Here is a 54,737-nt window from a genome sequence, read left to right as displayed (position 1 = left end):
ATTGACGACGATCTGCTTCGCGTGATCGCCGAATGCGCGCTTGATGCCGATGGTTTCCGCGAGATCGCCGAGCGGCGTCGACGTGCCGTGTGCGTTCAGGTAGCTCACCTGATCGACGTTGACACCGGCGTTGCGCAGCGCGGCCAGCATGCAGCGTCGCGCGCCGTCGCCATCCTCGAGCGGCGCCGTCATGTGATGCGCGTCGCCGCTCATCCCGTAGCCCGCGATTTCCGCGTAGATCTTCGCGCCGCGCGCCTTCGCGTGCTCGTACTCCTCGAGCACCATCACGCCCGCGCCCTCGCCGAGCACGAAGCCGTCGCGGTCCTTGTCCCACGGACGGCTCGCCGTCGCCGGATCGTCGTTGCGCTGCGACAGCGCGCGCGCCGCCGCGAAGCCGCCGATGCCGAGCGGCGACACGGTCGCCTCCGCGCCGCCCGCGATCATCACGTCGGCATCGCCGTATTCGATGAGGCGCGCCGCCTCGCCGATGCAGTGCAGGCCGGTCGTGCACGCGGTGACGAGCGCGAGATTCGGGCCCTTGATGCCGAACTTGATCGACAGGTGGCCGGAGATCATGTTGATGATCGACGCCGGCACGAAGAACGGCGAGATCCGGCGCGGGCCGCGGTTGAGCAGTTCGGTCTGCGTGACTTCGATCATCGGCAGCCCGCCGATGCCCGAGCCGACCACGACGCCGACGCGCTCCGCGTTTTCGTCGGTGACCTGGAAGCCGCTGTCCTGCATCGCCTGCATGCCGGCCGCGATCCCGTAATGGATGAACGTATCCATGTGGCGCGCTTCCTTCGCCGGGATGTAGTCCTCGACGTTGAAGCCCTTCACCTCGCCTGCGAAGCGGGTCGAGAAGTTCGTCGCGTCGAACTTCGTGATATTGACGATGCCGGACTTGCCGGCCACGAGATCGGCCCAGCCGTCGGCAACATTATTGCCAACAGGCGAAATCAGCCCAAGGCCTGTAACAACAACACGACGGCGGCTCACGGTAACCTCTTTTCCATTGAATGACAAAAACAAAAGCCACAGCGGCCACAGGAACCACCCCTGCGAGCCCTGTGGCTGTTAGCTCGGCCGGCGAGAACGCCGACGCGATCGCGCATCCGGCGCAGCGTGTGCAAAAACTTGCAGACGACGCGCGTGTTACGCCTTGACGTTCGCGCGAGCGTAGTCGATCGCTTGCTGAACGGTCGTGATCTTCTCGGCTTCTTCATCCGGGATTTCCATGCCGAACTCGTCTTCGAGCGCCATCACCAGTTCAACCGTGTCGAGCGAATCCGCGCCGAGGTCGTTCACGAACGACGCTTCGTTCTTGATTTCAGCTTCGGCGACGCCCAGTTGCTCGGCGACGATCTTCTTGACGCGTTGTTCGATATTGTCCATTACCCCTCCGAGGGAAAGTTCAAATTTACAAGTGCGCGCATTTTAACAGGTTTGATGCTGCCCAAAATGCGCGCCGGCTTTGCGGCCAGACAAGCGCCGATGCGCGGATGCGCATGCACGGCGCGGATGGTAAACGAATTCCGTTACGACATGAACATGCCGCCGTTCACGTGCAGTGTCGTGCCCGTGATGTAGCCCGCCTGCGGCGACGCGAGGAATGCCACTGCGTGCGCGATGTCCTCCGGGCTGCCCAGGCGGCCGAGCGGAATCTGCGTCTTCAGCGCGGCCTGCTGCTCTTGCGGCAGTCCCTTCGTCATGTCGGTATCGATGAAGCCCGGCGCGACGCAGTTCACGGTGATGCCACGGCTGCCGATCTCGCGTGCAAGCGCGCGCGTCATCCCCGCGACGCCCGCCTTCGCCGCCGCGTAGTTGACCTGACCCGGATTGCCGGCCGAGCCGACGACCGACGTGATGTTGACGATGCGTCCGCCGCGCGCCTTCATCATCGGGCGCAGCACCGCGCGCGACAGGCGGAACACGGCCGTCAGGTTCGTGTCGATCACGGCGTCCCACTCGTCGTCCTTCATCCGCATCGCGAGTTGATCCTGCGTGATGCCGGCGTTGTTGACGAGCACGTTCAGCGCGCCGAATTCCTTGAGCGTCGCTTCGACGAGCGCGTCGACCGCCGCCGCGTCGTTGACGTTCAGCACGGCGCCGCGGCCTTCGATCCCGGCTTCCTTGAATGCGGCCGAGATGCCCTCGGCGCCCGCTTCGGTCGTCGCGGTGCCGATCACCATTGCGCCGCGGCGCGCGAGTTCGAGCGCGATCGCGCGGCCGATCCCGCGCGACGCGCCGGTGACGATCGCGACTTGTTTGTCGAGAGTCTTGTCCATGCAGTGGTTCCGTGTTTCGGTTGAATCGGCAAGCTCGAGCGCCTGACGGAGTCAGGCGGCGGCGAGCTTGAGCGCTTCGTCGAGCGACGCCGGATCGAACACCGACGCGCCGACCAGGTTGCTGTCGATGCGCTTCGTGAGGCCGGCGAGCACCTTGCCCGGGCCGCACTCGATCACGTGCGTCACGCCCTCGCGGGCGATGTGCCGCACGCACTCGACCCAGCGCACGGGCCCCGCCGCCTGGCGCACGAGCGCATCCTTGATCGCCGCGGGATCGGACACCACCGCGACGTCGATGTTGTTGACGACGGGAATCCGCGGCGCCTTCACGTCGACGTTCGCGAGATATTCGCGCAGCTTGTCGGAGGCCGGCTCGAGCAGCGATGAATGGAACGGCGCCGACACGGGCAGCGGCAGCGCGCGCTTCGCGCCCTTCGCCTTCGCGATCTCGCAGGCCTTCTCGATGCCCGCCTTCGTGCCCGCGATCACGACCTGCGCGGGCGCGTTGAAATTCACCGCTTCGACGACGCCCGATGCCGACGCCTCGGCGCACACCGCGCGCACCGTGTCGTCGTCGAGGCCGAGAATCGCCGCCATGCCACCCACGCCGACGGGCACGGCCGTCTGCATCGCCTGCGCGCGAAAGCGCACGAGCGGCAGCGCGTCGCGAAACGCGATCGCGCCCGCGGCGACGAGCGCCGTGTATTCGCCGAGGCTGTGGCCGGCGACGATCGACGGCTGCGCCCCGCCCGCCTGCTTCCACGCGCGATAGCACGCGTACGCAGCCGTCAGCATCACGGGCTGAGTATTCGTCGTCAGATTGAGTTCGTCGGCCGGGCCGTCGGCAATCAGCTTGCCGATGTCCTGCCCCAGCGCGTCGGACGCTTCGTCGAGCGTCTCGCGCACGACGGCGACGTCGGCGAACGCATTGAGCATGCCGACCGATTGCGAGCCCTGGCCCGGAAAAACGAATGCAAATTTCATATCGTCCCTAATTGAATCGATTCGAGCGGCGCGCTGCGCCCGGCGCGCCGATGGGATGCGCGGAAAGTGCGGGCTCAGTAGCGGAAGACCGACGCGCCCCACGTGAAGCCGCCGCCGACGCCTTCGATCAGCACGTGCTGGTCGCGCTTGATGCGGCCGTCGCGCACCGCGACGTCGAACGCGAGCGGAATCGACGCGGCGGACGTGTTGCCGTGCTCGTCGACGGTGACGATCATGCGTTCCTGCGGCAGGCCGAGCTTGCGGCACGTGCTCGTCATGATACGGATATTGGCCTGGTGCGGAATCAGCCAATCGACCTGTTCCGGCGCGAGATCCGCCTTCGACAGCGCTTCGACAGCGACCTTCTCGAGCAGATTCACGGCGAGCTTGAAGACGGCCTGGCCGTCCATGTGCAGGAATGCGCTGCCCGCGATGACGCCGCGGTTCACGTTGCCCGGCGTGCAGAGGATGTTCGAGTAGCTGCCGTCCGCGTGCAGCGCGCTGCCGAGGATGCCCGGCTCTTCGGACGCCGACAGCACGACGGCGCCCGCGCCGTCGCCGAACAGCACGCAGGTGGTGCGGTCCTTGAAGTCGAGGATGCGTGAGAACGTCTCCGCGCCGACGATGAGCGCGGTGCGGTGCTGCCCCGTGCGGATGAAGCTGTCGGCCATCGCGAGCGCGTAGGCGAAGCCCGAGCACACCGCCTGCACGTCGAACGCGGCACCGCCGTTCTTGATGCCGAGCTTGTTCTGCAGCAGGCACGCGGTGCTCGGGAAAACGAAATCGGGCGTCGACGTCGCGACGATGATGAGGTCGATCGACTGCGGATCGACGTCGGCCGCCTCGATCGCGCGCTGCGCGGCGATGAGCGCGAGATCGCTCGTCGTCACGTCGGGCGCGGCGAAGTGCCGCGCGTGGATGCCCGTGCGCGCGACGATCCACTCGTCGCTCGTCTCGATGCCGTCCTTCGCGAGGCGATCGGCGAGTTCTTGATTCGTGACGCGGTCGGGCGGCAAATAGCTGCCCGTGCCGAGCACGCGGGAATAGAGGGTCGATTGGGCCATCATGTCTTCGAGGAAAGCGCGGCGGAGGGCTCGGCTGGCTGGCCCGCGGACGGACTCGCCTGCCCCGTCCCGTCCGCGTCGCGACCGCTTTCGCCAAGCGGCGCGGCGTTCTCCGCCATCGCTCGCGAAAGGCGCTCCAGCACGCCATTTTTGACGGCATCATACCCGCGTTTGATCGCCCACTCAAACGCGTAAGCGTCGGCGGAGCCGTGGCTCTTGATGACGAGACTGCGCAGCCCGAGCAGCGCCGCGCCGTTGTACTGGCGATGATCGACGCGCCTCTTGAAGCGCAGCAGCACGGGCAGCGCGAGAAGCGCCATCAGCCTCGACAGCAGCGAGCGGCTGAACTCTTCCTTGATGATGTCGGCGAGCATCTGCGCGAGGCCCTCGGACGTCTTCAATGCAACGTTGCCAACGAAGCCATCGCAGACGATCACGTCGACGGTGCCCTTGTAGATGTCGTTGCCCTCGACGTTGCCGCGGAAATTCAACGTGCTCGTGCGCAATAGTTCGCCCGCGCGCTTGATTGTTTCGTTCCCCTTGATGATCTCCTCGCCGATGTTGAGAAGACCGATCGTCGGCCGCTCCTTGCCCTCGAGCGCCGCGACGAGCGCGTGCCCCATTTCGGCGAACTGCAGCAGGTGCTGCGGCTCGCAGTCGACGTTCGCGCCGAGGTCGAGCATCATCGTGTAGCCCGTTGGATTCGGCAGCGCGAACGCAATCGCAGGCCGCTCGATGCCGGGCAGCGTCTTCAGCACGTAGCGCGACACCGCCATCAGCGCGCCGGTGTTGCCGGCGGAAATGCACGCCTGCGCCTCGCCTTCCTTCACGTGATTGAGGGCGACGCGCATCGAAGAATCCTTCTTCTTGCGCAGCGCCACTTCGACGGGATCGTCCATCGCGACCACTTCGGTGGCCGGCACGACGGACAGCGCGGGCTCGTCGAGCGCCTTGCACTTCTTGAGTTGCGCCCGTATCGCGCTTTCGATGCCGACGAGCATCAGTTGCGCGTCGGGATGCGAGCGAACGAACTTGACTGCCGCGGGAACGGTCACGGACGGGCCGTGGTCGCCTCCCATGCAATCGATTGTGAGCTTTACAGTCATGGAATGCGACGAATTTCAGGCACAAAAAAGCGGCAGTTGAATGCCGCCTTTTTGTTGAGCCAGGAAAGTGTCAAGCGAACCGGTTGTCGCGCGAGGGGCCCGAATGGCCATCAGACGCGCGCCACGGAGACGGAAACGCTTAGTCGTTCTTCGTCTTGACGACTTTCTTGCCGCGATAGTAGCCGTTCGGGCTGACGTGGTGACGCAGATGCACTTCACCCGTGCTCGGCTCGACGGCGAGCGGCGCGGTCGTCAGGAAATCGTGCGAACGATGCATGCCGCGCTTCGACGGCGACTTCTTGTTTTGTTGAACTGCCATGACTAACTCCTAAATAATTTTTTGGATTCTAACACAGCCCGATCCGGCGCTTGCTACCCCGGCCCTGCGGCCTCACGCCTTCCCGCGCCCCAACTGCTTAGTGTTTATTGCCGTCGCCGCCCTTTTTCAGCGCTTCGAGCGCCGCGAACGGATTCGGCCTGTCGCTTTCGCCCGCCGCTTCGTCGGACGTATCGTCCGCATCGGCCGCGGGACCGCTCGCGCCCGATACGAGGCTTTCGTGCACCGCCGGACAGACTTGGTGCTTCGGCACGAGCGGCAGCGAAAGCAGCAGCTCCTCTTCGATCAAGCCGGCGAAATCGAACTGGCGCGAGCCGACGATCACATCGACTTCATCTTCGTCGAGCGGAAATTCGTCCGCCTCCTCTTCGGTGGCGACGATCCGGTACACGACGTCGATGTCGAACGACTGCTCGTACGGCGTCATGCAGCGCTGGCATTCGAGCCACGCGGCGCCGTGCAGCGCGAGCCGCAGATAAGGCTGCTGCGCCTCGGCGCCGTCGTCCTGCAGCTCGGGCTGCGTCGAGCCCTCCGCCTGCCAGGTGAATAGGGTGTCGCGGTCTGGCGCGTCCGCCGGCACTTCGTTTAACATGCGCGGCAACTGCGAGAGCCGGACGGCGCCCGCCGCCTGCCGAGCGCTGCGCGCAAATTCGAACAGATCGATCGCGTGCGGATCGAGCGAAACCGCAGGCTTGCCTGAAGACGGGTTCATGTGCGCTCCTGCCGTATCAACCCACGATGCAACTCGTTCGTGCAGCGGACCGCGCGGCCCGGCGGCCCGCGCCACGGGATGCATGACGCATCCGGGCTGCTCGGTTCGCCGTCGGGCGCTCGCAAAACCCCTGCCGATGAAAAGCGCAAGAGCATACCCGTTTTATCTTTTCGAGTCAAATACTTAAGACTGCTTCGCCGAACACGCGGCCGCCGCGCGCCCGCGCGCAGTGCGGCGGCCATTCCTTCAACCCGGATCTCCCGAACCGACCGATACCCGACCATCATGCAGCACAACGCTTCCAGCCCACCCAGGCTGATCCTCGCCTCCAGCTCGCGCTACCGGCGCGAACTCCTCGAACGCCTGCGCGCGCCGTTCGACGTCGTCACGCCCGAAGTCGACGAGACGCCGCTGCCGGGCGAAACGCCGTCCGCGACCGCGCTGCGGCTCGCCGCCGCGAAGGCGCGCGCCGCGGCCGAGCGCGTCCAGGCGCCTCACGGCGCACTCGTGATCGGCTCCGACCAGGTCGCGACCTTCGACGGGCTGCAGATCGGCAAGCCCGGCTCGCACGCGCGCGCGCTCGCGCAACTGCAGGCGATGCGCGGCCGCGACGTCGAATTCCACAGCGCGCTTTGCCTGTACGACAGCCGCTCCGGCGCGGCGCAAGTCGAAGACATCGTGACGCGCGTGCGGTTCCGCGCGCTGACCGACGTCGAACTCGACGCCTATTTGCGCGCGGAGACGCCATACGACGTCGCGGGCAGCGCGAAATCGGAAGGGCTCGGCATCGCGCTGCTCGACGCGATCGAATCCGACGACCCGACGGCGCTCGTCGGCCTGCCGCTCATCGCACTCACCCGAATGCTGCGCGCGGCGGGCTATCCCCTCTTCGGCGCGCCGGCGCCGGCCGCCGACGGAGCGAACGGACGATGACGGCAGGCACGCTCTATCTGATTCCGAACACGCTCGGCGATGGCGACGCCGCGATGCTCGCCGCCGTGCTGCCCGCCGCCGTGCAGGCGCGCGCCGCGTCGCTCGGCTACTACATCGGCGAGAACGCGAAGACGACTCGCGCGTTCCTGAAGAAAATCGGCACCGAGCGGCCGATCCAGGAAATCGAGATCCGCGAGTTGAACGTGAAGACGCCCGCAGGCGAAATCGACAGGCTGCTCGCGCCGGTGCTCGCGGGCGCCGACGCGGGGCTCGTGTCGGAAGCCGGCTGCCCCGCCGTCGCCGATCCCGGCGCGCTGCTCGTGCGCCGCGCGCACGAGCGCGGCGTGAAGGTCGTGCCGCTCGTCGGGCCGAGCTCGATCCTGCTCGCGCTGATGGCGTCCGGCCTGAATGGCCAGAGCTTCGCGTTCCACGGCTACCTGCCCGTCGACGCCGCCGCGCGCGCGAAGCGCCTGCGCGAGCTCGAGCAGCAGTCGCGCCACGCGAACCAGACGCAGATCTTCATCGAGACGCCATACCGCAATCACGCGATGCTCGACGCGCTCGTCGCGACGTGCGCGCCGTCGACGCTCGTGTGCGTCGCGGCCGACCTGACGCTCGCGACCGAGACGATCGCGAGCCGCTCGGCGGCGCAATGGAAAAAGGCGCCTGTGCCCGATCTGCACAAGCGCCCCGCGATCTTCCTGCTGCTCGCGAACTGAGCGAAGCGTTTCGCGCCGTCAGCGCAGCTTCAGCTCGCCGCCGGCGACGGCCGCCTTCAGCGCGGCCTTGCCCACCGCCGCGCCGAAGCGGCGCGCGACGCGGTCGGTCAGGCTTTCCTTGACCGTGTAGTCGACGAGGTCCGGCGCCTTCAGCACGTCGCGCGCGACGGTGTCGGTCGTTCCGTAATCGTCGGCGAGGCCGAGCTCGATGCTCTTCGCGCCCGTCCAGAAGAGCCCGGAGAAGATGTCCGGCGATTCGTGCAGGCGCGCGCCGCGGCCGTCCTTCACCGCCTTGATGAACTGCTCGTGGATCTGGTCGAGCATCGCCTGCGCGTGCGCGTCCATCTTCGGCGTCTCCGGCGAGAACGGATCGAAGAAGCCCTTGTTCTCGCCCGACGTGTGCAGCCGCCGCTCGACGCCGAGCTTGCCCATCAGCCCGGTGAAGCCGAAGCCGTCCATCAGCACGCCGATCGAGCCGACGATGCTCGCCTTGTCGACGTAGATCTTGTCCGCCGCCGCGGCGATGTAGTAGCCGCCCGACGCGCACATGTCGGAGACCACGACATAAAGCGGTTTGCCCGGATACTTCTTGCGCAGCCGCCGGATCTCGTCGTAGACGATGCCCGCCTGAACCGGGCTGCCGCCCGGGCTGTTGATCTTCAGCACGACGCCGACCGTGCCCGAATCCTCGAACGCGCTGTCGAGCGCCGTGTTGATGTCCTCGGCGTTCGCGTTGGTGCTCGCGGCGATCTCCCCTTCGATCGTCACGACGGCCGTGTGGCGGCCGCTCGCGAGCTTGCTGCCGTCGCCCGATACGCTCAGGAACGCGAACGCGAGCGCGCCGAGCACGACGAGGAACGCGAAGCGGAAGAAAATCCTCCAGCGGCGCGCCGCGCGCTGCTCCTTGATCGCCGCAAGCGCAACGCGCTCGAGCACGGCGCGCTCCCAGTTCGGTTCGCGGGTGGCGGCGTTCGCCGCGGAGGACGAAGACGAATCGGGCGGATTGATTTGATCGGACATGCGTGAAAGTCAGTGGTCAGAAGGGGCCGGGCGCAGATCGCCGTCGGGCAGCCAGAACACCGCGCGGCCGTCGGGCGTGTCCTGCTCGTCGACCCGGACGGCGCGCAACCGCGCGCCGCGGCACGGGCCGCCGACGCACCTGCCCGTCTCGGGCTCATAAATCGCGCCGTGCGTCGCGCACATCAAGTATAAGCCTGACGATTCGAAGAACTGTCCCTCGATCCAGTCTAGCTCCATCGGCACGTGCGCGCAGCGGTTCAGGTAACCATACGCGCGCCCTTCGTAGCGCACGAAGAACACGACGACGGACTCGCCGCGCAGCGACGCGTCGATCCGCACGCCCGCGCCGCCGTCGACGAGCGCGTCGGCCGCGCACACGAAGCGCGCGTCGCCGCCGCCCATCATGCGTGCTCCCGCAGCCAGCCGGCGAGCGATACGACGTCGGGCGCGACGAAGCGCGGCGACAGCGCGGCGAGCGCGTCGGCCGAATGCGCGCCGTACGCGACGCCGACGCCCGCCGCCCCCGCGCTCGCCGCCATCTGCAGGTCGTGCGTCGTGTCGCCGATCATCACGGTGCGCGCCAGATCCTGCCCCAGTTCGCGCGACAATTCCTGCAGCATCGCCGGATGCGGCTTCGAGAACGTCTCGTCCGCGCAGCGCGTGGCGCCGAAGAGGCTCGTCAGCTTCGCCTCGTCGAGCGCGCGGTTCAGCCCGACGCGCCCCTTGCCCGTCGCGACGGCGAGCAGGTAGCCCGTGTCGCGCAGCTCTTCGAGCATCTCGCGCACGCCGCCGAAGAGCTCGGTTCGCTGATCCTTGATCAGGTAGTGGAACCGGTAGCGCTCGGCAAGCCGCGGATAGTCGGCGGGATCGACGCTCGGCGCGGTCACGGCGAGCGCATCGCGCAGGCCGAGTCCGATCACGTAGCGGGCGGCCTCGTCGGACGGGGCGGGCACGCCGAGATCGCGGCACGCGGCCTGGATGCACTGCGCGATGTGCGCGGTCGAATCCATCAGCGTGCCGTCCCAGTCGAAGACGATCAGATCAAATTGCTGTCGGGCCATGCTTGTCACGCGGTGTCGCGCAAGTCGGTGAGTTGATCGAGAAATTGCCGGCATTCGGCGGGCAGCGGCGCGTCGAACTGCAGCGGCTCGCCCGTCAACGGATGCGCGAAGCGCAGCCGGTGCGCGTGCAGGAACATCCGCTTGATCGACGGCGCCGCGTTCGCGCGCGAAAGCGCCTTGTTCAGCGCGAAATCGCCGTACTTCGCGTCGCCGACGATCGGCAGGCCGAGATGGGCGAGGTGCACGCGAATCTGATGGGTCCGACCCGTTTTGAGTTCCGCTTCGACGAGCGCATAGTCCGGCCAGCGGTCGACGAGATTGAACACCGTGTGCGACGGCAGCCCGTCTTCCTGGACGCGCACGCGCCGCTCGCCGTCAGGCGTCGCGTACTTGAAAAGCGGCGCCTTCACGGTGCGGCGGCGGCCCCAGTCGGCCGCCCAGTCGCCGTGCACGCACGCGAAGTAGCGCTTGTCCATCCGGTTCTCGCGGATCTGCTCATGCAGCCCGACGAGCGCCGAGCGCTTCTTCGCGAGCATCAGGATGCCCGACGTCTCGCGGTCGAGCCGGTGCGCGAGCTCGAGGAACTTCGCGTGCGGCCGCGCGTGGCGCATCTGCTCGATCACGCCGAACGCGACGCCGCTGCCGCCGTGCACGGCGACGCCCGCCGGCTTGTTCAGCGCGATGATCGCGTCGTCCTCGAACAGGATCTCGAACGCGGCGGCAGGCACGGGTGCGAGACCTGCCGCGCGCGCGAGATCGGCCGCCGCGACGCGCACGGGCGGCACGCGCACGACGTCGCCGAACGCGAGCCGGTATTGCGCATCGATCCGGCCCTTGTTCACGCGAACTTCGCCGCTGCGCAGAATCCGGTAAATATGACTCTTCGGCACGCCCTTGCAGACGCGCAGCAGGAAGTTGTCGATGCGCTGCCCGGCGGCGCTTTCGTCGATCTCGATGAGCGAAACCTGGCCGCTCGCGATCGAATTATGGGATTTTTTGCCTAACTCATTCATACTGAATATAATTTTGCGCAGCCTTCCGTAGCGGAGCGGCCTGATCGGCCGGTTTTCGGGCGGACTGCGCGAGGCGCAAGCGCAAACTGTTATTTTACTTGCGCCCGGGGCGTGCTGCTCGTCCTCACGAATGAAAGCAGCAAGTTGCACGCACGGCACCGCGCTCAGGCAGGGATCGCGCCCACAGGCGGATTCGGTTTGAGCCGTGCCGCGGTAACGGAATGTTGGACAAAAAGAATTTGTTGGAGGCTGCGGCGCGGCGCGATGTAGGCCCGGCGCAGCTTCCTGTTGCGAATAGAACGGCGTGCGCCCGATATGGCCCCGCGAGAGCGCGGGGCTTGGCGACGTCAAAACCAAGGAAGGAACACCCCAGGCGGGAAAGTCGGGCTGGATTCGATACTCCCCGCTGCGGCCGAGCCGCAGCATATGCCGCCACCCGGCGTCGCGCGCAACTTGCGCCGCGCCCCGCGGCAGTGCCCGGTCGGAGGCTTGGCGCGCCCTGCGGCGCGCGGAGTGTCGACGCCGTGTGCTTTGAAGCCGTGTTCGCAGGCGCCCTCTGGCCGCGGCCCGCCGTATGGGTTCGCGCCTCATCAGGCCATTCTCCCGCCATCGTTCCCGCTCCAGCGTGCTTGTGACAACACAACAAGGCGCGGCCTGACGTCGTCCCCGCGCTCCGCCTGACAACCGGAGCGCGCCGCCGGCAGAGCCGCCTGGAGTCGTTCAATGAAACGCATGCTGTTCAATGCGACGCAGCAGGAAGAACTGCGCGTCGCCATCGTCGATGGGCAGAAGCTCATCGACATCGACATCGAAACCGCCGGACGCGAACAGCGCAAAGGCAATATCTACAAGGGCGTCGTCACCCGCATCGAGCCGTCGCTCGAAGCCTGCTTCGTCAACTACGGCGAAGACCGCCACGGCTTCCTGCCGTTCAAGGAAGTTGCCCGCCAGTATTTCAAGGAAGGCGTCGACATGCGCTCCGCGCGCATCCAGGACGCGCTGCGCGAAGGCCAGGAGCTGATCGTCCAGGTCGAGAAGGAAGAGCGCGGCAACAAGGGCGCGGCGCTGACCACCTTCATCTCGCTCGCCGGCCGCTACCTCGTGCTGATGCCGAACAACCCGCGCGGCGGCGGCGTGTCGCGCCGCATTGAGGGCGACGAGCGCCAGGAGTTGCGCGAGACGATGGCGCAGTTGCAGATCCCCGACGGCATGAGCATGATCGCCCGCACGGCGGGCATCGGCCGCAGCGCCGAGGAACTGCAATGGGACCTGAACTACCTGCTGCAGCTCTGGCGCGCGATCGAGGCGGCGTCGCAAAGCGGCCATCCCGGCCAGCCGATGCTGATCTACCTCGAATCGAGCCTCGTGATCCGCGCGATCCGGGACTATTTCCAGCCGGATATCGGCGAAATCCTGATCGACACGACCGAGATCTACGATCAGGCCCGCGCGTTCATGGACATCGTGATGCCCGACAACGTCGGCAAGGTGAAGCGCTATCACGACGACGTCCCCCTCTTCTCGCGCTTCCAGATCGAGCACCAGATCGAGACCGCGTACTCGCGCACGGTGCCGCTGCCGTCGGGCGGCGCGATCGTGATCGACCACACCGAGGCGCTCGTCGCGATCGACGTGAACTCGGCGCGCGCGACGAAGGGCGCAGACATCGAGGAAACGGCCACCCGCACGAACCTCGAGGCGGCCGACGAAGTCGCCCGGCAGTTGCGCCTGCGCGACCTGGGCGGCCTGATCGTGATCGACTTCATCGACATGGAATCGGCGAAGAGCCAGCGCGAGGTCGAGCAGCGCCTGAAGGACGCGCTCAAGCACGACCGCGCACGCGTGCAGATGGGCAAGATCTCGCGCTTCGGCCTGATGGAGCTGTCGCGCCAGCGCCTGCGCCCGGCCCTGTCCGAAGGCAGCCACGTGACCTGCCCGCGCTGCAACGGCACGGGCCATATCCGCGACACCGAATCGTCCGCGCTGCAAGTGCTGCGGATCATTCAGGAAGAGGCGATGAAGGAGAACACCGCGGCGATCCACTGCCAGGTGCCCGTCGAGGTCACGGCCTTCCTGCTCAACGAAAAGCGTCAAGAAATCAACAAGATCGAGTCGCGCTTCAAGGTCGGCGTCGTGCTGATCCCGAACAAGCACCTCGATACGCCGCACTACAAGCTCGAGCGCCTGCGTCACGACGATGCGCGCCTCGACGATCCGCGCGCCTCGTGGAAGATGGCCGAGGAGGCCGCCCGCGAGCTCGAGGCGGAAACCGGCTACAGCAAGCGCGCCGAGGAAACGAAGCCGCGCCAGGAAGCGGCCGTCAAGGGCATCACGCCCGAGCGTCCGGCGCCGAGCCCCGCGCCGCAGCGCCAGAGCGCGCAGGAAGCGGCGGCGCCCGTGGCCGCCGCGCCCGCGAGCGGCGGCGGCTTCATGAAGTGGCTGAAGGGCCTGTTCGGCGTGCAGCCGGCCGCGGCGCCCGCACCGGCGCCCGCCGCGCAGGAAACGGCCGCGCGTCCGGCGCGCGAGCGCGCGGAGCGCGGTGAACGCGGCGAGAAGGCCGAGCGCGGCTGCGATCGCAATCGCAACCGTCGCGGCGCCGCGCAGCAGGCGGGCGGGCGCGACCAGGTCGCGGCCGGCGGCGGCCGCGCTCAGGCGCCGCGCGCCGAGCGCGAAGGCAAGGAAACCCGCGAGCCGCGCGAAGGCCGCGAAGCACGCGGCGGCCGGGACAACCGGGAAGGCCGCGAAGCGCGCGAAAGCCGCGAACCCCGTGAGCCGCGCGAGCAACGTGAACAACGCGAACCGCGTGAACCGCGCGAGCGCGCCGAAACGCCCGAGGCCGCGGAAGCGCCGCGCGGCGAGCGCCGTGAACGCGGCGAGCGCCGCAAGCCGGCCCCGCACGCCGCGACGCTCGAAACCGTGAACCGCGGCGAAAGTGCGCACGCGGAAGCCGCCGAGAAGCCAATGCACGCGCCTGGCGCGGAAGCCGGCGTCGACGCGGATTCGAACGCACGCGACGGCGAAGAGCGCCGCCGCCGCCGCCGCGGTCGCCGTGGCGGCCGCCGCGAGCGTGAAGACGAAGGCGCAGTGCAGGCGGCGGAAGGCGGCGAAGGCGTGACGGCTGAAACGGTCGAGCATGCCGAGCCGGCGCAGCGGGGCGTCGCGCCCGTCGCCGGTCACGAGCCGCAGCATGCCGCGCAAGCGGGTGCGGGCGCGGCGGCGATCGCGGCGGCAGCCGTCGCGGCGGAAACGGTCACGCATGTCGAGAGCGGCGCGAAGGCCGAGCCGCAACCGGCGGCCGAAGCGCCAGTCGCCGACACCGCACGGGCCGGGGCAGAGGCCGAAGCAGCGCCTGCTCGCCCCGTCGAAGCACCGGCGCAAGCCGAAGTCGAGCAAGCCGCGCCGGCAACCACGGCGCACGCGCAGCCGGCTGCGGCCGACATCGCGCACGAGCAAGCCGCTCCGGTTGCAACGGCCCCCGCCGAAGCCGCTGCGGCCGAGGCGCCGGCCGCGGAAGCGTCCGAAGTCGCCGCGCCGGCCGCCGAGCCGCAGCAGCCCGCGCCTGTCGCGGCCGCGCCGGCCGAAGCGGATGTCGCGCACGAACCGGCTCCCGTCGCCGAGACGCACGTCCCGGCAGCCGCTCAAGCCGAGGCGCCCGCCCTGGCCCCCGTCGCGGCCGCGCCGGGCGCGAGCCTCGAAACAGTGCTCGAATCCGCCGGCCTTGTCTGGGTCAACACGGACACGGACAAGCTGCGCGCCGCGCAAGCCGCCGCCGCGCAAATCGTGCCGCCCGCGCGCGCGCCGCGCGAACGCAAGCCGCTGCCGCCCGTCGACGCAACGCCGATGCAGCAAGTCGAGACGACGCACCGCTGATCCGGTCGTCCTTCGCCCGAAAAAGCCCGCCCCGAAAGGCGGGCTTTTTTTGTCTGTGCTCCGGTTCTGCGGGTTTCCATGCCCGGCCGCGTGCGGCGCTTCCAGCTAAAATGGAGGTCTGGCTTATCTTGCAACGCTCATGTCCCGACGCATCATCCCCGTGACCCCGGTGAGCACGGCGCCCGATCTGTCCGGCGCCCTGCTCGCGCCGAGCGGCACGCTGCGCGACGCCCTCGCGCGCCCGCTGCGCGACCTGCGCATCTCGGTCACGGACCGCTGCAACTTCCGATGCGTGTACTGCATGCCGCGCACCGTGTTCGGCAAGGATTACCCGTTCCTGCCGCACAGCGCGCTGCTGACGCTCGAGGAAATCGAGCGCCTCGCGCGGCTTTTCGTCGCACACGGCGTCGAGAAAATCCGCATCACGGGCGGCGAGCCGCTGTTGCGCAAGAACATCGAATTCCTGATCGAGCGCCTCGCGAAAATGACGACCGCCGGCGGCCGTCCGCTCGACATCACGCTGACGACGAACGGCTCGCTGCTCGTGCGCAAGGCGAAGAGCCTGCGCGACGCGGGGCTGTCGCGCGTGACGGTCAGCCTCGACGCGCTCGACGACACGCTCTTCAAGCGCATGAACGATGCCGACTTCGCGAGCACCGACGTGCTCGACGGCATCTTCGCCGCGCATGCGGCGGGCCTTTCGCCCGTGAAGGTCAACATGGTCGTCAAGCGCGGCACGAACGACGCCGAGATCGTGCCGATGGCGCGCCGCTTCAAGGGCACGGGCATCGTGCTGCGCTTCATCGAGTACATGGACGTCGGCACGTCGAACGGCTGGAACATGGCCGAGGTGCTGCCGTCCGCCGACGTGATCGCGCGCATCGCCGAGCATTTCGCGCTCATGCCGCTCGAGCGGCACACGCCCGCCGAAACCGCGCAGCGCTGGGGCTACGCGGACGGCAGCGGCGAGATCGGCGTGATCTCGAGCGTCACGCGCGCGTTCTGCGGCAATTGCACGCGCGCGCGACTGTCGACCGAAGGCCGGCTATATCTGTGCCTCTTCGCGTCGTCCGGCCACGACCTGCGCAGCCTCGTGCGCGGCGGCGCGACCGACGAGCAGATCGCCGCGCTGATCGGCCACATCTGGCAGGCGCGCACCGACCGCTACTCGCAACTGCGCGGCAGCGCGCAGGCGACGGAAGAAGCGGCGGGCGAAGCGAAGCGCGTCGAAATGTCCTACATCGGCGGCTAGGCCCGCCCGCTCCACGCGCCCCAGCTCTTGCCATGTCGTCGTGCGCCGCGCCCGCCGCCCCGATCACCGGCCTGCTGCTCGCGGGCGGACGCGGCACGCGAATGGGCGGCGTCGACAAGGGGTTGCAGCCGCTGCGCGGCGAGCCGCTCGCGCTGCATGTGCTGCGCCGGCTCGCGCCGCAAGTCGACGCGCTCGTCATCAGCGCGAATCGCCATCTCGATGCCTACGCCACGCTCGGCGCGCCGTTTCGCGCGCAGATCGTCGCGGACGCGCACGCGGACTTCGCCGGCCCGCTCGCCGGGCTCGCCGCGGGCATGCGCGCGGCCGGCACGCCGCTCGTCCTGTGCGTGCCGTGCGATTCGCCGTTCCTGCCCGCCGATCTCGCCGCGCGCCTCACCGCCGCGCTCGACGAGCAGCGCGCGGACATCGCGTTCGCGACGACTGTCGACGCGAGCGGCGGCATCGCGCCGCAGCCCGTCTTCGCACTCGTGCGCACCGCGCTCGCCGACGATCTCGCCGCGTATCTCGCGGCCGGCGAGCGCAAGATGCGCGCGTGGTACGCACGCCACAAGACGGCCGAAGTGCCGTTTGGCGACGAGCGGGCGTTTTACAATGCAAACTCTTTGCGGGACTTGGCCGGCCTCGAACGCGCATGACGGGCCGCACCGCGTTCCGCGCGCCGCCTGCCGCCCGCCGCCCGCCGCTTGCGACGCGAGCGTTTCACAGCGGCGGCCGGGCGCCGGCCCCGAACACAATCCGCCTAGCGGCGCCTCGTCACCGATGACCACGCACACCACGCCTACGCCATCCGCCACGTCCGAGCACGCCGTCGCGCTGACCGTCGACGAAGCGCGCGCGCTCGCGTTGCGCTTCGCCGAACGCATCGCGCAGGTCGAGCGCGTCGCGTTGCGCGATGCGCTCGGCCGCGTGCTCGCCGACGACGTCGCCTCGCCGTTCGACATTCCCGCCTACGACAACGCCGCGATGGACGGCTACGCGTTCGACGGCGCGGCGCTCGCCGCGCCTGCCGCCGACGGCACGCTGGCGCTCGCGGTGGCGGGCCGCGCGCTCGCGGGGCACCCGTTCGACGGCCCCCGCGTCGCGAAAGGCGCGTGCGTGCGAATCATGACGGGCGCGCAGATGCCGGCGGGCTGCGACACCGTGATCCCGCAGGAGAAAGTGGATGCTGCGGGCGACGTCGTGCGCTTCGCGGCCTCGGCCGCCGCGCGCGGCGATCACTGCCGGCGCGCGGGCGAAGATCTCGCGCGCGGCGCGAGCGCGCTCGCCGCCGGCCGCGTCATGCGCGCGGCCGATCTCGGCCTGCTCGCTTCGCTCGGCATCGCCGACGTCGCGGTGCGCCGGCGCGTGCGCGTCGCGTTGTTCTCGACGGGCGACGAACTGCAGACGCCGGGCGAGCCGCTGCGCGAAGGCGGCCTCTACGACAGCAACCGCGCGACGCTCGTCGGAATGCTCGCGCGCCTCGGCGTCGAGACGCTCGATCTCGGCATCGTGCGCGACGATCCCACCGCGCTCGAAAGCGCCCTGAAGACGGCGGCCGCGCAGGCGGACGCGGTGATCACGTCGGGCGGCGTGTCGGTCGGCGACGCGGATTTCACTCGCGCGCTGCTCGACACGCTCGGCGACGTCACGTTCGCGAGCGTCGCGATGCGCCCGGGCCGGCCGCTCGCATGCGGGCGCGTCTGGGCGAGCGGGCACGACGGACGGCCCGCGCTCTTCTTCGGCCTGCCGGGCAACCCGGTCGCGGTCGCGGCGGCCTTCACCGTGATCGTGCGCGACGCGCTCCTCGCGATGATGGGTGCCGACGCGCAGCCGCTCCCCCGCTATCCGGCCATCTGCGACGCGCCGCTCAAGAAGCGCGCGGGCCGCACCGAATACCTGCGCGGCCACGCGGCGCGCGACGCGGGCGGCGTCTGGCGCGTGACGCCCGCCGGCTCGCAAAGCTCGGCGTCGCTCAAGAGCCTGAGCGACGCGAACTGCTTCATCGTGCTCGCGCACGACGCCGCCCGCGTCGACGCCGGCGCGACGGTCGACATCCTGCCGTTCGACGGCGCCATCTGAATCCGTACTCAGCACTTCCACGGGGGCAACTCGCATATGAAAAAACAAATCTCATCGATCGCGCCGGGGCAGACCGCGAAAGCGCTGATCCTCGTCTATCTGACGTTCAGCGTGCCGATCGTGCTGCTCGGGATCGTCAACGCGTTCTTTCGCGAACAGTCGGTCGGGCTCGGCACGATCTTCAGCACGATCTTCAGCGCGCTGCTCCTGAACGCGATCGTCGGCTTCGTGCTGCTGTGGATCGCCTGCCACGCGTACAACTGGGTCGCCTCGCGCTTCGGCGGCATCGAGATCGTGCTGTCGGACGCGCCGGAGGAAGCGTGAGCGCCGGCGACACGACCGCGATCCGCGCGGCGGCGGCGGCCGACGTGCCCGCGATGCTCGCGCTGATGCGCGAACTCGCCAAATTCGAGCAGCTCACGCATCTGTTCGTCGCGACCGAAGCGGATCTCGCCGACGCGCTGTTCGGCGCGCGGCCGTCCGCCGAGGCGCTCGTCGCGGTGAACGGCACGGTGAACGGCGGCGCGATCGTCGGCTATGCGCTCTACTTTCACAACTATTCGACGTTCGTCGGCCGCCGCGGCCTGTATCTCGAAGACCTGTACGTGCAGCCGTCGCAGCGCGGCACGGGGCTCGGCACGCGGATGCTGCGCCGGCTCGCGGCGATCGCCGTCGAGCGCCGCTGCGCGCGCTTCGAGTGGACCGTGCTCGACTGGAATCAGCCGGCGATCGAGTTCTATCGGAAGATGGGCGCACAGATAATGCCCGACTGGCGCGTCGTGCGCGTGACGGGCGACACGCTCGCCCAGCTCGCGAACGGCACCGCGTAGCGCACGTTGCGCGGCTCGCGGGCCGGCCGTCGCCGACGAGCGACGAGAGCGACGCGCTCGCCGATGGAAGTCGATGCCGATCATCGGCGCACGACTGAACCGGCAAAACAAACGGGGCGCACGCGGCGCCCCGTTTTCGTTTTGCGCGGAAGAGGCGCGCGTCAGCTCTCGTCCGCCTCCGCCCCGTCCGCGCCGAGCAGGCCATTCGCGACCTCGCCCGGCAGCGCCTCGACCTGCTTCAGCTTGCGGTTCATCACGCGCGTGCGCTGCTCGGCCGCCTCGATCGAGCGCGTGACCGTCTCGAGCTGCGACTTCGTGCGCGCGAGCACGTCGCCGAACTTGCCGAACTCGGTCTTCACCGCGCCGAGCACCTGCCAGACCTCGCTCGAGCGCTTCTCGATCGCGAGCGTGCGAAAGCCCATCTGCAGGCTGTTCAGGAGCGCCGTGAGCGTCGTCGGGCCGGCCACCGTCACGCGATAGTCGCGTTGCAGCAGATCGGTGAGGCCGGGGCGGCGCAGGATCTCCGCGTAGAGCCCTTCGGTCGGCAGGAACAGCAGCGCGAAATCGGTCGTATGCGGCGGCGCGACGTACTTCTCCGAGATCGTGCGCGCCTCCGCGCGAATCCGCGCCTCGAGCGCGCGCGCGGCCTCGTCGACGGCCGCCGCATCCGCGCGCTCCTGCGCGTCGATCAGGCGCTCGTAGTCTTCGCGCGGAAATTTCGCGTCGATCGGCAGCCACACCGGCTCCGCCCCGCCCGTCGCGCCTTCGTCGTGCCGCCCCGGCAGCCGGATCGCGAACTCGACGCGCTCGCTGCTCTTCGGCACCGTCGCGACGTTCTTCGCATATTGATCGGGCGTCAGCATCTGCTCGAGCAGCGCCTCGAGCTGCACTTCGCCCCAGGTACCGCGCGTCTTCACGTTCGTCAGCACCTTCTTCAGGTCGCCGACGCCCGCCGCGAGCGTCTGCATCTCGCCGAGCCCGCGATGCACCTGCTCGAGCCGGTCCGACACGAGCTTGAACGATTCGCCCAGGCGCTGCTCGAGCGTCGCATGCAGCTTCTCGTCGACGGTGCGGCGCATCTCGTCGAGCTTCGCCGCGTTGTTCGCCTCGATTTCCTTCAGGCGCGTCTCGAGCGTCGCGCGCACCTCGCCGATCCGGCGATCGTTCGCTTCCGTCAGTTGCGTGAGCTGCTGATTGAGCGTGTCGCCGAAATGCCTGAGCGCCGTGCCCTGCTCTTCGCGCGCGAGCTGCGCCTGCCGCTGCAGCGTGTCGCGCATCGCGTCGAACTGCTGCGTGTTGCCCGCGACGAGCTTCGCGAGCTGTTGCGCGAAGCCGTCGATCTGGTTGTTCTGCACGGTCGCGACGCTCGTGAGCTGCGCGGCGAGCGTCTGCTGCAATTGCGCGAAGTTGCCCGCGAGTTCGGTGCGCGAGCTGCGCGCGCCGTCGACGATCTCCGCGCGCAGCTCGCGCTCCAGCCGCTCGGCCGCGTGCGCGTGCGCGTCGTTCGCGTCGTCGATCTGCCCGGCGAGCCGCTCGAGGCCGTCGCCGCGCGAGCCGCCGCGCAGCAGCACGAAGAGCGCGATGGCGAGCGCCACCGCCAATGCGACGACGGCCGCCAGCAACAAGGTTTCAGTCATATGCGAGCCTTCCCCAGCACGCCGGGATTGATCGGATTCGGCGGACGCCCCGCGCGCGGCCCGGCGCCGAGCGCCGCGATCAGGTTGTCCGCCGCGAGATTCGCCATCGCGCGACGCGTGCCTTCGCTCGCGCTCGCGATGTGCGGCGTCAGCACGACGTTCGGCACGTCGAGCAGCGCCGGATGCACGCTCGGCTCGCCTTCGAACACGTCGAGGCCGGCCGCCGCGATCCGCTTGTCGCGCAGCGCGTCGGCGAGCGCCGCGTCGTCGACGATCCCGCCGCGCGCGATGTTCGTGAGCGTCGCGGTCGGCTTCATCAGCGCGAGCTCGGCCGCTCCGATCGTATGGTGGCTTTCCGCCGAGTACGGCAGCACGAGCACGACGTGATCGGCCTGCGCGAGGAGCGCCGCCTTCGACACGTACTCCGCGCCCAGCTCGGCCTCGATCTCGGGCGCGACGCGCGAGCGGTTGTGATAGATCACGCGCATGGCGAAGCCGCGCGCGCGACGCGCGAGCGCCTGGCCGATGCGGCCCATGCCGATCACGCCGAGCGTCGCGCCGTGAATGTCCGCGCCGAGGAAGCTGTCGTACGACCACTTGCGCCATTGCCCCGCGCGCAGCCAGTGCTCGGATTCGGCAATCCGCCGCGCGGCCGCCATCATCAGCGCCCAGCCGAAGTCGGCCGTCGTCTCGGTCAGCACGTCGGGCGTGTTGGTGCCGAGCACGTGCGCGGCGTTGAACGCACCGATGTCGAAGTTGTTGTAGCCCACCGCCATGTTCGACACGACGCGCAGCCGCGGCGCGGCCGCGAGCACCGACGCGTCGATCATGTCGCCCGCCGTCAGCGCGCCGTCCTTGTCCGCGAGGCGCGCCTTCAGCACGTCGGGGGCAAGCGCGTCGCCGTCGTTCCAGTCGACGTCGAAATACTGCTTGAGCCGCTCGATCACGTCCGGAAAGATCGAGCGCGCGACCAGGATTTTCTGCATTGCCGTCTCCGTCACGCCGCGCGGGCGGCGGGCGCGCGCATCGCGCCGCCCGCCGCCCGCGCGGCCGTTATCGTCACCTTGCCTGACCGCTGAAGAACACCCACGTCGTCAGCAGGAACACCGGCACGAGAATCGCGAGCGCCCAGCCGAGGTACGCGAAGAAGCTCGGCATCCTCACGCCGCGCGACTCCGCGATCGCCTTCACCATGAAGTTCGGCGCGTTGCCGATGTAGCTGTTCGCGCCCATGAACACGGCGCCCGCCGAGATCGCCGCGAGCGTCGTCGCCCCTGTCGTCATCAGCGCCTGCGCGTCGCCGCCCGCGAGATTGAAGAACACGAGGTAGGTCGGCGCGTTGTCGAGGAACGACGACAGCACGCCCGTCGCCCAGAAGTACATCGCGTCAACCGGCTTGCCGTCCGCGCCAGTGACGAGATGGACGATCGGCGCGAACACGCCGTCGCCGCCCGCGCGCAGGATCACGATCACGGGCGCGATCGTCACGAAGATGCCGGCGAACAGTTTCGCGACCTCCTCGATCGGCGCCCAGTTGAACGCGTTGCCGTCGCGCGCCGAGCGCGGCGTGATCGCGAGCGACACGAGCGCGACCACGACGAGCGCCACGTCGCGCACGGCGTTCTGCAGCGCGACGTGCGTGCCGAACAGATCGAACGTGACGCCCGGCTTCCAGAGGCCGCTCATCAGCACGAGCGCGATCACCGCGCCGAGCAGCACGAAGTTGATCTTGCCCTCGATCGACACGCCGTGCGAATCGGGCGTCGGATCGAGGAACGGCTTGCCTTCCTCGCCGCCCTTTCGATAGAAATACGTATCGAGCACGAAGAAGAGCGCGAGCAGGATCGAGCAGATGAACAGCATCGGCAGCGCGAGATGGATCGTCGTCCAGAAGAAATCGACGCCGTTCAGAAAGCCGAGAAAGAGCGGCGGATCGCCGAGCGGCGACAGCGAGCCGCCCGCGTTCGCCACGAGAAAGATGAAGAACACGACGACGTGCACGACGTGCTTGCGATTGTCGTTCGCGCGCAGCAGCGGCCGGATCAGCAGCATCGCGGCGCCGGTGGTGCCCATCACGCTCGCGAGCACGGTGCCGAGCGCGAGAATGCCCGTGTTGAGCTTCGGCGTGCCGTGCAGGTTGCCGCGCACGCAGATGCCGCCCGCCACCGTGTACAGCGCCGTCAGCAGCACGATGAACGGAATGTATTCCTCGAAGAGCGCGTGCATCAGCGTGCCGAACGCGGCGCCGAAGCCGAACGTCGCGGCGAACGGAACCAGGAACGCGACCGCCCACGCCGCCGCGATCTTGCCGAAATGGTGATGCCAGAACACGGGCGCGATCAGCGGAAAGAGCGCAATCGACAACAGGATGCCCGCGAACGGAACCGCCCAGAACGCGGAAAGCGCGGCACCGTCGAGCGTTGCGGCCGATGCGAGCGCGGGAGCGGCGCCTAACGCGCCTCCCAGCGCCATGCCCGCCCAGGCGGCATGTCGTTTCATATGAATTCCTCTTGAAATGCGAATGGATACGGCGCGTAACGCAGCGGCGGCGGCCGTCGCGTCACGCGTCACGCACGACGATCGCGTGAACGCGGGACGGCCCGTGCGCGCCGAGCACGATCGTCTGCTCGATGTCGCCGGTGCGCGACGGTCCCGACACGAAGTTCACCGCGCGCGGCAATACGCCGCGCTCCGCGCGGATCAGCGCGAACGCGTCCTCGTGCCCCGCGACGATGCGCGACGCGCTCACGAGCGCGATGTGGGTCTCGGGCAGCAGCGCGGCGGACGAGCACGTCTTCGGACTAGACAGCAGAACCAGCGAACCGGTTTCCGCCGTCGCGCAGAAACAGCCGGTGATGCCGATGCGATCGCCGTCGACAGGCTTCCTGAACTCGACCGCGAGCCCCGCGCCCGCCCAGTCGAGCGCATCGAGCGTCGGCCACGCGATCGCCTGCGCGCCGAGCCCCATGCGCTGCAGATACGCGGCGGCCGCGGCGGGCGCATCGCGCATCGACGCGACGGTGTCGACCGTCGTCGCGAGCCGCAGCGCCTCGTCGACGAAGCGCGAAACGAGATCGTCGCCGAGCGGCGGACGCGGCCCCGCCGGATGACGCGCGACATAGTCGGCCGCATGCTCGCGCTCCACGCCGGCCAGCTCGGCCGGGCGGCCCTGCGCCGCGCGGATGCGCGCGAGGATGTTGCGGCGGGCAGCCGATGTGTCCATGAACTCCTCGTGACGATGGCTTTCGATACCGGCCCGATTATACCGGCCGATACGACGCGCGGACGGCGGTCACTTGCCCGCGTCGTCGTCGGGCGGCTGCGTGATCCCGAACACCTGGCGCAGATACGCGAGATACGCCTTGTCGTCGCACATGCTCTTGCCGGGCGAATCGGACAGCTTCGCGACCGGCTGCCCATTGCAGCGCACCATCTTGATGACGATCTGCAGCGGCTGGTAGCCGAGATCGTTGGTCAGGTTCGTGCCGACGCCGAACGCGAGCTTGCAGCGGCCGCGAAAACGCTCGTACAACTGCATGACCTTCGGGATGTCGAGCGCGTCGGAGAACACGAGCACCTTCGTGCGCGGGTCGCAGCGGTTTTCCTCGTAGTGCTTGATGAGCCGCTCGCCCCAGTCGAACGGATCGCCCGAATCGTGGCGCGCGCCGTCGAAGAGCTTGCAGAAATACATGTCGAAGTCGCGCAGGAACGCGTCCATCCCGTAGACGTCGGACAGCGCGATCCCGAGGTCGCCGCGGTATTCCTTCGCCCACATCTCGAAGCCGTAGGTCTGCGAATCGCGCAGCCGCGGGCCGAGCGCCTGGCACGCCTGCAGATATTCGTGCGCCATCGTGCCGAGCGGCGTGATCTCGTGCTTCATCGCGTAATAGACGTTGCTCGTGCCGGCGAACTGCGGACCGAGCCCGTCCTGCAGCGTGCGCAGCACCTCCTCGTGCCAGACCTTCGAGAAGCGGCGGCGCGTGCCGTAGTCGGCGATCTTGCAGTCGGCGAATTCCGGCTTCGCGCCGAGCAGCTTGATTTTCTCGCGCAGCCGGCCGCGCCCTTCGCGGTAATCCGGCCGGCGCTGCGTGTTGCGGAAGTACACCTCGTTGACGATCGCGAGCACCGGAATCTCGAAGAGGATCGTATGCAGCCACGGCCCCTTGATCTCGATATCGATCTCGCCGTTGCCCTTTTGCGACGGCATGATCGAGATGTACTTCTCGTTCAGGTGAAAGAGCGCGAGGAAATCGACGAAATCGCTCTTGATGAAACGCAGCCGGCGCAGATAGTCGAGCTCGGGATCGGTGAAGCGCAGCTCGCAGAGCGAGCGGACCTCGGCGCGGATCTCGTCGATGTACGGCACGAGATCGACGCCGGGCGTACGGCACTTGAAGCGATATTCGACGCTTGCGGCCGGGAAGTGATGCAGGACGACCTGCATCATCGTGAATTTGTACAGGTCGGTATCGAGCAGCGAAGTGATGATCATGATTCCAGACTGCCAAAATCGAAACGGAGCCCGAGCGTTTGCGCGCCCCGCGCGCCCGCCCTCCGGTTGACGCATGTTACCCGAATGCGGCGTCGCGCCGCGCCGGAACGCCGCGGGACCGCGCAAACCGCCATAAACTAATCACGAAACGGTATAAAAGGGAAAGCCGAGCGCACGATGCGGGTTTGACGCATCAGTTACAATGCCGCTTTTGGCGCCACGCCGCCGCCCCCTATACATACCTAGATACCGCCGCAGGAGCGTTTTGAATGACCCACGTTGTGACCGAAGCGTGCATCAAGTGCAAATACACGGATTGCGTCGATGTGTGCCCTGTGGACTGTTTCCGTGAAGGCCCGAACTTCCTCGCGATCGATCCGGACGAGTGCATCGACTGCGCGGTGTGCGTCGCCGAATGCCCGACCAACGCGATCTACGCGGAAGAAGACGTGCCGGGCGACCAGCAGCAGTTCACGGCGCTGAACGCCGAGCTCGCGAAGGACTGGCCGTCGATCACGAAGACGAAGCCCGCGCCCGCCGACGCCGACGAGTGGAAGGACGTGCAGGACAAGCTGCACCTGCTCGAGCGCTGATCGCCCGCGGGGCGCTACCCGGCGCCGCGTGACGGCGCCGATACGTGCCGGTACGCAAAAGTGTTGACAGATCGGCCAGCGCCCCATAGAATTTCATTTCTCTGCTGTTTGTTCCCCGATAGCTCAGTCGGTAGAGCGCCGGACTGTTAATCCGTAGGTCCCTGGTTCGAGCCCAGGTCGGGGAGCCAAGAATTGCAAAGGCCCGTTTCAAACGGGCTTTTTCATGGCCGATGATCGCCTTGCGCTGCTGTTTCGAGGCGTCAAGCATGCCGAACCGTTTTATTCCCCGATAGCTCAGTCGGTAGAGCGCCGGACTGTTAATCCGTAGGTCCCTGGTTCGAGCCCAGGTCGGGGAGCCAGCTTCGAAGGCCCGTCGTTCGCGACGGGCCTTTTTGCCTTTCCCCTCCGGGTTTTCGTTGCGCCGCGCACCGTCGCGCACCCGGCGGCGTGCTAGAGTCGTGCTCCGCTTCTCGCCACGTCTGCCGCCTCGCCACCGATGAAAAACCGTTATTTCGCTGTCCTCGCGACCTGCGCCGCCCTTCTTCCGATCGCAACGACCGCCGCGCGCGGCGAGGAAGTCGCCAGCGTCAACACCAATTTCCGCCTGACGGGCTCCGATCGCGTCGTCGTCGAAGCGTACGACGATCCGCTCGTGAGCGGCGTTACCTGCTACGTGTCGCGCGCACGCACGGGCGGCATCAAGGGCACGCTTGGCATCGCCGAGGACCCGACCGAGGCGTCGATCGCGTGCCGGCAGGTCGCCCCGATCCGCTTCACCGAGCCGCTCAGGCAGCAGACCGACGTGTTCAGCGAGCGGCTGTCGTTCATCTTCAAGACGCTGCACGTCGTGCGCGTCGTCGACAAGAAACGCAACACGCTCGTCTACCTGACCTACAGCGACCGGATCGCAACGGGCAGCCCGAAGAACAGCGTGACCGCCGTGCCCGTGCCGGCCGGCACGCCGATCCCGGTCAGGTAACGAAGCCCGCCGCGCCCGAAAGCCGAGAGCCGAGAGCCGCCGCCATGCGATCCGAACGCTCGCGAGAGGAAGTCCGCTACTGGCGCACGCCGCTCTTGCCGGATGCGGACTTCGTCACGGCGACCTATCGCGATCACGCGTTCGCGCCCCACTGGCACGACGCGTACACGATCCCCGTCATCGAGGCGGGCGCCGAGCGCTACACGTGCCGCGGCAGCGCATATGTCGCCGACGCGGGCTCGATCCCCGTCATCAATCCGGGCGAAATCCACACCGGCTCGCGCGCGGCCGACGACGGCTGGCGCTATCGCGTCGCCTACGTGCCCGTCGATTTCATTCGCACGCTCGCCGACGAAATCGCCGGCAAGCCGCAGCCTGCACCGTGGTTCCGGCTCGACGTCATCCACGATGCGGATCTCGCCGCGCGGCTCGTCGCCGCGCATCGGTTGATGGAGGCGAGCGGCGGCGCCGCGGCCCGTCGCCTGCGGCCGGGCGAGGGACTCGGGGCGGCCGGCGGGAGTTCGGGTTCGGCTTCGGTTAGGTCCCTCGCCTCGCCTACGGACTCGTGCTCGTTCCGCGCAGGCGCGGCTCGGTCTCCCGACGATCCGCTGTCCGCCGAAACCACGATGCTCGACGCGTATTCGACGCTGATCGCCCGCCACGCGGGCAATCGCAGCGCGACGACGCGCGGCGTCGCGGCAGACCGTCGGCGCGTCGACGCGATGCGCGAGCGGCTTGCCGCCGACCTGTCCGAGACCGTCACGCTATCGGACGCCGCACGGGCGGCCGGGTTGTCGCCGTTCCATGCGGCCCGCCTGTTCTCGCGCACGACCGGCATGCCGCCGCATGCATGGCGCAATCAGTTGCGCCTGCAGCGCGCGCTCGCGCCGCTGCGTGCGGGCGCGAGCGTCGCCGATGTCGCCGCCGCGTGCGGCTTCGCCGATCAGAGTCACTTCACCCGCCATTTCAAACGAATGTTCGGGGTACCGCCGGGGCGTTGGCAGCCGTCGTAGCGTGGTGGCGGCAAGCAGGTTGGCTACCCGCTTCAGTTCCAACGCGCCAGTGTTTCGACGCTCCACCTCTAGCGTCGGCTTCGGCAACGGCAACGGCAACGGCAAAAACTACAGCACGACACCGCAAGAACGTACAAGCGAGCGCGCGCCCCGCCCCGCTATCCTCCGCCGGACAGGAGGTAGCCGTCGTGTCCCAGTCCTGCTCCACGCATCCCCCACCCGGCCGGCTCGCCGAGTTCGCCGCCGGCGTGCGCGACACCGTCCCGATGATGGTCGGCGCGGCGCCTTTCGGCGTGATCTTCGGCACGCTCGTCACGACCGGGCCGCTCGCGCCGTGGCACGGCGAGCTGATGTCGCTCGCGCTGTTCGCCGGCTCCGCGCAGTTCATCGCGCTCGGCCTGATCGCGGGCGGCGCGAGCTACGCGGTCGTGCTCGCGACGACGTTCGTCGTCAACCTGCGCCACCTGCTGTACAGCGCGACGCTCGCGCCATATGTCGCGCATCTGCCGCTGCGGTGGCGGGCGACGCTCGGCGCGCTGATGACGGACGAAGTGTTCGCCGTCGCGTATGCGCACTATCGTCACGCCGAACCCGGCGCGACGGGACCATATCACTTCTTCGGCTCGGGCATCGCGATGTACGTGAACTGGCAGATCTGGACGATCGCGGGCCTGCTGTTCGGCGCCGCGTTCCCGCGCCTGCAATCGCTCGGCCTCGACTTCGCGATGGCGGCGACGTTCATCGCGATCGTCGTGCCGCAACTCGCCGCGCTGCGCTATCTCGCCGCCGCGGCGACGGCGGGCGCCGTCGCGCTCTTCTGCCGCGCATGGCCGTACAAGCTCGGCCTGCTCGCCGCCGTCGCCGCAGGCGTCGCGATCGGCGTCGCGCTGACGTGGCTCGCCGCGCAACGCACGCGCCGGCGGACGGATGCCGCGTCATGAGCTACGCGCTGCTGATTCTCGGGATGGCGGCGCTCACGTCCGCGATCCGCACGACGCTCTTCCTGCTCGGCGATCGCCTCGTGTTTCCGCCGCTCGCGCTCGCCGCGCTGCGCTTCGTGCCGGTGACGGTGCTGACCGCGATCATCGTGCCGATGACCGTCGCGCCGCACGGCGGCGACGCGGAGCTGACGTGGCGCAATCCGCGACTCGTCGGCGCCGCCGCCGCAGTGCTCGTGTCCGCCGCGACGCGCCGGCCGCTCGTCACGATCGCCGCCGGGCTCGCGGCGTTCTTCTTCTGGCAGGCGCTCGTGCTGCCGCACGGCTGGCTGCCCGGCTGAGCCGTCTTCGCCGCGGCGCGCGACATCGGCGCGCACGGCCCTCAAGTTCTCGCGCGCGCTGCCGTTAAGAGGATGCAGCCCCGCGCCCGGCGGCGGGACCCGATCCAGACGAGACCCGGTCCATCCGGCGTGCGGACCGGCGGCCAGCCGCCGGGCCGCGCAGCGCGCACGCGGCCCGCCCGCGTCGGCTCGCGTGCGGGCGAAAGCGCCGGTCGAGCCGACCGGCATCGAGCATCGAGACAGACATGGGCCAGATCACTCTCACGCTGAAAGACGACACCGTCGTTTCCTTGCGCAAAGACTACGATGCGTTCGTGCGCGTGTCGCTCAAGCTCGATCCGCAATTCGTCACGCCGTCGTTCGAGGATTTCCTGCGCGCGAAGCTGCTCGACAGCATGGTGCCGCTCACCGAGCACGCGGTTCAGCGGCTTCTGCAGGGCGGCCAGTATGCGTGGGCGAAGCGCACGCTCGACAAGGAGTTTCCGGACGTCGTCTCGATCCTGATCCGGCAGGCGGGAGAATTCGGTTTCGGCTTCGCGTCGCGCTCCGAATGGACGCCCGACGAACTCGCGAAAGCGTGCCGCGACTGGGCCGCCGCCATCGTGTCCGGCGCGCAGGGCGACGCGGCGCTCGTCGATCCGCTCGCCGCGCAGATCAAGTCGGCCGTCACCGACATTCAAACGCTCGAGGAACGGATGCAGACGCCCGCGTGGCGGCTCGCCGAATCGCTGCGGCAACGCGTGTACGAGGCGAAGCTCGCGTGCGAGATGAGCGTCGGCAGCGTCGCGCGCGAAAAGCTTGGCGAGCTGCGCGGACTGCTCAGGCTCGGCATCTCGCACGGCTCGTTCCAGAAGCAGGAAGCGCAACAGATCATGGAATACCTGCGCCTTTTGAAGCCCGAGATCTTCGTCGAGGAGCCGTATGACATCTTCGCGCGCGCCGCCGCGTGGTTGCGCAGCGTGTTCATGGTCCAGACGCCCGCGCGCGGCGCGCAGAACGCGTCGCAGCCGCAAGGCCGGCGGCGCTCGTAGCGTGCGGCGCCTCCGCTCGTTCATCGGCGCGCGCGGGTAGGCGATTCGACCGCGCGAAAGCGCCTCCCCGACAACGCAACGGCCCGGACCGCATGATGCGATCCGGGCCGTTGCCCTTCAGCCTGAGCGCGCCGCGTCGGGCGGGCCTTCCGGGGCGAACCGCCCGCGCGCCTCGCCTGGCGGCGCTTACTCGCCCGCGCCGGCCTTCACGCCGCCGTTGACGGACACCGAGCCGTTCGCGCCGCCCACGACGCCCTTCGCGAGACCGCCCGCCGCGCCCGCGACACCGCCGACCGCGTTCGTCGCGCCGCCGACCACGTTGCCCGCCGCGTTCGTCGCGCCTTCGACCGCGCCGCTCGCCTTCGTCTTCGCATCCGCACCGAGTTCGGCCGCTTCGTCGGCCTTCGCCTTCGCCTTGGCCTTCGCGTGCTTCACGTGCTTCTTCGCCGAATGCTTGACGGCGTTCTCCGCCGCTTCCGGCGATGCAGCCGACGCATCGCCGCCCGCGTTCAGTTGCGCGCTCGCGCCCGCCTTCTGGCCGAGCACGTCGGCCGAGCCGCCGACCGAACCTTGCGTCGCCACGCCTGCCGTCTGCGCGAAAGCGCTCGTCGCCATCGCCGCCACCGCGGCACCGATCAGCATTGCACGAATCTTGGACATCGCAATTCTCCTCAACAAAGTCGTTGGATGCGGCGCGCCTTCGAACCGGCCCGCCGCTATGGGCCCGCCGCGACATGCAGCGAGTCCGTGTACAGACCGGCCGCTCTCGTTCGCAGTTCGCCGTTCTCGCCAACTGTTACCCACCGTTTCATTTGCTGACGAGTTCGACACACTCGCTTACAAGCGGCGGCCCGAATCGCGCGAAACCCGGACAACATTTGACGCGCGCCTTACACCGCGCGCGGCGCGCATCGCTTATGATGCGATGCCCGCTGCGCGGCGGGCTCTCGTCTGCGCGCGCTCGTCTCCGTTTTCATTGCCATGCCCAATCTCGATTTCACGCTGACCGGCGAATTCGTCGAACTGCATAACCTGCTGAAGCTCACGGGTCTCGCGGATAGCGGCGGCTCGGCGAAGATGATCGTCGCGTCGGGCGCCGTGAAGGTCGACGGCGCGATCGAGCTGCGCAAGACCTGCAAGATCCGCGCGGGACAGGTCGTGCTGCTCGGCGACACGCGCATCGCCGTGCACGGCGCGTCATAGCGAGCCCCTGCCGATCGTAAGGCCATCGACGACGCGCATCGACAGCGCTTGCGGAAACTCGTAAGCTGATCGTTTCGCAAAAATAAGCAAAGCGCGGGCGGGCCGCTCGTGCGAACGCGTCCCATGTCGCCTACCGGTTTCACGCGAGCGGCCGCTGCGCCGCCTCCCACACTGTCCCGCCACGCCGCCGATACGGCGCGCCTCGCCGCGCCGCTCGCGATCGCGCAACTCTCGCAAATGGCGATGAGCGTCACCGACACGGTGCTGCTCGGCTCGCTCGGCCCCGACGCGCTCGCGGCGGGCGGCCTCGGCGCGAATCTGTTCTTCGTCGTCGTGACGCTGCTGCAGGGCGTACTGACGTCGGTCAGCGTGAGCGTGGCGCACGCACGCGGCGCAAAGGCCGAGGATCGCGTGCCGCATATCTATTGGACGGGCTTCGCGCTGTCGCTGTTGCTCGCGGTTCCGGCGTTCGCGCTGCTGTCGTTCGCGGAGCCGCTGTTGCGCGCGTTCGGCGAACCGGCGGCGCTCGCGCACAACGTCGGCGAATACGCGGCCGTGCTGCGCTTCGCGGCGCCCGGCAGCCTGATCGGCGTCGGGCTGATGCGCTCGTTCTTGCCCGCGATCGGCGCGGCGAAGCGACTGCTTTGGGTGTCGCTCGCGGGCGTCGGCGTCAACGCGTTTCTCAACTACGGGCTGATCCACGGCGCGTTCGCGCTGCCGCGGCTCGGCTTCCTCGGCTCCGCTACGGCAACCACGATCACGATCTGGCTCACCGCGATCACGCTCGTCGCGCTGCTGCACGGACGGCCGACGTTCAAGCACTTCGTCGCCGCCACGCGGCCGCGGCTGCCGCTGATGGGCGAGCTGTTCGGCATCGGCTGGCCGGTCGCGATCACGTACGGCGTCGAGTCGACGCTCTTTCTCGCGACGGGCCTCACGGTCGGCGTGCTCGGCGAATCGTCGCTCGCCGCGCACCAGATCGCGCTCAACGTCGCGTCGGTCGCATTCATGGTGCCGCTCGCGATCGGTCAGGCCGCGAACGTGCGCGTCGGCTACTGGGCGGGCGCGGGCGCGCCCGTTGCCGCGCGGCATGCGGGCTTCGTCGCGCTCGGGCTCGGCATCGCGTTCATGTCGCTGTCGGGGCTCGTACTGATCGTCGCGCCGCACGCGATCGTCGGCCTTTACCTGAAGCTCGACGATCCCGCAAACGCGCACACGGTCGCGCTCGCGACGTCGCTGCTCGGCATCGCCGCGGTGTTCCAGATCGTCGACGGGATGCAGACGGTCGGCTCCGGCTGCCTGCGCGGCCTGAAGGACACACGCGTGCCGATGCTCGCCGCGACGCTCGGCTACTGGGGCATCGGCTTTCCGACCGGCTACTGGTTCGCGTTCCACGCGGGCCTCGGCGCGCGCGGATTATGGTGGGGGCTCGCGGCCGGCCTCGCGAGCGTCGCGGTGCTGATGACGTGGCGATTTCACCGGAAGAGCGCCGCGCTCGGCGCGCGGGCGGGGGCTCGAGGACGGGCTTCGACGTAAGCGCGCAAGCGCATGATCCGCTGCCCTCGACGGGCTCGACGAAGCGGCCAATGTCGTCCCGCATCGAACATGCGCGCGCGACGCCGCCCCGACACGAAGCGATCGCATCCGAACGCCGTCGCGCATGTCGATGCTCGCATGCATCGCACCGCGCCATTCGTCGCGGCGCACCTGCGCGCCGCGGCACGAAATCGCGTGCAGCGCTATGCTTGCCCAACAGTGGACGCCGTCGCGAGAACGGCTCCGTCCCCGCATGCGCATTGCGCCGCGACCGCGCGGCGCTCCCCGTCATCCAAAGGAGCAATCATGAGCGAAGCAGTACGGATGGAACGCGACACGTTCGGCGAAATCGCAGTGCCGGCGGCCCGGCTGTGGGGCGCGCAAACGCAGCGCTCGCTGCAGAACTTCAAGATCTCGACCGAGAAGCAGTCGCCCGAACTGATTCACGCGCTCGCGCTGGTCAAGCGCGCGGCGGCCGCCGTCAATCTCGAACTTGGCGTGCTCGCGCAGGACAAGGCGAACGCGATCATCGCCAGCGCCGACGAGATCATCGCCGGCCGTCATCCTGACGAATTCCCGCTCGTCGTCTGGCAGACGGGCTCGGGCACGCAGACCAACATGAACCTCAACGAGGTGATCGCGAACCGCGCGAGCGAGCTGCTCGGCGGCGAGCGGGGCGAAAGCCGCAACGTGCATCCGAACGACGACGTCAATCGCGGCCAGTCGTCGAACGACGTGTTCCCGACCGCGATGCACGTCGCCGCCGCGCGCGCGATCGTCGGCCATCTGCTGCCCGCGCTGCGCACGCTGCGCGCGACGCTCGACGCGAAGGCCGCCACCTTCGCCGACATCGTGAAGATCGGCCGCACGCACCTGCAGGACGCGACGCCGCTCACGCTCGGCCAGGAATTCTCCGGCTACGTCGCGCAGCTCGATCAGGGCATTCGCCACGTCGAGGCGGCGCTGCCCCACCTGTATGAACTCGCGCAAGGCGGCACGGCGGTCGGCACGGGCCTGAACGCGCATCCGAAGTTCGCGGCGGGCGTCGCGGCCGAGATCGGCCGGCTCACGGGATTGCCGTTCGTCAGCGCGCCGAACAAGTTCGAAGTGATGGCCGCGGCCGACGCGCTCGTGTTCGCGCACGGCGCGCTGAAGACGGTCGCCGCGAGCCTGATGAAGATCGCGAACGACATCCGCTGGCTCGCGAGCGGGCCGCGCTGCGGACTCGGCGAGCTGTCGATTCCGGAGAACGAGCCGGGCAGCTCGATCATGCCGGGCAAGGTCAATCCGACGCAATCGGAAGCGGTGACGATGCTGTGCTGCCAGGTGTTCGGCAACGACGTCGCGGTAAACTTCGGCGGCGCGAGCGGCAATTTCGAGCTGAACGTGTTCCGGCCGATGATTGCGCACAACGTGCTGCAGTCGGTGCGGCTGCTCGCGGACGGCGCGCAAAGCTTCAACGATCACTGCGCGGCCGGCATCGAGCCGAATCGCGCGCGCATCGACGCGCTCCTCAACGAATCGCTGATGCTCGTGACGGCGCTCAATCCGCACATCGGCTACGACAAGGCCGCGCAGATCGCGAAGAAGGCGCACAAGGAAGGCACGACGCTCAAAGCCGCCGCGCTGGCGCTCGGTTACGTGACCGACGCGCAATTCGACGAATGGGTGCGGCCGGAGAAGATGGTCGGCAACCGCTGACCCCGGCGCGGCAGGCGTCGCGCACGGCTGCACGCCGGATCGCGTTCCTTCGTATCGCGCGCTTCGCGCTTCAAACGAAAAACGCCGCGAACGATCGCGGCGTCTTTCTCGATTCGATGCGCCGGGCGCCCGGCATCCTGCTTTTGCGCACGCGAAGGCGGCGAACGCTCACACTTCCCCTTTCGCGACTTCCTCGGGCTTGAGCTCGACGATCTTGTCGAGCGCCTCACGCACGTCCATCGCGTACTGCGCGAGCCGCTTCTGCTCGCCGGTGACGGGCACGAACGGCGGCACCGGCACCGGATTGCCGTTCTCGTCGACCGCGACGAACACGACGAGGCAATCGGTCGTCTGGCGCAGCACGCCGCCCTTCGGATCGCCCGCGTGCACCGACACGTGGATGTGCATGCTCGTGCGGCCCGTCGCGACGACGCGCGCCTTCAGCTCGACGAGATTGCCGACGAGGATCGGCCGCTGGAAGCGGATGTTGCCGACGCTCACCGTCACGCAATAGCGGCTCGACCAGATCGCCGCGCACGCGTACGCGGTCTCGTCGATCCATTTCATCAGCGCGCCGCCGTGCACCTTGCCGCCGAAGTTGACGGACGTCGGCTCGGCGAGGAAGCGGAAAACGGTTTCGGTGCGATCAAGCGGCGCGGGGGGCGTGGCGGACATCTCGGCTGGCTCCGGTTCTGCTGTGTGGCGGGAAAGGAGACGATTATACGTTGCGCTGCGACATAGCGCCGCAGCCGCCGTTTCGGGCCAACGCCCGCGCCGATGCGGGAGCGGCGCTTGCTCGCGACCGCGCGCTCTGCGGTCGGCTTTGCGCCGTCAGTTGCGGATCGTCACGCCCTGATCGATCGTGCCGTACATCTCGATGCGGCCGGTCCCGGCGCCCGATCCGCCGGCGCCGCCGGACGCGCAGCCCGCGCAGACGAACGCGGCAATAAGGGTGGCAACAAGTGTTTTCATCGGAAGAAGCATCGTCGAGCGGCCGGCGCGCCGCGATCGCGCGCCGGCGAGTCATCGGACGTCGCATTCTACGCGCGCCGTCATGGCGAGCGCAGCAAACGCCGGCGCGCATCCGACATTTCAGCCTGCCCCGAAACATCGAATGCCATACGCGCCTACACTCGAACTATTTCCTTCCCGAGGTTCGCCAATGTCCGCTTCCGATCGCGATCACCATTTCCCCGGCTTGAGCCATCTCGGCGCGCTGCTCGCCGATCCGGGACGCGCCGCGATGCTCTGGGCGCTGATGGACGGCAGCGCGCGCCCCGCGGGCGAGCTGACGATGATCGCCGGGCTGTCGCCGTCGGCGGCGAGCGCGCATCTCGCGCGGCTCGCGGACGGCGGCCTCCTCGCGCTCGACGTGCGCGGCCGCCATCGCTATTACCGGATCGCGTCGCCCGATATCGCCGCGGCGATCGAGGCGCTCGCGAACATCGCGCAGGCGGCCGCGCCGCGGCGCCCGATCCCCCAGCCGGCGCGCATCGTGCCGCCCGACATGCGCTATGCGCGCACCTGCTACGACCACATGGCGGGCGAGCTAGCGGTCCAGGTGTTCGAGCGGCTGATGTCGCGCGGCTGGCTGACAGCCGCGGACGGCACGCTCGATGCGAGCGCGGCGGGCGCCGCGCAGTTCGCGCAATGGGGCATCGACATCGGCGGCCAGCGCGCGAAGCGCCGGCGCTTCGCGTGCACGTGCCCGGACTGGAGCGAGCGCCGTCCGCACCTGGGCGGCTCGCTCGGCGCGGCGCTCCTCGAAAGCTTCCGCCAACGCGGCTGGATCGAGCATGCGGCCAAGCCTCGCGTGCTGCGCGTGACGCCCGCCGGCCAGCGCGAATTCGACGCCTTGCTTACCGGCGAATGACGCGCGCTTTCATTGCTCTGACGAATTCCGCCGTGCCGACAACTCTTGTTACACGCACATCAAATCGCATAACAAAACCACCGTCACTGAAACATGCCGAGCGGATAGAGTGGATTCATACGGCGCGTGCCACGCCGGACAAAACAGAGACAATGATGACCATCCTTGCCACTCGCCATCCGTTTGTGCTTTCGCGCATCGCCCGCTACACGCTCGTCGCCGTCGCAATGCTCGCTGCGTTACCGCCCGCCATCGCGCAAAACGTCGCCCCGCCGCCCGCCGGCGTCGCCCAGCAAGCGGGCGGCGATCCGCCGAGCCGCGTCGCGCGCCTGAACTACCTGTCCGGGGCCGTCACGACCGAGCCCGCGGGCGCGAGCGACTGGTCATACGCAGCCGTCAACCGTCCGCTCACGACGGGCGACCAGCTATGGAACGATTCGGGCGCGCGCTCCGAGCTGCACATCGGCTCGACCGCGGTGCGGCTCGGTCAATCGACGAGCCTGTCGATCCTCAATCTCGACGACGCGAACACGCAACTGAAGGTGCCGCTCGGCACGCTGTCGACGCACGTGCGCGAACTGCCGCCCGGCACGTCGTATGAAATCGACACGCCGAACCTCGCGCTCGCGGTCGGCTCGCCCGGCGATTATCGCGTCGACGTCGCGCCTGACGGTTCGAGCACGACCGTCACCGTGAGGCGCGGCAGCGCAACCGTCTACGGCGACGGCACGCAGATGCCGGTGTCGGCCGGCCAGCGGGTCGTCTTCACGGGCACCGGGCTGCAAGTCGCGGACACGGGCGCCGTGGCGCCGCCCGACGGTCTCGACGACTGGGCCGCTAGCCGCGATGCGGCCGAGGAGCGCTCCGTGTCGGCCCGCTACGTATCGCGCGAAATCCCGGGCTACCAGGACCTCGACGCGAACGGAACGTGGCGCGACGACCCCGATTACGGCGAGGTGTGGGTGCCGAGCGCGGTGCCCGCCGGCTGGGCGCCGTACCACACCGGCCACTGGATCTGGCAGGCGCCGTGGGGCTGGACCTGGGTCGACGACGAGCCGTGGGGCTTCGCGCCGTATCACTACGGCCGCTGGGCGTACGTCGACGACTCGTGGGCATGGGTGCCGGGCCCGCTCGTCGTCAGCGCGCCGCCGTGCTACGCGCCCGCGCTCGTCGCGTTCGTCGGCGGGGGCGGCGGCGGCTTCGACTGGAGCGTGAGCCTCGCGGTCGGCGGCATCGCGGCGGCGGGCGTCGCGTGGTTCCCGCTCGGGCCGCGCGACCCGTGGCGGCCGAGCTGGGGCGGCTGGAGCCCGCACTACTACCAGCGCGTGAACCAGACGGTAATCGTGAACAACGTCAACAACATCAACGTCAACAAGACGGTGAACGTGACGAACATCACGAACATCCACAACACGTACGTGAACTTCCGCGCGCCGAACGCGGTGACGGCCGTGCCGGCGACCGCGTTCGTCCACGGGCAGCCGGTGTCGCGCTTCGCGCAGAAGGTCGATCCGCAGCAGTGGCGCAATGCGCACATCGGCTCGGGCGCGCCGGGCGTCGCGCCGGTTCGGCAAAGCTTCACGGGCGCACTGCGCAACGCCGCGTACCGGCCGCCCGCGGCCGTCGAGCAGCGCTCGATCGTCGCGACGCGCAACCCGGCCGTGCCGGCCGCTTATCACGATCAGCTCGCCGCGCATCTCGCGCAGAGCGGCGCGCGGGTGCCGGGCGCGGGCGCGCCCGTCGTGAAGACCACCGTGCCGCCGAACTACGCGATGCGGCCGGTGCGCACGCCCGAGAACACCGGCGCGCCGAACCGCTGGGCGATGCGCAACGTGCAGCTCGTCGACACGCACGCGAGCGTCGCGCAACCCGCGCGCGGCCCGCAGGGCGGCGCGGGCAATCCGGCCGCGCGCGCGGGCGAGCGGCCGCAGCCGAATATGCCGCAGCCGAATGCAGCTCAACCGAATGCGGCTCAACTGAATGCCGCGCCATCGAACTTCGCGCGCCCCGGCGTTCCGCAGCCGGACGCCACGCAGCCGAATGCACCGCACGCGCCGGCTGTTCCCGGTGCGCCGGGCGGGCCGCAAAACGCGATGCGGCCTGACGCGTCCCGGCCGAACGGGGCCCGGCCGAATCCCGCGCCGTCGCCCCAAAACGGCGTGCCGCGGCCGCCCACGGCCGTCGAGAACCCGGGCGCGCGCAACGAAGCGCGTGCGCCGGGCGAAACGCAGCGTCCGCAGCCGTCCTGGACGCAGCCGCATCCGCCGATCCAGCAGCAGCGCGCGAACGAAGGCCGGCCTCACGCGAACGTCGAGCCGAATGCGCCGCTCAATTACCGGTCGCCGACGCAGAACGCGGTGCCGCCGATCCGCTCGACGCCGACGCCCACGCACTCCGCCCAGCCCGCGCCACAGCCCGCCGAGCGCACGCAGCCGCAGCCGGCATGGCAGCAGGCGCCGCGAAACGAAATGCGCGCGCCCGAAGCGCCGCGCGAGGCCCCGCGTCAGGAAGCCGCACCGCCCGCGCCGCGCAGCGAATATCGCGCGCCGGCCCCCGCGCCGCGTCCGCAGGTTGAAGCACCGAGGATGGAAGCCCCGCGGATGCCCGCACCGCGAATGGAAGCGCCGAGGATGGAGCCGCGCCCCGCCGCGCCGCCGCCCGCCGTGCCGCACAACCCGCCGCCCGCGCCCCGCCAGGAGCCGCAGCATCAGGTGCGCCCCGATCAGCAGCACGGTTTCGCCCCTCACCGCGAAGAGCGCCGGCACGCGTAACCGCAGCGCACGCCTCGCATCAACGAAAAACCCGCGAATTCGCGGGTTTTTTTCATGGGTCGATCGAGACGGGCCGCACGCCGTTCAGACGGCCATCGGCGCGGTCAGCGGTTCGTGATGGCGATAGCCGACGAGCGCGAAGTCCGACGGCTCGATGCGTTCGAGCCATTGCGGCTCGTACTCGCCCGTCTTCGCGTAATCGGGCACGCGCTCGGCGATCTCGAGCCGCGGGCTCTCGAACGGCTCGCGCTCGAGTTGCTGCTTGAGCATGTCGAGCTGATTCTCGTAGATGTGCGCATCGCCGATGAAGTACGTGAACCAGCGCGGCGTGTAGCCCGTCAGCCGGCCGACGAGCGTGAGGAGCGCCGCGCCTTCCGCGAGATTGAACGGCGTGCCGAGTCCGACGTCGTTGCTGCGGATATACAGGCACAGCGAGATTTCGCGGCGCTCGACGTTCGGCAGGAACTGATAGAGCAGATGGCACGCGGGCAGCGCGATCTCGTCGAGCACCGCGGGATTCCAGCCGTGGAACAGGATGCGCCGGCTCGACGGATCGCGCACGATCGTATCGAGGCAGTCGCGCAACTGATCGATCGCCTTGTGGAGCAGCACCTTGTCCGCGCCGTCCTCCTCGAAGCGCGCGACGACGCGAAAGCCGCGCGACGTCGCATCGGCGATCTGCGCGCCGGCGTGCGCGTCGAGCGCCTTGTAGCCCGGCCAGCGCCGCCATTGGACGCCGTACACGTCGCCGAGATCGTCGACGCCGCGGCGATACGGATTCGCGAGCCACTGCGCGTTCTCATTCGCATTCGCGTCCCACACCTTGCAGCCGAGCGCGCGAAAATCGGCCGCGCTGCGCGTCGCGCGCAGGAAGCCGACGAGTTCGCCGATCGCCGACTTGAACGCGAGCTTCTTCGTCGTCACGGCGGGAAAGCCCTGCTGCAGATCGAAGCGCAGCATCGCGCCGGGGATGCCGATCGTGCGGATGCCCGTGCGGTTGCTCTTCCAGGCGCCGGTGTCGAGAATGGTGCGAACGAGATCGAGATACTGTTTCATGCGGGTTCCTCCGGCCGCGAAAGCGGTCGTGCCCGCCATTCTAGCAAGACCCGCCCTAGCAGGCCCGGCGCAGGTCGTCTTCGCGCTTCGCGCGCGTGCTGCCGTCGTCGCGCATCCCGTACGCGCAAAGCAGGCGATAGAGCGTCACCCGCGATACGCCGAGCTCGCGCGCGGCGTCCGCGAGCCGGCCGCGATGCCGCAGCAGCGCGACCTCGATCGCGTGCCGCTCCGCGCTCTCGCGCGCCTCCTCGAGCGACATCGGCTCGACTTCCGCGTAGCCCGACAGCTCGAGATCGGCCGCGCTGATCATCCGCCCCTCCGACATCACGATCGCGCGCCGCACCCGGTTGATCAGCTCGCGCACGTTGCCCGGCCACGCATAGTTGTGAAGCGCCGCGATCGCATCGGGCGTGAAGCCGCGCAGCCGCCGGTGCGCGTCGCCCTTGAAGCGCTCGAGCATGTGCCGCGCGAGGATCTCGATGTCCTTGCCGCGCTCGCGCAGCGGCGGCTCCTCAAGCTTCAGCACGCACAGCCGGTGATACAGGTCCTCTCGAAAGCGCCCGTTACGCAGCGCGACCTGCATGTCGACGTGCGTCGCGGAAATGATCCGCACGTCGACCGGAATCGACTGGTGTCCGCCGACGCGCTCGACCTTGTGCTCCTGCAGGAAGCGCAACAGGCTCGCCTGGCTCTCGAACGGCAGATCGCCGATTTCGTCGAGGAACAGCGTGCCGCCGTTCGCCGCTTCGATACGGCCGATCTTGCGCTGATTCGCGCCGGTGAACGCGCCGCGCTCGTAGCCGAACAACTCGGCCTGCAACAGCGTCGGCGGAATCGCGCCGCAGTTGATCGCGACGAACGGCGCGCTCGCGCGCGCAGAGCGCTCGTGAATCGCGACGGCCGTCAGCTCCTTGCCGGTGCCGGACTCGCCGGAGATGAACACCGGCGCGTCGGTCGTGGCAACCTTGCGGATCATCTTGAAGAGCGCGAGCATCGCGTCGCAGGTGCCGACCATCTCGCCCTCGTTGCGCACCGTCGCGGCGGCGGGCGCGAGCCCTTCCGACAGCGTGACCATGCCGTACGCGTGGCCGACCGACTCGACGATGCGGTCGCACTCGTAGGGCACCGTCACGTAGTCGAAGCAGTAATCGCGCACGAAGCGGCGCACCGCTTCGTCTTCCATCTGCCCTCGCCTCGTCGTCGCGATCCAGCCGACGTTCGGCGTCTTCAGACTCGCTTCGAGCTCGCGCAATTCGGCGGCCCCAACCCCGCACGAAAAATCGAGCAAGCCGCCCGCCATCACGCCGCGCGCGGCGGAGCGCCGCATCTCGCGAGGCGAATCGACAACGTCGACCTGCCAGCCATGCTGGCCGAAACAGCGCCGCAGATCCGCATCAGGACGATGGGAATAGTAAATGAGGTGTCTAGCCGCAACATCCATGACGCCACCCAGTCAACAATTTGCGCCGCGCCGCCCGACACCGGTGCGCGACGGAACCGGGCCGGGCCCCGCGAGAAGGGCCCGGCCCGTCATTTTTCACTACCACTGGAACTGCGTTCCCCATCAATCGGCGCTTGGTTCGAAAAAAGGGCCGTGGTCTCTCCGCCCGTTCCCGAATCCATGTTGTCTCAGCGTACTGACAAGCATGCGACGAAGCAAATGAATTCAATCAAGCATTTTTTCAGCATCGGCTGCATTGAAAATACCATTGCATTCCTCTGCTTGAAACGTGACAGATCGTGTTTATCGATTCACTTAATTCGTTGCACACTTGAGTAGAAGATTAGATTAATCCTTCATTTTTTGAATCAGCGGTATTCCCGAGGGCCCGTTTCAAAGCTGAAACGTTTTGTGCGCGTTTGACCGCGCACTCATTCGTCCGCGCATTTCCGCAGCCCGAACGCGCAACGGATTGCACGCGATGGCATGCATTTCGCTCGATCACCGGCAAAACCGGAGAGATGTCATGCGAATCGCTGCCTGCCTTGCCTGTCGACGGCATTCCATCGCCGCAGCATTCGCCATATCGCTTGCCGCCCCGTGTCCTTATGTCGCAGTCGCGCACGAAAACAAAACGTATCGGATCGTCGACGCGCAGCCCGGGCACGTTGCCGCAGCCGGCTGGGGCGAACGTTTCGTGCGCGTCGATGCCGGCGCATCCGCGCGACAGCGCGATCGCGCGCCGGCGCCCGCTCCCGTCGCGACGCCGCCGCCGCTCGTCGACGGTGGCGCGACCGTCACGCTGTGGGACGAGATCGGCCCGCCAGCGCCGCTGCCCATGCCGTCGAACGCACGCATGATCCACGGCGACGGCGTGAGCTATACGCGGCAATGACGCATCCGGATGCGAATCGCCGCTGCGACACAACCACGCAATATCAAGAGGAAACGAGATGACCGCCCTGCCCGACGCCTCGCACCCGTCGTCGCGCCGCGCGCTGCCGGCCGTACGAACCGGTTTCAACGCCGCGAACGTGCACGTCGAGCCGGTAGGCGCGGTTGCGCGCAGCATCGCGCATCTGCGTGCGGCCACTTCGTGCGCCGCCTGTCGGTACGCAGTGCGCACTCGCGACGCTCGAAACGAGCATGACGATCGTGGCGATCTCGACGCGCGGGCCACGCCCGCGCCGATGCATCGCGTGAGCGTAACCGCGCTCGGCGCGCGAAGCGCACGCGTCTCGCGTCTGTCCGAATTGAAGCATTCACACACGTCCATCCATCCCGCTCTGCGCCGCGCATCGCATGCGACGGCGAACGCCGGATGCATCGCATCGGCGAACCCGTCGGGTTCGTCGCCCACGCATCGACGCGCGGGCACAGCAGCTCTTCAGCGCCGCAGCGTCACGATCCTCGCGCTGCGCGCGGAAGCGGAAGCCGCCTCGGATAGCGAACTATCCGAGGCGGCCCCCAAATACGGAAGTCTGGGACAGCCGGCGGGGGGGCATGACTTGCGGCGGGCATTGCGCCACGGCGACGCGCTCGCGCAGCTCATCGGAATCGTCCAGGTCGTCCAGATAGCCGGAGCCGTTCATGCAACGGCGAACGTTTTGGTGCTCCGTCCCCCGGCGGGCACTCTTTTTGACAGCGGAATCCATGCGCGCAGCAGCGCGACGAAACGCCCGCTCGTTGCAACGGTGAAGCGAGCGTCGGCACACGGTTCCACGTTCATCTCGCCGCGCCGCCGCGTTTCGCGCAGCGCGACAAACATCACATCGCGCACCGCCCCGCCGCGCGGGCTCGCGCGTGCCGGTCGCGCCAGCGATGCAGCGGCGAGCGCCGATGCGCGGCGAATCGCGACGATGCCGGACCGCGCGTGCGGCACGTGCGAACGCCGTGATGCGCATCGGGCCGCATGCGCGCCGTCCATCGCGAGCGCGTCGGCTTCCGCATGCAGGCGACGACGTTCGCGCGATGCGCAAGACGTCGGCAACGTCGCGGCATGTCGCGGCGCCGCGGAACTTTTTCATGCGGGGAGCGCAGGCGTGCTCGCCGCGTCGAGCGCGCGCCGCGTGGCGACAAGCGCCATCGACATCACCGAAACGAAGACCGCCGGCGGTGCCGGCGCGACGCAGGACAACCATTCGCCGCCGCCGCGCTGACGCGCAGCCGTCGACGGCTTCTTCATGGAGCATGCGCATTGCGTCGCCGCGATCGCGGCGCGACGCGCAGCGGGGGGACCACATGTCCGAGGAAATCGCGCCGACGCGCGCTCGGCCCGCCGCCGCATTCGCGCGCCGCGCGCGCGTTCGCGATCACCGCATCGATGTCCGGCCGAACAGATTCGGCCGCGACGACGCACGGCCGCGCCGAGCGATACGACGCCGCCGGCGCGCCGACGTTTTCCCGCATCGAGCAACGCATGTCGTGCGCATCGCCGCGCTCCCGTCCTCGCTCCCGTCCCGAACCACCGCACATGCGTCGCAGCGACGCCGGCACCGCGCGCCGGCCGCTCGACATCCCCGCCGCCCGTCCGCATCGCCCGCGCCAACGACGCGCGCCACGCGACGACGCCCGCGACTCCCCCATCGAGCATTGCACGCCGCGCGCGGCCCCCGACACGTTCGGAACAACATCCCAACTGAGGTGCATCGTGCCAGACTTCCGCTCTCCCACCGATTGCGCGCCGCCCGGCCACGCCGTGCAGCGGTCCGCGTCACCGGACGACGCGGCCGCACGCCAGCTCGTCTACCTGTCGCGCACGCCCGACACGACGCTCGTCGAGCATCTGCGCGCGCGACGCTGGAACGTGCACGTCGTGCGCTCCGCGAACGAAGCGGCGCGGCGCGTGAAGCCGAATCAGCCGCAGGCGGGCATCGCCGATCTCGACGGCTTCGCGCCGCGCGAGCTGCCGACGCTCGAAGCGGTATTGCGCCAGCAGCAGGTCGGCTGGATCGCGCTCGCGGGCGACGCGCGCATCAACGATCCCGACGTGCGCCGGCTGATTCGCCAGTACTGCTTCGACTACATGCAGGGCCCGCCGCCGCACGAGACGATCGATTATCTGGTCGGCCACGCCTATGGGATGGTCGCGCTGTGCGATCCCGACTTCGCGGCGGGCGCCGCCGCCGCGACGGGCGATGAGATGGTCGGCGCGTGCGACGCGATGCAGCAGTTGTTCCGGATGATCCGCAAGGTTGCCGCGACCGACGCGACCGTGTTCATCTCCGGCGAATCGGGCACCGGCAAGGAGCTGACCGCGCTCGCGATTCACGAGCGCTCCGAGCGCCGCAAGGCGCCGTTCGTCGCGATCAACTGCGGCGCGATTCCGAATCATCTGCTGCAATCCGAAATGTTCGGCTACGAGCGCGGCGCATTCACGGGCGCGAGCCAGCGCAAGATCGGCCGCGTCGAATCGGCGGACGGCGGCACGCTGTTTCTCGACGAGATCGGCGACATGCCGCTCGAGAGCCAGGCGAGCATGCTGCGCTTCCTGCAGGAAGGCAGGATCGAGCGGCTCGGCGGGCACGATTCGATTCCGGTCGACGTGCGGATCATCTCCGCGACGCACGTCGATCTCGACGCGGCGATGCGCGCCGGCCGCTTTCGCGAAGACCTGTACCACCGGCTATGCGTGCTGAAGCTCGACGAGCCGCCGCTGCGCGCCCGCGGCAAGGACATCGAAATCCTCGCGCATCACATCCTGCACCAGTTCAGGAGCGACGGCGCGCGCCGCATCCACGGCTTCACGTCGTGCGCGATCGAAGCGATGTACAACTATCAGTGGCCCGGCAACGTGCGCGAGCTGATCAACCGGATCCGGCGCGCGATCGTGATGTCGGACAGCCGGCAACTGTCGGCCGCCGATCTCGATCTCGCGCCGTTCGCGGCGCGCCAGGCGACGACGCTCGCCGAAGCGCGCGAGCGCGCCGAGCGCCGGACGATCGAGGCGTCGCTGCTGCGGCACCGCAATCGCCTGACCGAAGCGGCGGCGGAGCTCGGCGTGTCGCGCGCGACGCTGTATCGGCTGATGGTGTCGCACGGCCTGCGCGAGCTGTCATGGGGCGCGCATCGCCCGGGCGCGAGCCATCCGAACGACGAAGCCGGGCCCGCATGACACGCGGCCGCGCGCCGCGCGATCCGGTAGAATCGGGCCCTTCCGGCATCTTTTTCTTCCCGTCATGACGACGCTGACCCTGATCGTCGCGCGCGCCCGCAATGGCGTGATCGGCCGCGACAACCAACTTCCGTGGAAACTTCCCGAGGACCTCGCATTCTTCAAGCGCACGACGATGGGCGCGCCGATCGTGATGGGCCGCAGGACGCACGAATCGATCGGCCGGCCGCTGCCCGGCCGCCGCAACATCGTCGTCACGCGCGACGCCGCGCGACGCTTCGACGGCTGCGACACGGTCACGTCGCTCGACGGCGCGCTCGCGCTCGCCGCGCGCGACGGCGCGGCCGAAGCGTTCCTGATCGGCGGCGCGCAGTTGTACGCGGAGGGCCTGCGCCACGCGGACAAGCTGATCGTCACCGAGATCGATCAGGATTTCGAAGGCGACGCGTCGTTTCCCGCGCCCGATCCCGCGCAATGGGAAGCCGTGTCGCGCGATGCGCATCGCGCGGCCGCGCCGAACGACTTCGCATATGCATTCGTCGTCTATCGTCGCAAGCGCGCCGGTTGACGCACGCGAGGCGACGCGCGATATCGCGGGCTCTCGCGCGACGACACAAAAAAAGCGCCGCTCGCCGCGGCGCTTTTTGCTTTTGCGCGATCCATGCGATCGCCGCGCTCACTGCCCCGCGATCGTCATCTGCTCGATCAGCACCGAACCCGTTTCCTTCGTGCCGCGCACGATCGAATCCGCGCCGATCGCAACGATGTGGCGGAACATTTCCTGCAGCGTGCTCGCCACCGTGATCTCCTCGACCGGGTACTGAATCTCGCCGTTCTCGACCCAGAAGCCCGCCGCGCCGCGCGAATAGTCGCCCGTCACGTAGTTCACGCCCTGCCCCATCAGCTCGGTCAGCAAAAGACCCGTGCCGAGCTTCTTGAGCATCGCGTCGAAATCGTCGGCGGGCGTCGTGAGCGCGCTCCTGAGCGCGATGTTGTGCGAGCCGCCCGCGTTGCCGGTCGTCTGCGTGCCGAGCTTGCGCGCCGAATAGGTCGACAGGAAATAGCCCTCGACCACGCCGTCCCTGACGACGTTGCGCGCGCGCGTGCGCACGCCTTCCTCGTCGAACGGCGCGCTGCCCATCGCGCGCGGCACGTGCGGGTCCTCGACGATCTGCACGTGCGGCGCGAACACCTCCTTGCCGAGGCTGTCGACGAGGAACGACGTCTTCCGATACAGCGCGCCGCCGCTCACCGCCTGCACGAACGCGCCGAGCAGGCCCGCCGCGAGCGGCGCTTCGAACAGCACAGGCACCTTGCGCGTGTCGAGGCGGCGCGCGCCCATCCGCGCGAGCGCGCGCTGCGCCGCGTAGCGGCCGACCGACTCGGGCGAAGCGAGTTCGTCCGCGCGGCGCTTCGACGTGTACCAGTCGTCGCGCTGCATGTGGCGGCCGGCGCCCGCGATCGGCGCGCACGCGATGTAGTGGCGCGAGTACGGATAGCCGGCGAGGAAGCCGCGCGTCGTCGCGAGCACGAACTGCGAATGCTGCGCGGACACGCTCGCCCCCTCCGAATTGCGGATCTGCGGACTCACCGCGAATGCGGCGTCCTCCGCGCGGCGCGCGAGGTCGACCGCTTCGTCGGCCGACAGGCGCCACGGGTGATAAAGGTCCAGGTCGCGCGGCTCGGTTTCGAGCAGTTCGGCCTCGGCGAGCCCCGCCGCGTCGTCCTCGGCCGTGAAGCGCGCGATGTTGTACGCGGCTGCGACCGTGTCCTTCAGCGCTGCGGGCGAGAAATCCGACGTGCTCGCATTGCCGCGCTTCTTGCCGATGAAGACGGTCACGCCGACCGTCTTGTCGCGGTTGTGCTCGATCGTCTCGACTTCGCCGCGCCGCACCGACACCGACAGGCCGTCGCCCTCGGAGATTTCGGTCGCGGCGTCGGTCGCGCCGAGCGTCTTCGCGTGCCGGAGGATGTCCGTCGCGATTGCCTTCAGTTCGTCTTGCGTGTGCGGGAAATAGTGCGCCTGGGCGTCGAGGTTTGCAGCCATCGTCGTGGTATCCGGTGACGGGCGGGTCGCCCGCATGTTTCGAAATGTGCGTATCCCGCGATCATAGCAAGGTCCGGCGCGAGCGACGCGGGTCGGCGACGCGGCGCGCGCCGCGCCGCGGCCGCGCGGTGCCCGGCGCGATACAATGCCGCCCATGACACGCAAAACCCGTATCCAACCGATCGAGCACGCCGGCGAGAACGCCGACCACGGCTACGATCGCCCCAGCAAATCCCAGTTGAAGCGCGACATGCACGCGCTGCAGGAACTGGGCGCCGCCCTCGTCGAGCTGCCGAAGGACGCGTTCAAGCGCATGCCGATGCCGGAAGATCTCGCCGACGCTGTGCGCGAAGCGCGCCGCATCACCGATCACGAGGGCAAGCGCCGCCAGATTCAATACGTCGGGCGCGTGATGCGCGCGCTCAGCGCCGACGAGACGGCCGCGCTGCGCGCGGCGCTCGACGCGCAGCGCGGCGTGAACAAGGCCGAGACGGCGCGCCTGCACTGGATCGAGCGCACCCGCGAGCAACTGCTCGCGAGCGACGATGCGCTGACCGCGTTCATCCGCGAGCATCCGTCGGCCGACGTGCAGGAGGGCCGCACGCTGATCCGCAACACGCGCAGGGAAGCGCAGCAAGGCAAGCCGCCGCGCTACTTCCGCGAGCTGTTCCAGTGGATCAAGACGGCGAGCGGCCCGGCCGGCGACGAAAGCGACGCGCCCGACCACTCACCGGATTCCGACGATGACGACGAAGCGTAACCACCCCGACGAACTCGTGATCGGCCTCGTGTCGATCAGCGATCGCGCGAGCAGCGGCGTCTACGAGGACAAGGGCATTCCGGCGCTGTCCGAATGGCTCGCGGCGGCGCTCGCGTCGCCGTGGCGCGCCGAGACGCGGCTCGTCCGGGACGACGCGCCGACGATCTCGGCCGCGCTCGTCGAGCTCGTCGACACGGTCGGCTGCGATCTCGTGCTGACGACGGGCGGCACGGGCCCCGCGCGCCGCGACGTGACGCCCGAGGCGACGCTCGCCGTCGCGACGAAGGCCATGCCGGGCTTCGGCGAGCAGATGCGCCAGATCAGCCTGAATTTCGTGCCGACCGCGATCCTGTCGCGGCAGGTCGCGGTGATTCGCGAAACCGCGGATCACGCGGCGCTGATCGTGAATCTGCCCGGCCAGCCGAAATCGATCAAGGAAACGCTCGAAGGGTTGCGCGGCGACGACGGCAAGGTCGAGGTGCCGGGCATTTTTGCTGCGGTGCCGTATTGCATCGACCTGATCGGCGGCCCGTACGCGCAGACGAACCCGGCCGTGTGCGCGGCGTTCCGGCCGAAGAGCGCGGTGCGCGCGCCGAAGTGACGGCTGCCGCGGCGGCGGCGATCGGCGCGCGCCGCCCGCTTCTTACGCTGTCTCGCCCGCCGGCGCGGCCGGAATCAGAAAACGCTCGCGGTAATACTTCAGCTCGTCGATCGACTCGTGGATGTCGGCGAGCGCGGTATGCATCGCGCGCTTCTGAAAGCCCTTGTAGATCGCGGGCTGCCAGCGCCGGCACAGCTCCTTGAGCGTGCTGACGTCGAGGTTGCGGTAATGGAAGAAGCGCTCGAGCTCCGGCATCCAGCGCGCCATGAAGCGGCGGTCCTGGCAGATCGAGTTGCCGCACATCGGCGACTTGCCGGGCGGCACGTACTGGCCGAGAAACGCCTCGATCTGCGCGGCGGCGTCCGCCTCGGTGACGCTCGACGCGCGCACGCGGTCGATGAGGCCGGAGCGCCCATGCGTGTTCTTGTTCCAGTCGTCCATCTTTGCGAGCGTCTCGTCGCTTTGATGGATCGCGAGCACGGGCCCCTCGAGCGCGATGTCGAGGGTCGAATTGGTGACGACGACGGCGATCTCGATGATGCGGTCGGTGTCCGGGCTCAGGCCCGTCATTTCCATGTCGAGCCAGACGAGGTTCAGTTCGTTGCGAACGAGCACGGGCTGGCCGGCCACGGCGGAGATATCGGTCATGAGCAATCCTGGGAAATGAGCGGACGGCGCGCGCGCCGCCGGGCGGGCCGGCAAACGACGAGCGGGCCGGGTCCGCAAGATCATATAATTCTCGCATAGATACCCACCAGCGCCTTCGATGTCCGCCTATACCTTCACCCTGCTCTTCGCCGTCGCGGTCGTCGCGATGACGGGCACCAAGCTGTGGCTCGCGTCGCGGCAGATCCGCTTCGTCGCCGCGCATCGCGGCCGCGTGCCCGCGCAGTTCCGCGAGACGATCCCGCTCGCCGCGCACCAGCGCGCCGCCGACTACACGATCGAGCGCACGCGGCTCACGATGTTCGAGATCGTCGTCGCCTCGGCGGTGCTCGTCGGCCTCACGCTCCTGGGCGGCGTCGGCGCGCTCGATTCGCTGCTCGCCGGCTGGCTCGGCCACGGCTACGGCCAGCAGGTCGCGCTCGTCGCGGCGGTGCTCGTGATCTCGGGCGCGATCGATCTGCCGTTCGACTACTACCGCCAGTTCGGCATCGAAGAGCGCTTCGGCTTCAACCGGATGACGAAGCGCCTGTTCTTCGCCGATCTCGCGAAGAACGCGCTGCTCGGCGCGGCGCTCGGCCTGCCGCTCCTCTTCGTCGTGCTGTGGCTGATGAACCAGGCGGGCGCGCTGTGGTGGCTGTGGACGTGGATCGTGTGGGTCGGCTTCCAGATGCTCGTTCTCGTGCTCTATCCCACCTTCATCGCGCCGCTCTTCAACAAGTTCGAGCCGCTGTCCGACGACGCGCTGCGCACGCGCATCGAAGGGCTGATGAAGCGCTGCGGCTTCGCGGCGAAGGGCCTCTTCGTGATGGACGGCAGCCGCCGCTCCGCACACGGCAACGCGTATTTCACGGGCTTCGGCGCATCGAAGCGGATCGTGTTCTTCGATACCTTGCTCGCGCGCCTGACGGGCAGCGAGATCGAAGCGGTGCTCGCGCACGAGCTCGGCCATTTCAAGCGCCGCCACGTGATGAAGCGGATGCTGTGGACGTTCGCGCTGAGCCTCGCGCTCCTCGCGCTGCTCGGCTGGCTCGCGCAGCGCGCGTGGTTCTACATGGGCCTCGGCGTGATGCCGTCGCTCGCGGGCAGCAACGCGGGCATCGCGCTCGTGCTGTTCTTCCTGTCGATGCCGGTGTTCCTGTTCTTCGTCACGCCGCTCGGCAGCCTGAGCTCGCGCAAGCACGAGTTCGAGGCCGACGCATTCGCCGCGCACCAGACCGACGCGCGCGATCTCGTCAACGCGCTCGTGAAGCTCTACGAAGACAATGCGTCGACGCTCACGCCCGACCCCGTCTACACCGCGTTCTACTACTCGCACCCGCCTGCGTCGCAACGGATCGACCGGCTGCTCCAGCACTCATGAAGCGCGCGCCGACGAAGCAGCCGGCCAGAGCCGCCGCGCGCGGCGGCGAGCGCGCCGAAGGGCGCGTGATCGCCGCGCACGGCCGCCACTACATCGTCGCGCCCGCCGGCGGCGGCCCGATGCTGCAGTGCTTTCCGCGCGGCAAGAAGAGCGATGTCGCGGTCGGCGACCGCGTCGTCTACGAACGAACGTCGGCCGACCAGGGCGTGATCGTCGAGATCGGCGAACGGCGCAACCTGCTCTACCGCTCCGACCAGTTCAAGTCGAAGCTCTTCGCGGCGAATCTCGATCAGTTGCTGATCGTGCTCGCGACCGAGCCGTATTTCAGCGAAGACCTGCTCGGCCGCGCGCTGATCGCCGCCGAGGCGAACGAGCTGAAGCCCGTCATCGTGCTGAACAAGATCGACGTCGAGGCGGCGCTGCCCGTCGCGCGCGAGCGCCTTGCGCCCTACCGCGCGCTCGGCTACGACGTGCTCGAGATGTCGATCAAGGGCGCGCCCGACGACGCGCGCGCGCAGCTCGCGCCGCGCCTGGCCGGCCATTCGACGATCCTGCTCGGCCAGTCGGGAATGGGCAAGTCGACGCTCGTGAACCTGCTCGTGCCGGACGCCGAGGCGGCGACGCGCGAGATCTCCGCCGCGCTCAACAGCGGCCGCCACACGACGACGTTCACGCGCCTCTACCCGCTGCCGGACGGCGGCGCGCTGATCGATTCGCCGGGCTTCCAGGAGTTCGGGCTCTATCATCTGACGGAAGGCCGCCTCGAGCGCGCGTTCCCGGAGTTCCGGCCGCTGCTGCCGCACTGTCGTTTCTATAATTGTCATCATCTGCAAGAGCCGGGCTGCGCGATTCTGGAGGCAGTCGCCGACGGCAGGGTCGCGCCGTCGCGTCACGCGCTGTACGCGCAGCTCGTGCACGAGGCGAGCCAGATCGTCCGCTAGCCAGGCGGCCCGGCGGGCCGCGCGCCGCCGCCCTCGCCGCCTATTCGCCATGCACGGAGGAAACGCCGCAATGCGCTTCAAGGCCCCCGATCTCGCAACCGCCCAGCACTGGGCGAACGTGCTCGACGTCGCAGGCGTGCGCTGCGAGCTGCACAACTGCTACGCGCTCGGCGCGCTGGGCGGGCTGCCGATGGATGCGTGCCAGCCGGAGATCTGGCTCGACGACGAGCGCGACGAGGCGCTCGCGCGGCGGCTGATCGAGGCGGCGTCGGCCGGGCCGCCCGCCGGCGCGGCGCCGTGGCGCTGCGCGCGCTGCGGCGAGACGCTCGACGCGCAATTCACCGCCTGCTGGCATTGCGGCGCGAGCCGCGATCCGCGTGACGGTTGACGCGCGGCGCGACGCCCGCCCCCGCCGCGAAGCAAGCGCCGTCCGGGCAGCCCTGGAACACCGGAGCACCGAAGCAAGCCGGAAATCGGCACAAAAAAGCCGGCTCGAAGCCGGCTTACTCGTTGACGAACCTTGGCGCGACGACACGCGCGCGGCATCCGCCGCACCGCATCACGACACCCAGACCGCGATCGTCAGCATCAGCAGGAGTAGCATCCACAGGATCACCGCGCGCCACACGAGGCCGACGGCCGACTGCAGCGTGCGCGGCGAGCAGTCGTCGCCGACCGTGATCGGGCCGCTGTCGCCCGCCGCGAGCGCATCGACGCTCGACGGCTCCGCGAGCGGGCCCGCGAGCCGCGCGCCGAGCGCACCGCTGCCGGCCGCGAGCAGCACGCCGTCGTTCGAGTCGGGCCACTGGCGCGTGTGATTGCGCCAGGCGTAGATCGCGTCCTCGAAGTTGCCGACGATCGCGAAGCCGAGCGCGGTCAGGCGCGCCGGCACCCAGTCGATCGCGAAGAACGCGCGCTGCGCGAACGTCGAGAACGCTGCGGTGCGATCGTCCGCCGGCACCGACCAGCTACGCGACAGATATTCGGCGATCCGGTACAGCACCGCGCCCGCCGGGCCGATCGGCAGCACGAACCAGAAAAACACGCCGAACACGTGACGATGCGACGCGACGACCGCATGGATCAGCGTGTGGCGGACGATTTCGCTGACCGGCATGTCGACCGTGTCGATGCCCGTCCATTCGCGCAGGATGTCGCGCGCGCGCGGCACGTCGTCGTTGTTGAGCGCGAGATGGATATCGGTGAAGTAATGGCTGAACTGCCTGAAGCCGAGCGTGAAGTACACGACGGCGACGTTCCAGAGGAACGCGAGCACGAAGCTCACCTTGTACAGCAGGAAATAGACGAGCCCGACGCCGAGCACCCACGGCAGCACGACGATGAGCCACGCGAGCACGCCGTGCTTCTTTTTGCCGGCGTCGAAGCCGTGCGCAGCCGATTCCGCATGAGACTGAAACAGCGCGAAGACCGGATTGCTCGGCGACAGCGCGCGGACCTGTTCGATGATGAGAGCAAGGAGAACCGAGAAGAAAGTCATGCGAAGGGCCGTGCCGTTCTGGGATGATTGATTTTTCGCGTAAAGATAGCACAGCAGGCGCGTCGGATGGCTCCGGCTTGCGCAGACTGTGGCGCCCGCCACTAGGCCGCGAGAAAGCGATACAGGTTGCGCAGCATCCCGGCCGTCGCGCCCCAGATGAAATACTGGCCGCCGACCGGCCCGCGCGGATACGGCATCGCGAAAAAGCGCCGCTCGCCGCCCTCCCAGCGGAACACCCTCACCTGGTGATGCGCGGGGTTCATCAGGAAATCGAGCGGCACCTCGAAGATCTCGGCCACTTCGAGCGTATCCGCCTGCACCGTAAACGGCGGATGGACGAGCGCGACAACGGGCGTCACGCAAAAGCCCGTGCCCGTCAGATAGTCGGGCAGCGCGCCCAGCAATTCGACGCGCTCGTGCGAAAGCGCGATTTCCTCGTGCGCCTCGCGCAGCGCGGTGGCGTTCGCGTCGCGGTCGTCGGGCTCGCGGCGCCCGCCCGGAAAGCTGATCTGGCCGGCATGATCGTTCAGGTGATCCGCGCGCTGCGTGAGCAGCACCGTCAGGCCGCGCTCGCGCACGACGAGCGGCACGAGCACGGCCGCACTGCGCGGATCGACGCTGTCGGCAAGCTGCGCCTCGGCGGGCTCCTGCGTCCATTCGGGCGGCTGCGCGAAGCGCTCGCGCAGGCCGGCCGGGGTCAGCAACGACGGCGGGATGGCGGGCAGTCCGGTGCCGGTCGTCTCGATCGGCAGCACTTCGGGGTCGATGATGGGGCGACGGGTCAAGGGACGCTCGGCTTGGAATGGATACGACCATATTGTCGCGCCGAAAAGAAAAAAACGCCCGTCGGGGCCGCTCGCCGGACGGCGCCCGTCGT

At 68.8% G+C, this 54,737-nt stretch carries 54 protein-coding genes, 2 tRNA genes and 3 pseudogenes (1 of these 59 cut by a window edge); 32 read left to right on the top strand and 27 right to left on the bottom strand.

Features of this window, described 5'->3' with window-relative positions; all coding sequences use genetic code 11:
• The 8 genes from fabF to AQ610_RS06040 form a co-directional block, all read right to left on the bottom strand.
• On the bottom strand, positions 1–999 hold the 5' portion of the coding sequence (fabF, locus tag AQ610_RS06075; RefSeq protein ID WP_009913173.1) for a beta-ketoacyl-ACP synthase II. It extends 240 nt beyond the left edge of the window; only the first 999 of its 1,239 coding nucleotides appear in the window; its start codon is at positions 997–999; the stop codon falls past the left edge of the window.
• Between the two features lie 156 nt (positions 1,000–1,155).
• Entirely contained in the window at positions 1,156–1,395 is a 240-nt protein-coding gene (gene acpP, locus AQ610_RS06070) for an acyl carrier protein (RefSeq protein WP_004197638.1), read from the bottom strand.
• A gap of 143 nt (positions 1,396–1,538) precedes the next feature.
• A complete protein-coding gene (gene fabG / locus AQ610_RS06065; protein WP_006025801.1) occupies positions 1,539–2,288 on the bottom strand; it encodes a 3-oxoacyl-ACP reductase FabG in 750 nt (249 codons plus the stop codon).
• A gap of 51 nt (positions 2,289–2,339) precedes the next feature.
• On the bottom strand, positions 2,340–3,272 hold the full coding sequence (gene fabD / locus AQ610_RS06060; protein ID WP_006025800.1) for an ACP S-malonyltransferase: 933 nt from the start codon (positions 3,270–3,272) through the stop codon (positions 2,340–2,342).
• Positions 3,273–3,346: 74 nt separating this feature from the next.
• Complete coding sequence (locus AQ610_RS06055) at positions 3,347–4,336, bottom strand: beta-ketoacyl-ACP synthase III (RefSeq protein WP_009913175.1); 990 nt, start codon at positions 4,334–4,336, stop codon at positions 3,347–3,349.
• A complete protein-coding gene (gene plsX, locus AQ610_RS06050; protein WP_009913176.1) occupies positions 4,336–5,442 on the bottom strand; it encodes a phosphate acyltransferase PlsX in 1,107 nt (368 codons plus the stop codon). The genes AQ610_RS06055 and plsX overlap by 1 nt, the downstream gene beginning before the upstream one ends.
• Before the next feature lie 139 nt (positions 5,443–5,581).
• Positions 5,582–5,761 carry a 50S ribosomal protein L32 gene (gene rpmF / locus AQ610_RS06045; RefSeq protein WP_006025797.1) on the bottom strand — a complete coding sequence of 60 codons (180 nt, stop codon included), beginning with the start codon at positions 5,759–5,761 and terminating at the stop codon, positions 5,582–5,584.
• A 97-nt stretch (positions 5,762–5,858) separates the two neighbouring features.
• On the bottom strand, positions 5,859–6,491 hold the full coding sequence (locus tag AQ610_RS06040; RefSeq protein ID WP_006025796.1) for a DUF177 domain-containing protein: 633 nt from the start codon (positions 6,489–6,491) through the stop codon (positions 5,859–5,861).
• A 285-nt stretch (positions 6,492–6,776) separates the two neighbouring features.
• Between AQ610_RS06040 and AQ610_RS06035 the strand changes: the two genes are divergently transcribed.
• Positions 6,777–7,424, top strand: coding sequence for a Maf-like protein (locus AQ610_RS06035; protein WP_006025795.1), 648 nt, complete (start codon positions 6,777–6,779; stop codon positions 7,422–7,424).
• A complete protein-coding gene (locus AQ610_RS06030) occupies positions 7,421–8,143 on the top strand; it encodes an SAM-dependent methyltransferase (protein WP_006025794.1) in 723 nt (240 codons plus the stop codon). Before AQ610_RS06035 ends, AQ610_RS06030 begins: the two co-directional genes overlap by 4 nt.
• Positions 8,144–8,161: 18 nt before the next feature.
• Here AQ610_RS06030 and AQ610_RS06025 read toward each other — a convergent pair whose 3' ends face one another.
• Genes AQ610_RS06025 through AQ610_RS06010 form a run of 4 tightly spaced genes read right to left on the bottom strand, consistent with a single transcriptional unit; the run spans position 8,162 to position 11,237 of the window.
• Positions 8,162–9,163 (bottom strand): S49 family peptidase, encoded by a 1,002-nt coding sequence (locus tag AQ610_RS06025; protein ID WP_006025793.1) that lies wholly within the window; start codon positions 9,161–9,163, stop codon positions 8,162–8,164.
• Positions 9,164–9,172: 9 nt separating this feature from the next.
• Positions 9,173–9,568 (bottom strand): Rieske (2Fe-2S) protein, encoded by a 396-nt coding sequence (locus AQ610_RS06020; RefSeq protein ID WP_043282386.1) that lies wholly within the window; start codon positions 9,566–9,568, stop codon positions 9,173–9,175.
• Positions 9,565–10,224 carry an HAD-IA family hydrolase gene (locus AQ610_RS06015; RefSeq protein ID WP_006025791.1) on the bottom strand — a complete coding sequence of 220 codons (660 nt, stop codon included), beginning with the start codon at positions 10,222–10,224 and terminating at the stop codon, positions 9,565–9,567. Before AQ610_RS06015 ends, AQ610_RS06020 begins: the two co-directional genes overlap by 4 nt.
• A gap of 5 nt (positions 10,225–10,229) precedes the next feature.
• On the bottom strand, positions 10,230–11,237 hold the full coding sequence (locus AQ610_RS06010) for an RluA family pseudouridine synthase (RefSeq protein WP_006025790.1): 1,008 nt from the start codon (positions 11,235–11,237) through the stop codon (positions 10,230–10,232).
• 723 nt (positions 11,238–11,960) lie between these two features.
• On the opposite strand from AQ610_RS06010, the gene AQ610_RS06005 reads away from it, so the two are divergent.
• The 6 genes from AQ610_RS06005 (at position 11,961) to AQ610_RS05980 (ending at position 19,268) form a co-directional block, all read left to right on the top strand.
• Positions 11,961–15,107 (top strand): Rne/Rng family ribonuclease, encoded by a 3,147-nt coding sequence (locus AQ610_RS06005; protein WP_043282383.1) that lies wholly within the window; start codon positions 11,961–11,963, stop codon positions 15,105–15,107.
• Between the two features lie 139 nt (positions 15,108–15,246).
• Positions 15,247–16,359, top strand: coding sequence for a GTP 3',8-cyclase MoaA (gene moaA, locus AQ610_RS06000; RefSeq protein WP_009913182.1), 1,113 nt, complete (start codon positions 15,247–15,249; stop codon positions 16,357–16,359).
• Positions 16,360–16,391: 32 nt separating this feature from the next.
• Positions 16,392–17,015: a molybdenum cofactor guanylyltransferase MobA gene (gene mobA / locus AQ610_RS05995; RefSeq protein ID WP_006025787.1), complete on the top strand. Its 624-nt coding sequence runs from the start codon at positions 16,392–16,394 to the stop codon at positions 17,013–17,015.
• 124 nt (positions 17,016–17,139) lie between these two features.
• Positions 17,140–18,438 carry a molybdopterin molybdotransferase MoeA gene (gene moeA, locus AQ610_RS05990; RefSeq protein WP_006025786.1) on the top strand — a complete coding sequence of 433 codons (1,299 nt, stop codon included), beginning with the start codon at positions 17,140–17,142 and terminating at the stop codon, positions 18,436–18,438.
• A 36-nt stretch (positions 18,439–18,474) separates the two neighbouring features.
• Complete coding sequence (locus AQ610_RS05985; RefSeq protein WP_004192965.1) at positions 18,475–18,762, top strand: hypothetical protein; 288 nt, start codon at positions 18,475–18,477, stop codon at positions 18,760–18,762.
• A 53-nt stretch (positions 18,763–18,815) separates the two neighbouring features.
• Positions 18,816–19,268, top strand: coding sequence for a GNAT family N-acetyltransferase (locus tag AQ610_RS05980; RefSeq protein ID WP_045554892.1), 453 nt, complete (start codon positions 18,816–18,818; stop codon positions 19,266–19,268).
• Positions 19,269–19,429: 161 nt separating this feature from the next.
• Here AQ610_RS05980 and AQ610_RS05975 read toward each other — a convergent pair whose 3' ends face one another.
• From AQ610_RS05975 to pncB, 5 genes are all read right to left on the bottom strand, one after another.
• Positions 19,430–20,905, bottom strand: a complete 1,476-nt coding sequence (locus AQ610_RS05975) for a DNA recombination protein RmuC (protein ID WP_043282381.1) — start codon at positions 20,903–20,905, stop codon at positions 19,430–19,432.
• Positions 20,902–21,891, bottom strand: a complete 990-nt coding sequence (locus AQ610_RS05970) for a 2-hydroxyacid dehydrogenase (protein ID WP_015600377.1) — start codon at positions 21,889–21,891, stop codon at positions 20,902–20,904. Before AQ610_RS05970 ends, AQ610_RS05975 begins: the two co-directional genes overlap by 4 nt.
• Before the next feature lie 73 nt (positions 21,892–21,964).
• Positions 21,965–23,404, bottom strand: a complete 1,440-nt coding sequence (locus AQ610_RS05965) for a sodium:proton antiporter (RefSeq protein ID WP_015602286.1) — start codon at positions 23,402–23,404, stop codon at positions 21,965–21,967.
• 61 nt (positions 23,405–23,465) lie between these two features.
• Positions 23,466–24,128 carry a LutC/YkgG family protein gene (locus AQ610_RS05960; RefSeq protein ID WP_006025781.1) on the bottom strand — a complete coding sequence of 221 codons (663 nt, stop codon included), beginning with the start codon at positions 24,126–24,128 and terminating at the stop codon, positions 23,466–23,468.
• 69 nt (positions 24,129–24,197) lie between these two features.
• The gene (gene pncB, locus AQ610_RS05955; protein WP_006025780.1) at positions 24,198–25,397 is read right to left on the bottom strand and encodes a nicotinate phosphoribosyltransferase; all 1,200 of its coding nucleotides are present in this window, start codon (positions 25,395–25,397) and stop codon (positions 24,198–24,200) included.
• A gap of 84 nt (positions 25,398–25,481) precedes the next feature.
• Between pncB and AQ610_RS38050 the strand changes: the two are divergent.
• The 9 genes and pseudogenes from AQ610_RS38050 (at position 25,482) to AQ610_RS05915 (ending at position 30,292) form a co-directional block, all read left to right on the top strand.
• A pseudogene (locus AQ610_RS38050) lies at positions 25,482–25,749 on the top strand (hypothetical protein).
• The gene (fdxA, locus tag AQ610_RS05950; RefSeq protein WP_009913193.1) at positions 25,667–25,990 is read left to right on the top strand and encodes a ferredoxin FdxA; all 324 of its coding nucleotides are present in this window, start codon (positions 25,667–25,669) and stop codon (positions 25,988–25,990) included. The pseudogene AQ610_RS38050 and the gene fdxA overlap by 83 nt, the downstream one beginning before the upstream one ends.
• 112 nt (positions 25,991–26,102) lie before the next feature.
• Positions 26,103–26,178: transfer RNA gene (locus tag AQ610_RS05945), tRNA-Asn, on the top strand.
• Positions 26,179–26,273: 95 nt separating this feature from the next.
• Positions 26,274–26,349 (top strand) — tRNA-Asn (locus AQ610_RS05940).
• Between the two features lie 137 nt (positions 26,350–26,486).
• Positions 26,487–26,969 (top strand): CreA family protein, encoded by a 483-nt coding sequence (locus AQ610_RS05935; protein ID WP_006025778.1) that lies wholly within the window; start codon positions 26,487–26,489, stop codon positions 26,967–26,969.
• Positions 26,970–27,013: 44 nt separating this feature from the next.
• The gene (locus AQ610_RS05930) at positions 27,014–27,982 is read left to right on the top strand and encodes an AraC family transcriptional regulator (protein ID WP_006025777.1); all 969 of its coding nucleotides are present in this window, start codon (positions 27,014–27,016) and stop codon (positions 27,980–27,982) included.
• 188 nt (positions 27,983–28,170) lie between these two features.
• Positions 28,171–28,923 carry an AzlC family ABC transporter permease gene (locus tag AQ610_RS05925; RefSeq protein WP_043282379.1) on the top strand — a complete coding sequence of 251 codons (753 nt, stop codon included), beginning with the start codon at positions 28,171–28,173 and terminating at the stop codon, positions 28,921–28,923.
• Positions 28,920–29,261, top strand: coding sequence for a branched-chain amino acid transport AzlD family protein (locus AQ610_RS05920; RefSeq protein ID WP_006025775.1), 342 nt, complete (start codon positions 28,920–28,922; stop codon positions 29,259–29,261). Before AQ610_RS05925 ends, AQ610_RS05920 begins: the two co-directional genes overlap by 4 nt.
• Positions 29,262–29,506: 245 nt before the next feature.
• Positions 29,507–30,292, top strand: a complete 786-nt coding sequence (locus AQ610_RS05915; protein ID WP_006025774.1) for a DUF4088 family protein — start codon at positions 29,507–29,509, stop codon at positions 30,290–30,292.
• 186 nt (positions 30,293–30,478) lie between these two features.
• Here the strand turns inward: AQ610_RS05915 and AQ610_RS05910 are convergent, their stop codons facing one another.
• Positions 30,479–30,952 (bottom strand): hypothetical protein, encoded by a 474-nt coding sequence (locus AQ610_RS05910; protein ID WP_009913195.1) that lies wholly within the window; start codon positions 30,950–30,952, stop codon positions 30,479–30,481.
• Between the two features lie 321 nt (positions 30,953–31,273).
• On the opposite strand from AQ610_RS05910, the gene AQ610_RS05905 reads away from it, so the two are divergent.
• Entirely contained in the window at positions 31,274–31,495 is a 222-nt protein-coding gene (locus AQ610_RS05905) for an RNA-binding S4 domain-containing protein (RefSeq protein WP_006025772.1), read from the top strand.
• A gap of 123 nt (positions 31,496–31,618) precedes the next feature.
• A complete protein-coding gene (locus AQ610_RS05900; RefSeq protein ID WP_006025771.1) occupies positions 31,619–33,031 on the top strand; it encodes an MATE family efflux transporter in 1,413 nt (470 codons plus the stop codon).
• A 175-nt stretch (positions 33,032–33,206) separates the two neighbouring features.
• Here AQ610_RS05900 and AQ610_RS37230 read toward each other — a convergent pair.
• A pseudogene (locus AQ610_RS37230) lies at positions 33,207–33,323 on the bottom strand (fumarate hydratase); the annotation flags it as partial.
• Positions 33,324–33,337: 14 nt separating this feature from the next.
• Here AQ610_RS37230 and fumC point away from each other — a divergent pair.
• A complete protein-coding gene (gene fumC / locus AQ610_RS05895) occupies positions 33,338–34,732 on the top strand; it encodes a class II fumarate hydratase (protein ID WP_009913198.1) in 1,395 nt (464 codons plus the stop codon).
• A 168-nt stretch (positions 34,733–34,900) separates the two neighbouring features.
• Here fumC and AQ610_RS05890 read toward each other — a convergent pair whose 3' ends face one another.
• Together AQ610_RS05890 and AQ610_RS35830 are read right to left on the bottom strand one after the other, a co-directional pair.
• Positions 34,901–35,407: an acyl-CoA thioesterase gene (locus AQ610_RS05890; RefSeq protein ID WP_006025769.1), complete on the bottom strand. Its 507-nt coding sequence runs from the start codon at positions 35,405–35,407 to the stop codon at positions 34,901–34,903.
• A gap of 156 nt (positions 35,408–35,563) precedes the next feature.
• Positions 35,564–35,716: a hypothetical protein gene (locus AQ610_RS35830; protein WP_162486738.1), complete on the bottom strand. Its 153-nt coding sequence runs from the start codon at positions 35,714–35,716 to the stop codon at positions 35,564–35,566.
• 178 nt (positions 35,717–35,894) lie between these two features.
• Between AQ610_RS35830 and AQ610_RS05885 the strand changes: the two genes are divergently transcribed.
• On the top strand, positions 35,895–36,605 hold the full coding sequence (locus AQ610_RS05885; protein ID WP_006025768.1) for an ArsR/SmtB family transcription factor: 711 nt from the start codon (positions 35,895–35,897) through the stop codon (positions 36,603–36,605).
• Positions 36,606–36,760: 155 nt separating this feature from the next.
• Positions 36,761–39,376, top strand: a complete 2,616-nt coding sequence (locus tag AQ610_RS05880; protein WP_043282477.1) for a DUF6600 domain-containing protein — start codon at positions 36,761–36,763, stop codon at positions 39,374–39,376.
• Positions 39,377–39,460: 84 nt separating this feature from the next.
• Here AQ610_RS05880 and AQ610_RS05875 read toward each other — a convergent pair whose 3' ends face one another.
• A complete protein-coding gene (locus tag AQ610_RS05875) occupies positions 39,461–40,432 on the bottom strand; it encodes a thymidylate synthase (protein ID WP_006025766.1) in 972 nt (323 codons plus the stop codon).
• A gap of 55 nt (positions 40,433–40,487) precedes the next feature.
• On the bottom strand, positions 40,488–41,873 hold the full coding sequence (locus AQ610_RS05870) for a sigma-54 dependent transcriptional regulator (protein WP_043282378.1): 1,386 nt from the start codon (positions 41,871–41,873) through the stop codon (positions 40,488–40,490).
• Here AQ610_RS05870 and AQ610_RS37225 point away from each other — a divergent pair.
• The 5 genes and pseudogenes from AQ610_RS37225 (at position 41,796) to AQ610_RS05845 (ending at position 46,555) form a co-directional block, all read left to right on the top strand.
• Complete coding sequence (locus tag AQ610_RS37225) at positions 41,796–42,212, top strand: hypothetical protein (protein ID WP_006025764.1); 417 nt, start codon at positions 41,796–41,798, stop codon at positions 42,210–42,212. The genes AQ610_RS05870 and AQ610_RS37225 overlap by 78 nt on opposite strands.
• 187 nt (positions 42,213–42,399) lie before the next feature.
• Positions 42,400–42,768 (top strand): hypothetical protein, encoded by a 369-nt coding sequence (locus AQ610_RS38335; protein ID WP_015600536.1) that lies wholly within the window; start codon positions 42,400–42,402, stop codon positions 42,766–42,768.
• 58 nt (positions 42,769–42,826) lie between these two features.
• Positions 42,827–44,032, top strand: a complete 1,206-nt coding sequence (locus AQ610_RS35825; protein ID WP_006025762.1) for a FapB/FapC family functional amyloid domain-containing protein — start codon at positions 42,827–42,829, stop codon at positions 44,030–44,032.
• Positions 44,033–44,407: 375 nt separating this feature from the next.
• Positions 44,408–45,987: pseudogene (locus AQ610_RS05850) on the top strand (sigma-54 dependent transcriptional regulator).
• Between the two features lie 64 nt (positions 45,988–46,051).
• A complete protein-coding gene (locus AQ610_RS05845) occupies positions 46,052–46,555 on the top strand; it encodes a dihydrofolate reductase (protein WP_006025759.1) in 504 nt (167 codons plus the stop codon).
• 108 nt (positions 46,556–46,663) lie between these two features.
• On the opposite strand, the gene pmbA is transcribed toward AQ610_RS05845, so the two are convergent.
• Positions 46,664–48,034, bottom strand: coding sequence for a metalloprotease PmbA (gene pmbA / locus AQ610_RS05840; protein ID WP_006025758.1), 1,371 nt, complete (start codon positions 48,032–48,034; stop codon positions 46,664–46,666).
• Between the two features lie 154 nt (positions 48,035–48,188).
• Between pmbA and yjgA the strand changes: the two genes are divergently transcribed.
• Together yjgA and mog are read left to right on the top strand one after the other, a co-directional pair.
• On the top strand, positions 48,189–48,794 hold the full coding sequence (gene yjgA / locus AQ610_RS05835) for a ribosome biogenesis factor YjgA (protein WP_009913220.1): 606 nt from the start codon (positions 48,189–48,191) through the stop codon (positions 48,792–48,794).
• Positions 48,778–49,395 carry a molybdopterin adenylyltransferase gene (mog, locus tag AQ610_RS05830; protein ID WP_009913222.1) on the top strand — a complete coding sequence of 206 codons (618 nt, stop codon included), beginning with the start codon at positions 48,778–48,780 and terminating at the stop codon, positions 49,393–49,395. Before yjgA ends, mog begins: the two co-directional genes overlap by 17 nt.
• A gap of 42 nt (positions 49,396–49,437) precedes the next feature.
• Here mog and orn read toward each other — a convergent pair whose 3' ends face one another.
• Positions 49,438–50,043 (bottom strand): oligoribonuclease, encoded by a 606-nt coding sequence (gene orn, locus AQ610_RS05825; protein WP_009913224.1) that lies wholly within the window; start codon positions 50,041–50,043, stop codon positions 49,438–49,440.
• A 118-nt stretch (positions 50,044–50,161) separates the two neighbouring features.
• On the opposite strand from orn, the gene AQ610_RS05820 reads away from it, so the two are divergent.
• The 3 genes from AQ610_RS05820 to AQ610_RS05810 all read left to right on the top strand — a co-directional run bounded on the left by AQ610_RS05820 (position 50,162) and on the right by AQ610_RS05810 (position 52,750).
• Positions 50,162–51,421: a M48 family metallopeptidase gene (locus tag AQ610_RS05820; protein ID WP_006025754.1), complete on the top strand. Its 1,260-nt coding sequence runs from the start codon at positions 50,162–50,164 to the stop codon at positions 51,419–51,421.
• Positions 51,418–52,362, top strand: a complete 945-nt coding sequence (gene rsgA, locus AQ610_RS05815) for a ribosome small subunit-dependent GTPase A (RefSeq protein WP_006025753.1) — start codon at positions 51,418–51,420, stop codon at positions 52,360–52,362. The genes AQ610_RS05820 and rsgA overlap by 4 nt, the downstream gene beginning before the upstream one ends.
• 70 nt (positions 52,363–52,432) lie before the next feature.
• Positions 52,433–52,750, top strand: a complete 318-nt coding sequence (locus AQ610_RS05810; RefSeq protein ID WP_006025752.1) for a putative signal transducing protein — start codon at positions 52,433–52,435, stop codon at positions 52,748–52,750.
• Positions 52,751–52,921: 171 nt separating this feature from the next.
• Here AQ610_RS05810 and AQ610_RS05805 read toward each other — a convergent pair whose 3' ends face one another.
• Positions 52,922–53,860 (bottom strand): CobD/CbiB family protein, encoded by a 939-nt coding sequence (locus AQ610_RS05805; RefSeq protein ID WP_006025751.1) that lies wholly within the window; start codon positions 53,858–53,860, stop codon positions 52,922–52,924.
• A gap of 101 nt (positions 53,861–53,961) precedes the next feature.
• Complete coding sequence (locus AQ610_RS05800) at positions 53,962–54,645, bottom strand: CoA pyrophosphatase (protein WP_009913230.1); 684 nt, start codon at positions 54,643–54,645, stop codon at positions 53,962–53,964.
• Positions 54,646–54,737: the final 92 nt, after the last annotated feature.

Source organism: Burkholderia humptydooensis (genome assembly GCF_001513745.1).
Taxonomy (GTDB): domain Bacteria; phylum Pseudomonadota; class Gammaproteobacteria; order Burkholderiales; family Burkholderiaceae; genus Burkholderia; species Burkholderia humptydooensis.
The sequence above is the reverse complement of the archived record's forward strand: the minus strand, read 5'-3'. Positions and strand labels throughout refer to the sequence as shown.

What these genes read in the sequence shown, in the direction of transcription:
- fumC (WP_009913198.1), top strand. Translation starts at nt 33,338, where the DNA reads ATGAGCGAAGCAGTACGGATGGAACGCGACACGTTCGGCGAAATCGCA.
- AQ610_RS06055 (WP_009913175.1), bottom strand. Translation starts at nt 4,336, where the DNA reads ATGGCCCAATCGACCCTCTATTCCCGCGTGCTCGGCACGGGCAGCTAT.
- AQ610_RS06030 (WP_006025794.1), top strand. Translation starts at nt 7,421, where the DNA reads ATGACGGCAGGCACGCTCTATCTGATTCCGAACACGCTCGGCGATGGC.
- AQ610_RS05905 (WP_006025772.1), top strand. Translation starts at nt 31,274, where the DNA reads ATGCCCAATCTCGATTTCACGCTGACCGGCGAATTCGTCGAACTGCAT.
- AQ610_RS05820 (WP_006025754.1), top strand. Translation starts at nt 50,162, where the DNA reads ATGTCCGCCTATACCTTCACCCTGCTCTTCGCCGTCGCGGTCGTCGCG.
- AQ610_RS05845 (WP_006025759.1), top strand. Translation starts at nt 46,052, where the DNA reads ATGACGACGCTGACCCTGATCGTCGCGCGCGCCCGCAATGGCGTGATC.
- rpmF (WP_006025797.1), bottom strand. Translation starts at nt 5,761, where the DNA reads ATGGCAGTTCAACAAAACAAGAAGTCGCCGTCGAAGCGCGGCATGCAT.
- AQ610_RS38335 (WP_015600536.1), top strand. Translation starts at nt 42,400, where the DNA reads ATGCGAATCGCTGCCTGCCTTGCCTGTCGACGGCATTCCATCGCCGCA.
- AQ610_RS37225 (WP_006025764.1), top strand. Translation starts at nt 41,796, where the DNA reads ATGCTGGCCGAAACAGCGCCGCAGATCCGCATCAGGACGATGGGAATA.
- rsgA (WP_006025753.1), top strand. Translation starts at nt 51,418, where the DNA reads ATGAAGCGCGCGCCGACGAAGCAGCCGGCCAGAGCCGCCGCGCGCGGC.
- fdxA (WP_009913193.1), top strand. Translation starts at nt 25,667, where the DNA reads ATGACCCACGTTGTGACCGAAGCGTGCATCAAGTGCAAATACACGGAT.
- AQ610_RS05910 (WP_009913195.1), bottom strand. Translation starts at nt 30,952, where the DNA reads ATGTCCAAGATTCGTGCAATGCTGATCGGTGCCGCGGTGGCGGCGATG.
- AQ610_RS06025 (WP_006025793.1), bottom strand. Translation starts at nt 9,163, where the DNA reads ATGTCCGATCAAATCAATCCGCCCGATTCGTCTTCGTCCTCCGCGGCG.
- AQ610_RS05985 (WP_004192965.1), top strand. Translation starts at nt 18,475, where the DNA reads ATGAAAAAACAAATCTCATCGATCGCGCCGGGGCAGACCGCGAAAGCG.
- yjgA (WP_009913220.1), top strand. Translation starts at nt 48,189, where the DNA reads ATGACACGCAAAACCCGTATCCAACCGATCGAGCACGCCGGCGAGAAC.
- AQ610_RS05890 (WP_006025769.1), bottom strand. Translation starts at nt 35,407, where the DNA reads ATGTCCGCCACGCCCCCCGCGCCGCTTGATCGCACCGAAACCGTTTTC.
- AQ610_RS06040 (WP_006025796.1), bottom strand. Translation starts at nt 6,491, where the DNA reads ATGAACCCGTCTTCAGGCAAGCCTGCGGTTTCGCTCGATCCGCACGCG.
- AQ610_RS05970 (WP_015600377.1), bottom strand. Translation starts at nt 21,891, where the DNA reads ATGCAGAAAATCCTGGTCGCGCGCTCGATCTTTCCGGACGTGATCGAG.
- AQ610_RS05885 (WP_006025768.1), top strand. Translation starts at nt 35,895, where the DNA reads ATGTCCGCTTCCGATCGCGATCACCATTTCCCCGGCTTGAGCCATCTC.
- AQ610_RS05805 (WP_006025751.1), bottom strand. Translation starts at nt 53,860, where the DNA reads ATGACTTTCTTCTCGGTTCTCCTTGCTCTCATCATCGAACAGGTCCGC.
- AQ610_RS05960 (WP_006025781.1), bottom strand. Translation starts at nt 24,128, where the DNA reads ATGGACACATCGGCTGCCCGCCGCAACATCCTCGCGCGCATCCGCGCG.
- fabD (WP_006025800.1), bottom strand. Translation starts at nt 3,272, where the DNA reads ATGAAATTTGCATTCGTTTTTCCGGGCCAGGGCTCGCAATCGGTCGGC.
- AQ610_RS06035 (WP_006025795.1), top strand. Translation starts at nt 6,777, where the DNA reads ATGCAGCACAACGCTTCCAGCCCACCCAGGCTGATCCTCGCCTCCAGC.
- AQ610_RS05965 (WP_015602286.1), bottom strand. Translation starts at nt 23,404, where the DNA reads ATGAAACGACATGCCGCCTGGGCGGGCATGGCGCTGGGAGGCGCGTTA.
- mog (WP_009913222.1), top strand. Translation starts at nt 48,778, where the DNA reads ATGACGACGAAGCGTAACCACCCCGACGAACTCGTGATCGGCCTCGTG.
- AQ610_RS06020 (WP_043282386.1), bottom strand. Translation starts at nt 9,568, where the DNA reads ATGATGGGCGGCGGCGACGCGCGCTTCGTGTGCGCGGCCGACGCGCTC.
- mobA (WP_006025787.1), top strand. Translation starts at nt 16,392, where the DNA reads ATGTCGTCGTGCGCCGCGCCCGCCGCCCCGATCACCGGCCTGCTGCTC.
- AQ610_RS05935 (WP_006025778.1), top strand. Translation starts at nt 26,487, where the DNA reads ATGAAAAACCGTTATTTCGCTGTCCTCGCGACCTGCGCCGCCCTTCTT.
- AQ610_RS35825 (WP_006025762.1), top strand. Translation starts at nt 42,827, where the DNA reads ATGACCGCCCTGCCCGACGCCTCGCACCCGTCGTCGCGCCGCGCGCTG.
- pncB (WP_006025780.1), bottom strand. Translation starts at nt 25,397, where the DNA reads ATGATCATCACTTCGCTGCTCGATACCGACCTGTACAAATTCACGATG.
- AQ610_RS05980 (WP_045554892.1), top strand. Translation starts at nt 18,816, where the DNA reads ATGCTCGCGCTGATGCGCGAACTCGCCAAATTCGAGCAGCTCACGCAT.
- AQ610_RS05915 (WP_006025774.1), top strand. Translation starts at nt 29,507, where the DNA reads ATGGGCCAGATCACTCTCACGCTGAAAGACGACACCGTCGTTTCCTTG.
- AQ610_RS05880 (WP_043282477.1), top strand. Translation starts at nt 36,761, where the DNA reads ATGACCATCCTTGCCACTCGCCATCCGTTTGTGCTTTCGCGCATCGCC.
- AQ610_RS06005 (WP_043282383.1), top strand. Translation starts at nt 11,961, where the DNA reads ATGAAACGCATGCTGTTCAATGCGACGCAGCAGGAAGAACTGCGCGTC.
- acpP (WP_004197638.1), bottom strand. Translation starts at nt 1,395, where the DNA reads ATGGACAATATCGAACAACGCGTCAAGAAGATCGTCGCCGAGCAACTG.
- AQ610_RS06015 (WP_006025791.1), bottom strand. Translation starts at nt 10,224, where the DNA reads ATGGCCCGACAGCAATTTGATCTGATCGTCTTCGACTGGGACGGCACG.
- fabG (WP_006025801.1), bottom strand. Translation starts at nt 2,288, where the DNA reads ATGGACAAGACTCTCGACAAACAAGTCGCGATCGTCACCGGCGCGTCG.
- AQ610_RS05975 (WP_043282381.1), bottom strand. Translation starts at nt 20,905, where the DNA reads ATGACTGAAACCTTGTTGCTGGCGGCCGTCGTCGCATTGGCGGTGGCG.
- AQ610_RS05900 (WP_006025771.1), top strand. Translation starts at nt 31,619, where the DNA reads ATGTCGCCTACCGGTTTCACGCGAGCGGCCGCTGCGCCGCCTCCCACA.
- AQ610_RS05875 (WP_006025766.1), bottom strand. Translation starts at nt 40,432, where the DNA reads ATGAAACAGTATCTCGATCTCGTTCGCACCATTCTCGACACCGGCGCC.
- plsX (WP_009913176.1), bottom strand. Translation starts at nt 5,442, where the DNA reads ATGACTGTAAAGCTCACAATCGATTGCATGGGAGGCGACCACGGCCCG.
- AQ610_RS05810 (WP_006025752.1), top strand. Translation starts at nt 52,433, where the DNA reads ATGCGCTTCAAGGCCCCCGATCTCGCAACCGCCCAGCACTGGGCGAAC.
- AQ610_RS05870 (WP_043282378.1), bottom strand. Translation starts at nt 41,873, where the DNA reads ATGGATGTTGCGGCTAGACACCTCATTTACTATTCCCATCGTCCTGAT.
- pmbA (WP_006025758.1), bottom strand. Translation starts at nt 48,034, where the DNA reads ATGGCTGCAAACCTCGACGCCCAGGCGCACTATTTCCCGCACACGCAA.
- AQ610_RS35830 (WP_162486738.1), bottom strand. Translation starts at nt 35,716, where the DNA reads ATGCTTCTTCCGATGAAAACACTTGTTGCCACCCTTATTGCCGCGTTC.
- moeA (WP_006025786.1), top strand. Translation starts at nt 17,140, where the DNA reads ATGACCACGCACACCACGCCTACGCCATCCGCCACGTCCGAGCACGCC.
- AQ610_RS05920 (WP_006025775.1), top strand. Translation starts at nt 28,920, where the DNA reads ATGAGCTACGCGCTGCTGATTCTCGGGATGGCGGCGCTCACGTCCGCG.
- moaA (WP_009913182.1), top strand. Translation starts at nt 15,247, where the DNA reads ATGTCCCGACGCATCATCCCCGTGACCCCGGTGAGCACGGCGCCCGAT.
- orn (WP_009913224.1), bottom strand. Translation starts at nt 50,043, where the DNA reads ATGACCGATATCTCCGCCGTGGCCGGCCAGCCCGTGCTCGTTCGCAAC.
- AQ610_RS05930 (WP_006025777.1), top strand. Translation starts at nt 27,014, where the DNA reads ATGCGATCCGAACGCTCGCGAGAGGAAGTCCGCTACTGGCGCACGCCG.
- AQ610_RS06010 (WP_006025790.1), bottom strand. Translation starts at nt 11,237, where the DNA reads ATGAATGAGTTAGGCAAAAAATCCCATAATTCGATCGCGAGCGGCCAG.